52 protein-coding genes and 2 riboswitches (1 of these 54 running past the window's edge) are annotated in these 57671 nt (G+C 66.0%); of the genes, 36 read left to right on the top strand and 16 right to left on the bottom strand.

Annotated features, from left to right (window positions below):
• The 14 genes from eccE to A5791_RS05360 form a co-directional block, all read left to right on the top strand.
• On the top strand, positions 1–213 hold the 3' portion of the coding sequence (gene eccE / locus A5791_RS05430; RefSeq protein WP_067232337.1) for a type VII secretion protein EccE. Its footprint begins 1002 nt before the window's first position; only the last 213 of its 1215 coding nucleotides appear in the window; its start codon lies beyond the left edge, outside the window; it ends in the stop codon at positions 211–213.
• A complete protein-coding gene (gene eccA / locus A5791_RS05425; RefSeq protein WP_067232333.1) occupies positions 210–2042 on the top strand; it encodes a type VII secretion AAA-ATPase EccA in 1833 nt (610 codons plus the stop codon). The genes eccE and eccA overlap by 4 nt, the downstream gene beginning before the upstream one ends.
• A gap of 347 nt (positions 2043–2389) precedes the next feature.
• Positions 2390–2566, top strand: a riboswitch (M-box (ykoK) riboswitch).
• A 286-nt stretch (positions 2567–2852) separates the two neighbouring features.
• On the top strand, positions 2853–3152 hold the full coding sequence (locus A5791_RS05420) for a PE family protein (protein ID WP_067232329.1): 300 nt from the start codon (positions 2853–2855) through the stop codon (positions 3150–3152).
• A 14-nt stretch (positions 3153–3166) separates the two neighbouring features.
• Positions 3167–4396, top strand: a complete 1230-nt coding sequence (locus A5791_RS05415) for a PPE family protein (protein ID WP_067232326.1) — start codon at positions 3167–3169, stop codon at positions 4394–4396.
• Between the two features lie 729 nt (positions 4397–5125).
• Positions 5126–5425 carry a PE family protein gene (locus A5791_RS05410; protein WP_067232323.1) on the top strand — a complete coding sequence of 100 codons (300 nt, stop codon included), beginning with the start codon at positions 5126–5128 and terminating at the stop codon, positions 5423–5425.
• A 24-nt stretch (positions 5426–5449) separates the two neighbouring features.
• Positions 5450–6730, top strand: a complete 1281-nt coding sequence (locus tag A5791_RS05405; protein ID WP_082966760.1) for a PPE family protein — start codon at positions 5450–5452, stop codon at positions 6728–6730.
• 10 nt (positions 6731–6740) lie between these two features.
• The gene (locus A5791_RS05400; protein WP_067232321.1) at positions 6741–8147 is read left to right on the top strand and encodes a PPE family protein; all 1407 of its coding nucleotides are present in this window, start codon (positions 6741–6743) and stop codon (positions 8145–8147) included.
• Between the two features lie 74 nt (positions 8148–8221).
• Positions 8222–8545, top strand: coding sequence for a DUF732 domain-containing protein (locus A5791_RS05395; protein WP_067232318.1), 324 nt, complete (start codon positions 8222–8224; stop codon positions 8543–8545).
• A gap of 709 nt (positions 8546–9254) precedes the next feature.
• Positions 9255–9500, top strand: a complete 246-nt coding sequence (locus A5791_RS05390) for a PE domain-containing protein (RefSeq protein ID WP_067232314.1) — start codon at positions 9255–9257, stop codon at positions 9498–9500.
• 25 nt (positions 9501–9525) lie between these two features.
• The gene (locus A5791_RS05385) at positions 9526–10779 is read left to right on the top strand and encodes a PPE family protein (protein ID WP_082966759.1); all 1254 of its coding nucleotides are present in this window, start codon (positions 9526–9528) and stop codon (positions 10777–10779) included.
• Positions 10780–10852: 73 nt separating this feature from the next.
• Complete coding sequence (locus A5791_RS05380) at positions 10853–11152, top strand: PE family protein (RefSeq protein WP_067232312.1); 300 nt, start codon at positions 10853–10855, stop codon at positions 11150–11152.
• Positions 11153–11162: 10 nt separating this feature from the next.
• Positions 11163–12566: a PPE family protein gene (locus A5791_RS05375; RefSeq protein ID WP_067232309.1), complete on the top strand. Its 1404-nt coding sequence runs from the start codon at positions 11163–11165 to the stop codon at positions 12564–12566.
• Positions 12557–12874 (top strand): DUF732 domain-containing protein, encoded by a 318-nt coding sequence (locus A5791_RS05370; protein WP_067232307.1) that lies wholly within the window; start codon positions 12557–12559, stop codon positions 12872–12874. Before A5791_RS05375 ends, A5791_RS05370 begins: the two co-directional genes overlap by 10 nt.
• Before the next feature lie 358 nt (positions 12875–13232).
• Positions 13233–13940 (top strand): MgtC/SapB family protein, encoded by a 708-nt coding sequence (locus A5791_RS05360; RefSeq protein ID WP_067232300.1) that lies wholly within the window; start codon positions 13233–13235, stop codon positions 13938–13940.
• A gap of 5 nt (positions 13941–13945) precedes the next feature.
• Here A5791_RS05360 and A5791_RS05355 read toward each other — a convergent pair whose 3' ends face one another.
• Positions 13946–15142, bottom strand: coding sequence for an NAD(P)/FAD-dependent oxidoreductase (locus A5791_RS05355; RefSeq protein ID WP_067232296.1), 1197 nt, complete (start codon positions 15140–15142; stop codon positions 13946–13948).
• The gene (locus A5791_RS25815; RefSeq protein ID WP_082966756.1) at positions 15139–16059 is read right to left on the bottom strand and encodes an alpha/beta hydrolase fold domain-containing protein; all 921 of its coding nucleotides are present in this window, start codon (positions 16057–16059) and stop codon (positions 15139–15141) included. The genes A5791_RS05355 and A5791_RS25815 overlap by 4 nt, the downstream gene beginning before the upstream one ends.
• Before the next feature lie 77 nt (positions 16060–16136).
• On the opposite strand from A5791_RS25815, the gene A5791_RS05340 reads away from it, so the two are divergent.
• Positions 16137–17099: a sterol desaturase family protein gene (locus A5791_RS05340; RefSeq protein ID WP_067232293.1), complete on the top strand. Its 963-nt coding sequence runs from the start codon at positions 16137–16139 to the stop codon at positions 17097–17099.
• Between the two features lie 110 nt (positions 17100–17209).
• Positions 17210–17869 carry a hypothetical protein gene (locus A5791_RS05335; RefSeq protein ID WP_067232290.1) on the top strand — a complete coding sequence of 220 codons (660 nt, stop codon included), beginning with the start codon at positions 17210–17212 and terminating at the stop codon, positions 17867–17869.
• Positions 17870–17881: 12 nt separating this feature from the next.
• Here A5791_RS05335 and A5791_RS05330 read toward each other — a convergent pair whose 3' ends face one another.
• Entirely contained in the window at positions 17882–18343 is a 462-nt protein-coding gene (locus A5791_RS05330) for a nitroreductase/quinone reductase family protein (RefSeq protein WP_067232286.1), read from the bottom strand.
• 118 nt (positions 18344–18461) lie between these two features.
• Between A5791_RS05330 and A5791_RS05325 the strand changes: the two genes are divergently transcribed.
• The 3 genes from A5791_RS05325 to A5791_RS05315 all read left to right on the top strand — a co-directional run bounded on the left by A5791_RS05325 (position 18462) and on the right by A5791_RS05315 (position 21314).
• Entirely contained in the window at positions 18462–19145 is a 684-nt protein-coding gene (locus tag A5791_RS05325; protein ID WP_067232283.1) for a TetR/AcrR family transcriptional regulator, read from the top strand.
• 134 nt (positions 19146–19279) lie between these two features.
• Positions 19280–19780 carry a VOC family protein gene (locus tag A5791_RS05320; RefSeq protein WP_067232369.1) on the top strand — a complete coding sequence of 167 codons (501 nt, stop codon included), beginning with the start codon at positions 19280–19282 and terminating at the stop codon, positions 19778–19780.
• Positions 19781–19832: 52 nt separating this feature from the next.
• Positions 19833–21314 (top strand): FAD-binding protein, encoded by a 1482-nt coding sequence (locus tag A5791_RS05315; RefSeq protein ID WP_067232280.1) that lies wholly within the window; start codon positions 19833–19835, stop codon positions 21312–21314.
• An 85-nt stretch (positions 21315–21399) separates the two neighbouring features.
• Here the strand turns inward: A5791_RS05315 and A5791_RS05310 are convergent, their stop codons facing one another.
• A complete protein-coding gene (locus tag A5791_RS05310; RefSeq protein ID WP_067232277.1) occupies positions 21400–23307 on the bottom strand; it encodes an ABC transporter ATP-binding protein/permease in 1908 nt (635 codons plus the stop codon).
• An 82-nt stretch (positions 23308–23389) separates the two neighbouring features.
• Between A5791_RS05310 and A5791_RS05305 the strand changes: the two genes are divergently transcribed.
• The 12 genes from A5791_RS05305 to gcvP all read left to right on the top strand — a co-directional run bounded on the left by A5791_RS05305 (position 23390) and on the right by gcvP (position 36976).
• Positions 23390–25033, top strand: a complete 1644-nt coding sequence (locus A5791_RS05305; protein ID WP_067232273.1) for an acetolactate synthase — start codon at positions 23390–23392, stop codon at positions 25031–25033.
• Between the two features lie 109 nt (positions 25034–25142).
• Positions 25143–27479 (top strand): accessory Sec system translocase SecA2, encoded by a 2337-nt coding sequence (gene secA2 / locus A5791_RS05300; protein ID WP_067232269.1) that lies wholly within the window; start codon positions 25143–25145, stop codon positions 27477–27479.
• A 70-nt stretch (positions 27480–27549) separates the two neighbouring features.
• Positions 27550–28176, top strand: a complete 627-nt coding sequence (locus A5791_RS05295) for a CDP-alcohol phosphatidyltransferase family protein (RefSeq protein WP_067232266.1) — start codon at positions 27550–27552, stop codon at positions 28174–28176.
• A complete protein-coding gene (locus A5791_RS05290; RefSeq protein ID WP_067232262.1) occupies positions 28169–29092 on the top strand; it encodes a DUF881 domain-containing protein in 924 nt (307 codons plus the stop codon). The genes A5791_RS05295 and A5791_RS05290 overlap by 8 nt, the downstream gene beginning before the upstream one ends.
• Before the next feature lie 55 nt (positions 29093–29147).
• On the top strand, positions 29148–29480 hold the full coding sequence (locus A5791_RS05285; RefSeq protein WP_067232259.1) for a small basic family protein: 333 nt from the start codon (positions 29148–29150) through the stop codon (positions 29478–29480).
• Complete coding sequence (locus A5791_RS05280) at positions 29443–30414, top strand: DUF881 domain-containing protein (RefSeq protein ID WP_156661010.1); 972 nt, start codon at positions 29443–29445, stop codon at positions 30412–30414. The genes A5791_RS05285 and A5791_RS05280 overlap by 38 nt, the downstream gene beginning before the upstream one ends.
• A gap of 28 nt (positions 30415–30442) precedes the next feature.
• The gene (gene gcvH / locus A5791_RS05275; RefSeq protein WP_067232255.1) at positions 30443–30841 is read left to right on the top strand and encodes a glycine cleavage system protein GcvH; all 399 of its coding nucleotides are present in this window, start codon (positions 30443–30445) and stop codon (positions 30839–30841) included.
• A 222-nt stretch (positions 30842–31063) separates the two neighbouring features.
• Entirely contained in the window at positions 31064–31537 is a 474-nt protein-coding gene (garA, locus tag A5791_RS05270) for a glycogen accumulation regulator GarA (RefSeq protein WP_369828020.1), read from the top strand.
• The gene (locus tag A5791_RS05265) at positions 31537–32274 is read left to right on the top strand and encodes a MerR family transcriptional regulator (protein ID WP_067232248.1); all 738 of its coding nucleotides are present in this window, start codon (positions 31537–31539) and stop codon (positions 32272–32274) included. Before garA ends, A5791_RS05265 begins: the two co-directional genes overlap by 1 nt.
• Positions 32275–32381: 107 nt before the next feature.
• Complete coding sequence (locus A5791_RS05260) at positions 32382–32876, top strand: bifunctional nuclease family protein (protein WP_067232245.1); 495 nt, start codon at positions 32382–32384, stop codon at positions 32874–32876.
• 254 nt (positions 32877–33130) lie between these two features.
• On the top strand, positions 33131–33754 hold the full coding sequence (locus A5791_RS05255) for a MerR family transcriptional regulator (RefSeq protein ID WP_067232242.1): 624 nt from the start codon (positions 33131–33133) through the stop codon (positions 33752–33754).
• Positions 33755–33870: 116 nt separating this feature from the next.
• Positions 33871–33968, top strand: a riboswitch (glycine riboswitch).
• A gap of 164 nt (positions 33969–34132) precedes the next feature.
• Complete coding sequence (gene gcvP / locus A5791_RS05250; protein ID WP_067232233.1) at positions 34133–36976, top strand: aminomethyl-transferring glycine dehydrogenase; 2844 nt, start codon at positions 34133–34135, stop codon at positions 36974–36976.
• A 14-nt stretch (positions 36977–36990) separates the two neighbouring features.
• Here gcvP and A5791_RS05245 read toward each other — a convergent pair whose 3' ends face one another.
• Complete coding sequence (locus A5791_RS05245; RefSeq protein WP_067232230.1) at positions 36991–37863, bottom strand: haloalkane dehalogenase; 873 nt, start codon at positions 37861–37863, stop codon at positions 36991–36993.
• A gap of 40 nt (positions 37864–37903) precedes the next feature.
• Here A5791_RS05245 and A5791_RS05240 point away from each other — a divergent pair, with 40 nt between their 5' ends.
• On the top strand, positions 37904–38770 hold the full coding sequence (locus A5791_RS05240; RefSeq protein WP_082966754.1) for an alpha/beta fold hydrolase: 867 nt from the start codon (positions 37904–37906) through the stop codon (positions 38768–38770).
• Between the two features lie 207 nt (positions 38771–38977).
• Here the strand turns inward: A5791_RS05240 and A5791_RS05235 are convergent, their stop codons facing one another.
• The 8 genes from A5791_RS05235 to A5791_RS05200 form a co-directional block, all read right to left on the bottom strand.
• Positions 38978–41149 (bottom strand): substrate-binding domain-containing protein, encoded by a 2172-nt coding sequence (locus A5791_RS05235; protein WP_067232228.1) that lies wholly within the window; start codon positions 41147–41149, stop codon positions 38978–38980.
• A gap of 105 nt (positions 41150–41254) precedes the next feature.
• Positions 41255–43450 carry a malate synthase G gene (locus A5791_RS05230; RefSeq protein WP_067232226.1) on the bottom strand — a complete coding sequence of 732 codons (2196 nt, stop codon included), beginning with the start codon at positions 43448–43450 and terminating at the stop codon, positions 41255–41257.
• A 283-nt stretch (positions 43451–43733) separates the two neighbouring features.
• On the bottom strand, positions 43734–44783 hold the full coding sequence (locus A5791_RS05225; protein ID WP_156661009.1) for a hemolysin family protein: 1050 nt from the start codon (positions 44781–44783) through the stop codon (positions 43734–43736).
• The gene (locus A5791_RS05220) at positions 44780–46156 is read right to left on the bottom strand and encodes a hemolysin family protein (RefSeq protein ID WP_067232355.1); all 1377 of its coding nucleotides are present in this window, start codon (positions 46154–46156) and stop codon (positions 44780–44782) included. Before A5791_RS05220 ends, A5791_RS05225 begins: the two co-directional genes overlap by 4 nt.
• A complete protein-coding gene (locus tag A5791_RS05215) occupies positions 46156–47592 on the bottom strand; it encodes a GuaB1 family IMP dehydrogenase-related protein (protein ID WP_067232224.1) in 1437 nt (478 codons plus the stop codon). Before A5791_RS05215 ends, A5791_RS05220 begins: the two co-directional genes overlap by 1 nt.
• A gap of 16 nt (positions 47593–47608) precedes the next feature.
• Positions 47609–49066, bottom strand: a complete 1458-nt coding sequence (gene gndA / locus A5791_RS05210) for an NADP-dependent phosphogluconate dehydrogenase (protein WP_067232351.1) — start codon at positions 49064–49066, stop codon at positions 47609–47611.
• Positions 49067–49191: 125 nt separating this feature from the next.
• The gene (locus tag A5791_RS05205; RefSeq protein ID WP_067232221.1) at positions 49192–50142 is read right to left on the bottom strand and encodes a M56 family metallopeptidase; all 951 of its coding nucleotides are present in this window, start codon (positions 50140–50142) and stop codon (positions 49192–49194) included.
• A 14-nt stretch (positions 50143–50156) separates the two neighbouring features.
• The gene (locus A5791_RS05200; protein ID WP_067232219.1) at positions 50157–50600 is read right to left on the bottom strand and encodes a BlaI/MecI/CopY family transcriptional regulator; all 444 of its coding nucleotides are present in this window, start codon (positions 50598–50600) and stop codon (positions 50157–50159) included.
• A 440-nt stretch (positions 50601–51040) separates the two neighbouring features.
• Between A5791_RS05200 and A5791_RS05195 the strand changes: the two genes are divergently transcribed.
• Positions 51041–51466, top strand: coding sequence for a PaaI family thioesterase (locus tag A5791_RS05195; protein ID WP_067232217.1), 426 nt, complete (start codon positions 51041–51043; stop codon positions 51464–51466).
• A 3-nt stretch (positions 51467–51469) separates the two neighbouring features.
• Here A5791_RS05195 and A5791_RS05190 read toward each other — a convergent pair whose 3' ends face one another.
• From A5791_RS05190 to A5791_RS05180, 3 genes are all read right to left on the bottom strand, one after another.
• On the bottom strand, positions 51470–52858 hold the full coding sequence (locus A5791_RS05190; protein ID WP_067232213.1) for an NAD(P)/FAD-dependent oxidoreductase: 1389 nt from the start codon (positions 52856–52858) through the stop codon (positions 51470–51472).
• 142 nt (positions 52859–53000) lie between these two features.
• A complete protein-coding gene (locus tag A5791_RS05185) occupies positions 53001–53909 on the bottom strand; it encodes an LLM class F420-dependent oxidoreductase (RefSeq protein WP_067232210.1) in 909 nt (302 codons plus the stop codon).
• A 51-nt stretch (positions 53910–53960) separates the two neighbouring features.
• Positions 53961–54638, bottom strand: a complete 678-nt coding sequence (locus tag A5791_RS05180) for an SDR family oxidoreductase (RefSeq protein WP_067232206.1) — start codon at positions 54636–54638, stop codon at positions 53961–53963.
• Positions 54639–54926: 288 nt separating this feature from the next.
• Between A5791_RS05180 and modA the strand changes: the two genes are divergently transcribed.
• The 3 genes from modA to A5791_RS05165 are packed head-to-tail and all read left to right on the top strand — an operon-like array spanning position 54927 to position 57645.
• Entirely contained in the window at positions 54927–55691 is a 765-nt protein-coding gene (modA, locus tag A5791_RS05175) for a molybdate ABC transporter substrate-binding protein (protein ID WP_067232203.1), read from the top strand.
• A 9-nt stretch (positions 55692–55700) separates the two neighbouring features.
• The gene (locus A5791_RS05170; RefSeq protein WP_067232200.1) at positions 55701–56495 is read left to right on the top strand and encodes an ABC transporter permease; all 795 of its coding nucleotides are present in this window, start codon (positions 55701–55703) and stop codon (positions 56493–56495) included.
• A gap of 7 nt (positions 56496–56502) precedes the next feature.
• Positions 56503–57645, top strand: coding sequence for a sulfate/molybdate ABC transporter ATP-binding protein (locus A5791_RS05165; protein WP_067232197.1), 1143 nt, complete (start codon positions 56503–56505; stop codon positions 57643–57645).
• The last annotated feature ends 26 nt before the right edge of the window (positions 57646–57671 follow it).

Raw genomic sequence — 57671 nt, 5'->3', positions numbered from 1 at the left:
TACCACACCGAGGGCAAGCTGCCCAGAAAGCTGTCGGCGGGGCTCAACCGGCTCACCGGCCGTCAGTTGGCCGCGGTGCGCGCCAGCCTGCCGACGCCTTCGCTGCGGGCCCGGCTGGCCCTGCCCAGCCGAGGCTTGTACGACCATGACGAATTGATGTTCGAGCTTGGTCAGCCGCAGGAGAGCTCCACGAGCTTGCCTGCAGGGCGATGAGCCGCCCGCAGTCGACCGCCGAAGACGCCCGCAATGCGATGGTCGCCGGATTGCTGGCATCTGGAATCTCTGTCAACGGATTGCAGCCCAGCCACAACCCGCAGGTGGCGTTGCAGATGTTCACCACCGCCAGCAACCTCGATCCGGGAATGTGCGACGCCTGGCTGGCGCGAGTGTTCGCCGGCGAGCAGGGCATGGAAGTGCTGGCCGGCGCGTGGGCAGCGGTGAGGACATTCGGCTGGGAAACCCGTCGTCTGGGTGTCACGGACCTGCAGTTTCGTCCCGAGGTCTCCGACGGGCTGTTCCTGCGGCTCGCGGTAACCAGCGTCGATTCGCTGGCCTGCGCGTATGCCGTCACTTTGGCCGAAGCCAAGCGGTACCAGGAGGCGGCCGACCTCCTGGACAACATCGAGCCTCGCCATCCCTTCGACGCCGAACTGGTCAGCTATGCCCGCGGCGTGCTGTACTTCCGCACCAAACGCTGGCCGGACGTGCTCGCGCAGTTCCCGGATGCGACGGTATGGCGTCATCCGGAGCTGAAGGCCGCGGGCGCGGCGATGGCGACTACGGCGCTGGCATCGCTGGGGGTCTTCGAGGAGGCCTACCGTCGCGCTCAGGACGCCATCGAGGGGGACCGGGTGCCGGGCGCGGCCAACATCGCCCTGTACACCCAGGGCATGTGCTTGCGGCACATGGGGCGCGAGGACGAGGCCGTCGAGCTGTTGCGCCGCGTGTATTCGCGGGATCCGAAGTTCACCCCGGCCCGTGAGGCATTGGACAACCCCACCTTCCGGCTGGTGATGACCGACCCGGAAACGATTGAGGCCCGCACCGATCCCTGGGACCCGGACAGCGCGCCGACCCGTGCCCAGACCGAGGCCGCCCGGCACGCCGAAGCAGCCGCGAAGTACCTGGCCGAAGGTGACGCCGAGCTCAACGCGATGCTCGGCATGGACCAGGCCAAAAAGGAAATCAAACTCATCAAGTCGACGACCAAGGTGAACTTGGCGCGCGCCAAGATGGGGCTTCCGGTGCCGGTGACCTCCCGCCACACCCTGCTGTTGGGGCCCCCGGGTACCGGGAAGACATCGGTAGCACGCGCGTTCACCAAACAGCTGTGCGGGCTGACCGTGTTGCGCAAGCCGATGGTGGTGGAGACCAGCCGCACCAAGCTCTTGGGCCGCTATATGGCCGACGCGGAGAAGAACACCGAGGAGATGCTCGAAGGGGCGTTGGGCGGGGCGGTCTTCTTCGACGAGATGCATACCCTGCACGAGAAGGGCTACTCCCAGGGCGACCCCTACGGCAACGCGATCATCAACACGCTGCTGCTGTACATGGAGAATCATCGCGACGAGCTGGTGGTGTTCGGCGCCGGTTATGCCAAGGCGATGGAAAAGATGCTCGAGGTGAATCAGGGTCTGCGACGGCGCTTTTCGACGGTCATCGAGTTCTACAGCTATACGCCGGACGAGCTGATCGCGCTGACCAAGTTGATGGGCCGGGAGAACGAAGACGTCATCACCGACGAAGGGGCCGAGGTGTTGTTGCCCTCGTATACGAGGTTTTACAACGAACAAAGCTACTCCGACGACGGCGACCTGATCCGCGGCATAGACTTGCTCGGCAATGCCGGCTTCGTGCGCAATGTCGTTGAGAAGGCGCGCGATCACCGCAGCTCTCGGTTGGACGACGAGGACCTGGATGCGGTGCTGGCAAGCGATTTCACCGAGTTCAGCGAGGATCAGCTGCTGCGTTTCAAGGAGCTGACTGGCGAGGACCTGGCCGAAGGCCTCAGCGCCGCGGTGGCCGAGAAGAAGACCGAGTAGCCGCCGGGACGGCGGGCCTGGCGGGTCACGTGTTCGCCAGTCCCGAATTAGGTTGCACGGCAGAGTGTTTCATAGCCTGAGGTATTTTCGCCGCGTGCGTGTGCACCCTGGGCTTGGGGTGTGCATCCTGGGCGAAGATTCGCGGCGGATGCCGCCTCCCAGGCGCACACCAAACGCTTACGGTTCACACCGGGAGTTCTCACCATGTCCGCAGCATCTACCAACCTCGTTCTTTCCTGGTGCCGGAGTGTCGCATGTGACCAATGGGCGAAGTCAAGTGCAACTTTGTTGCAATAAGGGGCAAGTTGGGTTGACTCACCGGGTTGTGAGTGCCAACATTTCCTAGGTATGCACCTCGCTAGGTGAGGCGTCTACACGGATACAGGCCACTGACCTCGAACGTCGAGAGACGCCCAGGGTCAGGACAGCTCTTCCCGGCTTAAGGGTTGAGCCCAAGTGGCTTCCGGTTGCGATCCAGCCGGATACGCCGTGTGGTGCCAAAGCTCTGACGAGAGGGGTGCCGCGCCCAGCGTCTTTGTTGGGCCCTCATCCTTGTGTGCGACATGTGGCATCCCCGTATGCCCTGGCCGTGAGGAGGTGATAGCGAAATGAGTCCCGGTGATAGTCCGTATCCCAGATCGATGACCATTTCGTTGCGATCCAACCCCGGCACCCTCTCAGCAGTCTGAATCGGCTAACGCCGCAGACCGCACGTGTCCGCCGCGCGCACACGTGCGGGTGCAATGCGGCCAGCACGCAAGACTCAGCCACCACGCCCGGGTTCGATCTCTAAAGATGAGGAGAAGCCCGATGTCGTTCGTAATTGCGCACCCAGAAGCACTGGCCACGGCCGCCGGCCACTTGAATGCGGCCGGATCGATCATGGCCGCGCAGAACACCGCCGCGGCGGCCATGACGACGGGACTGTTCCCCGCCGCGGCCGATGAGGTATCCGCCCTGACAGCAGTGCAATTCAGCGCTCACGGTGCGATGTACCAGGCGGTCAGCGCCCAAGCCACGGCCATTCACGAGATGTTTGTCGAGATGCTGCGCTCCAGCGGCGTTTCCTATGCGGCCACCGAAGCCATCAACACCCTCGCCACCCGCTGAACGGGAGATCAACCATGACACTGGATTTCGCGATGCTTCCGCCCGAGGTCAACTCGGCGCGGATGTACACCGGACCGGGTTCGGCCCCGATGCTGGCCGCGGCGTCGGCGTGGAAAGGACTGGCGGCCGAATTGCGTTCCACCGCATTGGTTTACGACTCGGTGCTGACCGGGCTCACGAGTGAAGGCTGGCATGGTCCGGCGTCGGCATCGATGACCGCCGCTGCCACGCCGTATGTGACGTGGATGGGCACCACCGCCTTGCAGGCCGAGCAGACCGGCGCGCAGGCTGAGGCCGCCGCCGGGGCCTTCGAGGCCGCCTTCGCTGCCACGGTGCCACCGCCGGAGATCGCGGCCAACCGCGCTCAGCTGGCAGCGCTGGTCGCCACCAACATCCTGGGCCAGAACACCGCGGCGATCGCGGCCACCGAGGCCCAGTACGCCGAGATGTGGGCCCAAGACGCCGCTGCGATGTACGGATACGCGGCGTCCTCGGCGATGGCCAGTCAGGTCAGCCCGTTCGCACAGCCGCAACAGACCACCAACCCCAGCGGACTGACCGCGCAATCAGCGGCGCTCGCCCAGGCGGCGGCCACGCCGGCCGGAACGCAGCAAAGCACGCTGTCCCAAGTGATCTCGACGGTTCCCGGCACGCTGCAGGGAATGGCCTCACCTCTCTCGTCAGCCACGCCGACGACGGGTTCTGGGGATCTTCTCGGCATGCTGCTAGGGGGATCCTCGGGAAATACCGCGCTCGACAACTTCTGGACTGCGTGGGGACCCAACGCCAACATCTGGAACACCATTTTCTCGTCGGGCTTCTATATGCCGGGTAACTGGATGGGCACCGCGGCCGACTTCATGGGACTGGCCGGCGGACAAGCTGCCCAGGAGGCCGGACAGGCCGCCGGGGCCGCCGCTGCGGGCGCCGAAGGCGCGCTGGGCGGCGCAGCTGGCCCGCTGGGCAACCTCGGGGCGGTTGGTGGCGCGGTGTCAGCGGACCTGGGCCGTGCCTCGCTGGTCGGCCCATTGTCGGTGCCGCCGAGCTGGACCGGCCCCGCACCCGTCGGCGGCCCGCTGGCGTCAGCGTTGGGGGGCACACCGATGATCGCCCCGTCGCCGGCGGTGGCGGCGGGCATGCCGCCGGTACCGTTCGGCAACTTCGGCGGCCAGGGATTCGGTCGCGCCGTGCCCCAATATGGCTTCCGCCCGACCTTCGTCGCACGTCCGCCGGCAGCGGGATAGCACTCCGGTTGGCGGTTGCCGCAGCACCGCGCAAAATTCCTTGCCGCTCACAGGAGATCAACAGCTGGGCGTCAGGTTTTGACGGCAGGACAAATATACGCTGAAGATCGTATGGCGATTGTTTGTCGATGCGGCGTCGGCCGAATGGACGCCTGCGTCGCGTCCTGTGCCGTGCCGATATTAGTTCAATATTTCAGGTAAACATGTGCGGAGCGCGCGGCCACGGCGACACGCCGAATCGCACCGGGCACGTTGGCTAAAATATTTCGGTCGCGCCATTAATCGCGCTTGAGTTCAGCGGGGTACCGGTGATGTATCTCTCATCGGCAGTGTGAATGTGCCGTTTTACTCTGCCTGGAGAACGTATTGCCAGGACGCCCATTTTATGTCGTTGAACTGCTCTTCTAGTGGCTAGCTGTGTTAACTGCAACGCAAATCTCACATGCGCCGTCCCAACTCTGAATTTCTTTTTTACATCGTGATTACCTGGCGGGAACGCCCTGTGCATGAGTTCCGATCACGATGGTCACCGTATTGAGAGTGGCCTGTACCAGCACCGAATAACTGGCCGATCCGGCGCATTTCGTATGCGGTGCGCGGATTTGCCGCTAAAAGTCAGCGGATCCTCATGGCCATGGCGGCCATCTAAGGGAGTAGCGGCAATTCGCCGGCCGCACACAACGAATGCCGAAAACAGTTTCCTAGCGACACAGTTATAGCGAGGTACCGATGTCTTTTGTGACCACACAGCCGGAAGCGCTGGCAGCAGCCGCCGGCGACTTGGCGGGTATCGGATCGGTGATGACGTCCGGAAGCGCGGCCGCAGCCGCCCCGACGACCGGAGTCATTCCGGCCGCCGCCGACGAGGTTTCGGCGCTGACCGCCGCGCAGTTCGTCGCGCACGCGCAGCTGTATCAAGCGATGGCTACGCAGGCCGCGGCGATTCACGAACAATTCGTCGCGACTTTGACGGCCAGCTCAGCGTCATATGCGACCACCGAGGCCGCCAACGCGGTCGCTGCGACGTGAGGGCCGGAGGTACCGGGGGTGTTTATAGACTTCGGGGCGCTTCCGCCGGAGATCAATTCGGGGCGCATGTATGTGGGTCCGGGGGCCGGACCGATGCTGGCCGCCTCCGCGGCCTGGGATGAATTGGCCGCCGAGTTGCAGTCCACGGCAGCCGCATACGGGGCGACGATCGAAGGCCTGACCTCGGGACCTTGGACCGGGCCCACCTCGATAACCATGGCCGCAGCGGCGATGCCGTACGTGGCGTGGATCAACCAGGCCGGCGTCCAGGCAGAGCTCGCGGGCACCCAGGCCAAACTCGCTGCCGCCGCCTATGAGACCGCCTTCGCGGCGACGGTGCCACCGCCGGTGATCGCGGCCAACCGCGCATTGCTGATGTCCCTGATCGCCACCAACATCTTGGGGCAGAACACCCCGGCGATTATGGCCACCGAAGCCCACTACATGGAGATGTGGGCGCAGGACGCCGCCGCTATGTATGCGTATGCCGGCAATTCGGCGTCCGCGGCGCAGCTGACGCCCTTCACCGAGCCGCCCCAGACCACCAATGCCGCGGGGACCACCCTGCAATCCGAGGCGGTGTCTCAGGCCGGCGCCCAGAGCGGCCTGATCAACGGCGTGCCGAGCGTCCTGCAGAACCTGGCGAATGCGACCTTCGCACCGACAACGCCGACGTCGACAGCGGGGAATATCTTCTCCGGCCTCGAATCAGGCACCACACCCATCTTCAATTTGCCGGCAGTGCCAACCGAGCTCAGCAACTGGAACACGATCATGTCCACGATTGCGTCGGGGCCCTACTCCCTGCAAGGGCTCACTTCGATACCCGGGGGTCCGTTCCTGTCGTTCGGGCAAATGTACGCCTACGCCCAAAACGGGCAGGGTCTCCAGGCATACTTCACACCGCCCAAACCCATTAGCGGGGCGTTGGCGCCCTTGGCTACCGAGCTGGCGCCGCATGTGCCGTCCGCGAGCTTAACCGGCGCTCCAGTGTCAGGGACCATGGGCCGATCGGCTCTGGTCGGCAGCTTGTCGGTGCCCCAGGGGTGGACTCAAGCTGCCCCGGAGATCAGAACGCTGGCTTCGGTGCTGCCGGCCAACCTTGCAGCAGCCCCGGAGGTCGCAATGGCGGGCGAGGGCAGCGTCTTCGGCCAGATGGCTCTGTCCAGCCTGGCCGGACGCGGCCTCGGTGCTGCCGCGTTCGGATCCGGCAGCGGTGCAGCGACGGCTCGCTCGCTGGGCACGGCAATCGAGGCCGACCCCGCGGCGGCGACGATCTTCGTGATTCCGGCGCTCGAGGACTAGGGGTACCGACATGTTTTATGCAGCGTTTCCACCGGAATTCAACTCGGGCCGCATGTACAGCGGTCCCGGATCCGGCTCGATGCGGGCTGCCGCCGCCGCCTGGAGCGGGCTGGCCACCGAACTGCAGTCGACGGTTGCCTCCTATTCGGCGGTGATCGATGCTTTGTCCAGCGGGCCGTGGATGGGGCCCTCGTCGGCGAGCATGGCGGCCGCGGTCACGCCCTACCTGGCCTGGATGCAGAACACCGCCGCGCAGGCCGCCGAGGCCGCGACTTCGGCCACCGCAGCGGCAGCCGCCTACGAGACGGCGTTTGCCGCGCACGTCCCGCCGGTGGAGATCGCGGCCAACCGCAGCCTGCTGGCACAGTTGGTGGCTACCAACATCTTCGGGCAGAACACGGCGGCGATCGCAGCCGCCGAGGCCCAATACGGCGAAATGTGGGCCCAGGACGCCGTGGCGATGGACAGCTACTCGAGTTCCTCATTGGCCGCCAGTCAGGTGACGCCTTTCAATCAGCCGCCGCAGATCACCAACGCGGGCGGCCTCCTCAGCCAGTCGGCGGCGGTGAGTTCAGCGGCCGGAACCTCGGCCGGCAGTGCGCAGTCGGCGGTGTCGTCGCTGGCGTCTGTGCCCGGCCCGGCGTCTGGTCTGTTGCAAATGGGATCCAACCTCAGCACCGAGTACACGGACACGATGCGAGGTTTGATCAATACGGTCTTCGGGCCAAACGGTTCTTCCTGGTACGAAGCCCTCTACAACGCCGTCAAGACGCCGCTCAGCTTTACCACCGGCTTCAACGACATCGGGCTGATCGTCAACTTTCCCGCGTCGCAGTTTCTGAAGTTCGCCCCGCACGCGACCGCTTTCGGCGACCTTCCCAAAGACGCGTTGGCGGGCGGGCTTACACCGCACTGGGGCCGCGGCTGGTTGACCAGCTCCACCAGCCCGGTACAGGCCGATTGGGGTCGTGGTGTGTTGGTCGGGAAGTTGACGGTGCCGCCGAGCTGGGCCACCGCGACCCCAGGCGTCAGGATGGTCGCCGCCGCATTGTCGGCCGCCGGCTCGGACGCGGTGCCGGCCGCCGCGCTCGGCGAAGCAAGCCTGTTCAGCTCAATGTCCATGGCAGGCATGCTGGGCAGCGCCCTCGGCGCCGGTGCCCCCAGCGCTGCTACAGGCATCGGCGTTCGAGGCCGTCTCACTCCGGTCAAAGACCTCAAAGACAGCACCTCGCCGGAAAAGCTGAAACGAATGGTCGCCCAAATCGCGGAGAAACCGGAAAGCGTGCAGCACCACAACGTCGACGAGGAGGGCCTCGACAGTCTGCTCGAGCAACTGTCGAAGAAACCGGGCATCCACGCGGTGCACCTGACCAAGGGCAAACCCAAAGTGGTGCCCTCGGATGCTCAGTTGGGATAGGCCATGCGAAAAGCATTGCATGACAGGCAATTCAGTAGACGGCAATCATCACAACGGGAACAGGATGGTGCTCCATGAGAATGCTACTGGCTTTGTTCGGCGTCTCTGTCGCGATCGGCCTGGCCGCGCCCGCGTATGCCGAACCGCAGGAGTACGGCGTCGCTGATGACGCGGGCTTCATCGCGGCCCTGCGTGACAGCGACATCGGCTTCAGCAGCCCAGCTCAAGCCATCGCGTCGGCCAAGGCGGTGTGTACGTGTTTGGACAACGGTGAATCCGGCCTGGAGTTGATTCACGACCTCAAGCTCCGGAATCCGGCCATCACGATGGAGCACGCCAGCACGTTCGCCGTACTCGCGGCGAAGTTCTATTGTCCCCATCAGCTGTCCAAAGCTTAGTGCTGGCACCGCGGATTCCTTGGCGGATAACCGATCTCGATTTTCAGCGCGACGTGGCGGGGAGCCTGGTATCGACCAGTGGTGACCACCCCGACCCATCTGTCGGCAACTGCCGCACGGCGAGTTGAAGGCGGCTTAACCGCGCAATAGGCGGATTGATATTGAGTTCCATCATTTGGAGTGCTGCCGATCAAACGAGACTACGGCTATACACAATTCAAATAAACCGGCAATCCCGCACCCGCGCCCACCAATTCCTGGCCAGCCGCACATTTGACTCTGCGCTTAATAGCACATATCAACATTCGCCGAAGGCAGCGGTTCGCGGACGGCTTTGCCGCCAACGCGGCAACCCGCCGAAACCACCAAAGCGTCAGCCAGTGTTTGCCATACGAGGCCTCCAGCTGGCGATTCGGCAGATCACCGGGTAACTGGCGGGCTGCCGTCGACACAGCACCGCGCCGGGGCGGGTGGCTGGAACGCGCGGCACGCGAGTTTGCAGCATGACGCTGCTGTAGTAAATGCCCGCGGCCGTCAGCACCAGCCACCGGCCAATCTGATGGATTTCATATGAACTGCATAGCGCGGGCGGCAAGCCCCCAGAACCGTGATTACCATGGCGGCCATCTAAGACCCGCATGGAATAGGTAAGGCAGCTCACCCGCGCCGCCGACATATTCCCGACGAATGGTCATCAGGGAGGTAGTTCATGTTATTTGTGACCGCGCAGCCGGAGTCGCTGGCAGCCGCTGCCAGCAACCTGGCCGGGATCGGGGTGGTGGGCACCGCCCCAAGCGCGGCCGCAAACGCTCCTGCAGCTGGAGTGAATATCGTTGCCACCGAAGAACTCTCAGTGCCTGCGCCGCCGCAGGCCGGGGCCGTTATTCAGCGGTTGCCAGCCGGTTCAGCTTGGTCTGCGGCCACCACCGCAGTTCACCCGTTCGCGGCGCAGTAAGGAACCGGGGGTAACGGGCGTGTTGGTGGATTTCGCGGCGCTTCCGCCCGAGATCAACTCCGGGCGGATGTACGCCGGCGCGGGGGCGGGACCGATGTTGGCAGCTGCGGCGGCCTGGGATGTGCTGGCTGCTCAATTGCATTCCCACGCAGCGTCTTACAGCTCGACGGTGGCGGGGATGACGGTCGGACCTTGGCAAGGCCCGGCGTCGACGGCGATGGCGGCCGCGGCGGCGCCGTATGTGGCGTGGATGACGACGACGGCAATGCAAGCGGAGCAAGCGGCCTTGCAGGCCAAAATCGCCGCCGTCGCGTACGAGACCGCATTCGCGGCGACGGTGCCCCCACCGGAGATCGCAGCTAATCGCAGCCTCCTTATGACGCTGATTGCCACCAACATTTTGGGCCAGAACACCGCGGCGATCGCGGCCTGCGAAGCGCTGTACGCCGAGATGTGGGCGCAGGATGCCGCGGCGATGTACGCCTATGCAGCCTCGTCGGCGGCCGCCGCACAGCTGACACCGTTCGCCGAGCCACCGCCGACCACTGCACCGGGGGCCGTCGGCGGCCAAGCCGGGGCCGTTGCGCAAGCGGCCGCCTCACCTGCGTCGAACATTTCGGCAGAGCTGTCTCAGCTGGTCACGTTGGTTCCCGGTGCGCTGCAAGGGTTGGGAACGGCAGCCCCGTTGGCGGCGACGCCGGCGGCCTCGGTCATCGACTTCCTCTACCCGATCTCGGCAGAATTCCGCTCCATTTTCCAAGCCATCACCGGCGCTTACAGCCCAATTGTTCCGTTCGTTCTGGGTGGCGGCTGGTGGCTTTTTGCACTTCAGCTCCTGGGCCTGTCGCAGAACGCGCCCGGCGTTGCTGCACTGCTCAACGACAAGGGTGCGGTCGGTGCGCTTTCGCCGCTACGGGGCGGCTACGTTTCTTTGGTTACGCCGAACTCCGGGGCGGGAGCGGTGACGGGATCCATGGGCCGCGCGACCCTGGTCGGCTCGCTGTCGGTTCCACAAGGCTGGGTGGCGGCCGCCCCGGTGCTGAAGACGTTCGCATCAGTCCTGCCGAGTACGAGTTTGGTTGCTGTGCCGCCAGTTTCGGCAGCTCCGCAGGGCGCTCTGTTCGGGGAGATGGCCGCAGCGAGTCTGGCCGGACGCACCTTCGCGGGCGCTGGTGTGCACACCGTCAGTAACGGCACCCGGGCCACGGGCGGCTCAGGAACATCGGACCCCACTGACACGGCTACGACGGCCACCATCATCGTGGTCCCCGCGGATTAGGTGGGGGATTTCGTTGTCGGATCTGACCGGATCGCAGGACTGCAGAGACCGCTAAGGAGAAAGAGTAAGAAGCATGAGTTTTGTTACGGCACAACCGGAGATGCTGGCAGCTGCGGCCGGAAACCTGCAGGCTCTCGGCTCTTCGATGAGCGCGGAGAACGCTGCCGCGGCAGCCCCGACGACAGGCGTGGTTCCAGCCGCCGCCGACGAAGTGTCGGCGCTCACCGCCGCGCAGTTCGCCGCACACGCGCAGATGTACCAGGCGGTCAGTGCTCAGGCGGCGGCGATTCACGAGATGTTTGTGAGCACTCTGGCGACCAGTGCCGCATCATATGCAGCCACTGAGGCTGCCAACGCGGCCGCTGCAGGCTAAGAGTGCACCAATGACTTTCGCCTTCCAGCCGCCGGAGATCACTTCCGGTCAGATGTATACCGGTCCGGGCGCGGGGCCGATGCTGGCGGCTGCCGCCGCCTGGGATGCATTGGCGAGTGAATTGCAGTCCACCGCAGCGTCTTACGGCTCGATCGTGGAAAGCCTGGCCAACGACGCGTGGAGCGGCCCGTCGGCGGTCGCCATGGCGACCGCGGCAGCGCCGTATGTGGCATGGATCTCGGCGACCTCGGCGCAGGCCAGGGGGGCGGCCGGCCAAGCCAGGGCGGCCGCGGGCGCCTATGAGACCGCTTTCGCGGCGGTGGTGCCGCCGCCGGAGATCGCGGCGAACCGAGCCCAGCTATCAATGTTGTTGGCAACTAACATCTTTGGGCAGAACACCGCCGCCATTGCCGCAACTGAGGCCGAGTACGGGGAAATGTGGGCCCAGGACGCCGCGGCGATGTTCGGCTACGCCGCCTCGTCGGCGGCTGCCTCCCAACTCACGCCTTTCACCGAGCCGCCGCCGACTACCAATGCGGCTGGGCTCGCCAGTCAGGCGGCCGCGGTAGGTGAGGCCGGCGGTGCGGCAAGCGGCACCAGTGCAGTGACGAACGCACTGCCAGCGGCGGCAGCGCTGTCTGCCAACCCCATCGCGGACTTACTGCGGCCTTTCGGCGATGCTGCCCGCGCCTACATGGCGTTCTGGGACGGGCTGCTGAATAACCTGACGGGGTCACCCTTGGCCGGGCCGCTGTGGCAGAACACTTTCGGAATTTTCGCCGACATCGGTCGGTTCAGCACGGTGGCCAATGACACCATGAGCGTCCCCAACCTGGCGATGACCGAGTTCAAATACTTTTACAGCCCGTCTGCCGGGGGTCTCGATATTCCGAAATCGTCATTGGGGGCCGGGCTTGGGATGCGGTCGGCCGGCCTGACCAGTGCGGTGTCAGCCGGTGTGGGCGACGCCAACGTGGTCGGCAAGCTGTCGGTGCCGCCGAGCTGGGCGTCGGCGACCCCGGCGATCAGGATGGCCAGCAGTGTATTGCCGGCCACCAGCTTGGCGGCGGCTCCCGCTGCAGGAATTCCGGGAAGCCTGGTCGGCCAGATGGCATTGGGCGCCATGACCGGTGGCGCCCTGGGCAGTGTGACCCCGCAAGTCCTCAGCGGAAGCGGTGCTCGCGCCCGTGCCAACGGCGGCAAGGGGACCGTCGAGCCCGTCAAACTCGACGACGTCATCGCGAGGTTGCAGAAGGAACCTGACGCGGTGCAGCACTGGAATGTCGACAAGGCCGGACTGGACGCCTTGCTGGATCGATTGTCCAAAAAGCCGGGCATCCACACGGTGCACGTCTCCAGCGGAGACAAGCCCAAAGTCACACTGCCCGAAGCGCATTCGAGTGGATGGACATGAAACTGCTACTTGCCGGCGTTTTCGTCACCATCAGCCTCGCGGCACCCGCATACGGCGAGCCGGAAGGTGACGATGCGGCGTTCCTGGCAGCGCTGGAGAATGCCGGATTCACCTACAGCAGCCCGGGCCAGGTGATCACCTCCGCCAAAGCCGTATGCGGGATGATGAGCAAAGGCGAAACAGGCCTGCAGGTTGTGCACGACATCAAGAACGAAAATCCGGGAATGACGATGGACGGGGCAGCCCGGTTCGCCGCCCTCGCATCGAATGCGTACTGCCCCGAACACCTGACACCCAAGTCGCGCTAGTGGCGATCGCAAGCGCGGCGTAGCCGGGCGCGGCGGGTCGCCACCATCGATCCAGTGGCGATCGCAAGCGCGGCGTAGCCGGGCGCGGCGGGTCGCCACCATCGATCCAGTGGCGATCGCAAGCGCGGCGTAGCCGGGCGCGGCGGGTCGCCACCATCGATCCAGTGGCGATCGCAAGCGCGGCGTAGCCGGGCGCGGCGGGTCGCCACCATCGATCCAGTGGCGATCGCAAGCGCGGCGTAGCCGGGCGCGGCGGGTCGCCGGCGCGGCACCGCCGGTTCGCCTCGACTCCACTTAGTGTTAACTCGCATCTGCTTAGCTGCCGTCGCCGTCTTGGATCGGAAGGAAGTGCAGCGTCATGCACACGCTGACCATCGCCGATTTCGCGCTCCGGCTGGCCGTCGGGGTGGGCTGCGGCGCCCTCATCGGCCTAGAGCGGCAATGGCGAGCGCGGATGGCTGGACTGCGCACCAACGCACTGGTGGCCACGGGCGCCACCTTGTTCGTGCTGTACTCCGTCGTCACCGACGACACCAGCGCCACCCGGGTCGCGTCCTACGTGGTTTCCGGGATCGGGTTCCTCGGCGGCGGGGTGATCCTGCGCGAGGGATTCAACGTGCGCGGACTCAATACCGCCGCCACGCTGTGGTGCTCGGCAGCAGTCGGGGTGCTGGCCGCCTCGGGGCATCTGCTGTTCGCGTTGATCGCCACCGGCGCCGTGGTGGCCATCCATTTGTTCGGGCGCCCGCTGGGCCGCCTGATCGACCACGACAACAGCGTCGAAGAAGACGAAGGCCTGCAGCCCTACCAGGTCCAGGTGATCTGTCGCCCCAAATCCGCGAAGTACGCGCGCGCCCATATCGTGCAGCACACCGCCAGCAACGACATCATTCTGCGCGGCATCCACACCGGGCGGGCCGACGACGACAACCTCACCTTGACCGCACACCTGCTGATGGACGGCCATACGCCCGCCCGACTCGAACGTCTGGTTGCCGAACTGTCCCTTCAGCCCGGCGTCTATGCGGTGCACTGGTACGCCGGCGAGCAGGCGCAGGCCGAGTAAACGCCTTACGGTCGGGCCTGCAGATCGGGTGCTGCCGCGGCCAGCAGGTCGGCGCGGTTTCCGGTCAGCGGTGGATAGATCCGCTTTGTGTTGATGGTCTGTTTGGTCGTCTTGGCCTGAGCTCCTTGGGCAACCACTGCCCGATCCCAGCCCTCGGTGTACACCGCGCCGGCCGGTCCAAGATCGAGAACCGTTACGTACCAAGGGATCCGAAGTGTCAGCAGCGGCTCGCCGAATAAGTCGCTGATCACGTTGTAGCCCGCGTAGCGGCCCATCGGGCGCCCGTGCTGGCACGACATCACCGAGACGTGCTGGTCGTCCATGCGGGCGACGGCCACGTCACCTGCGGCGAACACCGAGGGAATACCGATCACCCGCAAATGATCGTCGACCTGCACGCGTCCCAGCCGGTCGCGGGCCACCGGCAGCTGTTCGGTCAGCGGACTGGCCCGCATGCCGGCACACCACACCACGGTGGCCGTCGGGATCTGCTCACCAGTTGACAGCGACACACTGTCTTGGCCGACGGCGGTGACGCGCACACCGGCCCTGGTCTCGATACCGTTGTCCGACAACGCCCGTTCGATCACCGGCCGTGCCGACGCGCCCATATCCGAGCCGACGACATTGTGGTCGACCAGCACCACCCTGGGCGAGACGCCATTGCGAGCGAACGTCGTCCGCAGCCGGCCCGGCAATTCGCAGGCCACTTCGATTCCGGTCAGACCGGCTCCGACCACGACCACCGTCGCAGACCCGGCAGTGGGCGGCCCGTCGGCCAGCCTGCGCAGGTGACGATCCAACGCGACGGCGCCGTCGTAGGTGTCGACGTCAAAACCGAAGTCACGCAGACCCGGAATGCCGGGCTTGAGCACGTGGCTGCCCGCGGCGAGAACCAGCCGGTCGTAGCGGTAGGTAGTGCCGTCCGACGTCGCAACCGTGCGCGCTTCCGTGTCGATCGCGGTCACCTCGGTGGCGACGTGCCCAATTCCGGCGGGGTCGAGCACATCGGTGAGCGGAATGCGACAGGCGCTCAGATCGGCTTCGTAGTTGCGGACCCGAATGTCGTGGAATGGCTTGGCGCTCAGCACAGTAATGTCGACCGTGCCCGTCGGGACGGCCAGCTCGTCAACACGCCGGGCAGCCCCTAGCGCCGCCCACAGGCCGGCGAACCCGGAGCCAATCACTATCACGTCGGTCAATGGCTCAACACCTGACGGACCTGCTCCAGCGCGACCGCCGCCTCGCGACCCGGCAGCATCATCCACGCGTGCAGGCCTCCGTCGAGTTCGTGCCAGCCGATATCGAGACCTTCGTTTGCCGCTCGCTTGCGAAAGGCCCGGGCGTCGGGGTTGAGCACGTCATGGGTTCCGGTGAATATCGTCAAGCGCGGCAGCTCGACCAGCGGTCCCACGCTGGGGCTGACCAGGGGAGTGTCCAACGGGTCGCCACCGGCGTAGCGGATGCCCGCGGCGCGCATGTCATCCAGGTTGAGAAACGGGTCGATCTTGGCGACGGCCGGCACGTCGGGGTCCGGCAGTCCGACATGCATCCAGGGGGACAGCAACACGGCATCGCTGGGCGGGGGGAGACCCGCGTCGCGCACGGCATGGCACAACGCGAAAGCCATACCGCCGCCCGCCGAATCACCCATGAAGGCAATCGAACTCGGCTCAGCGCCGTCCAGCATGCGGCGATACACCTGCAGCAGGAACGGAAATACCTCGCGGTAGGTGTGCTCAGGAGCAATGGGATAGATCGGCACAGTCATCTTGCGCCGCAACATGTTCGACAACTTGGCGATAGCGGGCCAATGGAAATGCGGCATCAGGTCGAGCACGTAAGCCCCGCCGTGCAGATAGAGCACGTGACCCGCAGGGGCTGCACCATCGGCCAGGCGCGGGGTGACCTGATACAGCAAACGGTTGTTGATGGCTTCCCGAGTGACATCGACCTTCTTCAGGACGCGCTTGGACGGTTGGCCGGCATAGGGCAACCGCGGGTGGGCCGCCCAATAGTCCAGCTTTGCGGCCGGAAAGAGCCGATTGCGCACTCCCGTGGCGCGAAGCAGTCGCTGGGTGAAGCCTCTGTTGAGCATCCCGTGGTTCGTCGATCTCATCACGAACAGTCTGTACCCACACGCCGGGATCCGTAGGCGCTCAGCTGCTAAGAGCGGCGCGCCGTAATCTAGGTGCTGTGGACGCGCTGGCCGGATTCTGGTTCGGGCTACCCGAGCAAATGCGGGACCCGGTGCTCTTCGCCATCCCCTTCTTTCTGTTGCTGCTGATTCTGGAGTGGACGGCGGCCCGCAAGCTCGCACGCATCGCTGCGGAACGGCCCGAGGAGATAGCGGACCCAGCGCTCGCACGCCCGGCGACCGGCGCCTACCTGGCCCGCGATTCCATGGCAAGCATCTCCATGGGCTTGGTTTCGGTGGCCACTTCCGCCGCCTGGAAGGCGCTGGCTCTGCTCGGCTACGCGGCGATCTATGCGTACGTCGCGCCCTGGCACCTCTCGCCAACCCAGTGGTACACGTGGGTCATCGCGGTCGTCGGCGTCGACTTGCTCTACTACGGCTACCACCGCATCGCGCACCGGGTTCGGCTGATCTGGGCCACGCATCAGGCCCACCACTCCAGCGAATACTTCAACCTGGCCACCGCGTTGCGGCAGAAGTGGAACAACAGTGGCGAGGTCGTGATGTGGATCCCGTTGCCGCTGCTCGGGCTTCCCCCGTGGATGGTGTACTTCAGCTGGTCGCTGAACTTGATCTACCAGTTCTGGGTGCACACCGAGCGAATCGGCAAGTTGCCACGGCCCTTCGAATTCCTGTTCAACACGCCGTCGCATCACCGGGTGCACCACGGGATGGACAAGCTGTACCTGGACAAGAATTACGGCGGCATCCTGATCATCTGGGACCGATTGTTCGGAACCTTCCAGCCTGAGGTGTTCCGCCCGCATTACGGTCTGACCAAGCAGGTCGACACCTTCAACATCTGGAAGTTGCAGACGCGCGAGTACATGGCTATCGCCCGCGACTGGCGGTCGGCCACCCGGCTTCGCGATCGCCTGGGCTATGTCTTCGGCCCGCCCGGCTGGGAGCCACGCGCGGCGCGACAGGCCGACGACGCGGGGGCGTTGGCCAAATCCGGGTAACGCTCGCAGTGGCCGGCGCGAAAAGCTAGGGAGAGGGGGGTCCCAACCTCAAGGTCACAACCTCGATCTGCGGCCGGCGTCATTCGCCGGCCCCGACGGAGCGGAGTGCGATGGTGCGTCGCTGGGCAATGCGCGGGTCGGCCGCGAGCGCGGTGTCGGTAGTGCTGGCCGGGCTGCTACCCGGGACGGCCAGCGCGGACCCGCCGGCAGTGTTCCCCGGCATGGAGATCCATCAGGACAGCAAACTGTGCACGCTGGGTTACGTCGACCCGGGCCGCAGAATCGCCTACACCGCCGGCCATTGCCGGGGCGGGGGCGTGGTCACTGATTGGGCCAACAATGTCATCGGGCATATGGCAGCCTTCCGAGACAACACACCTACCGGCACGACGGTCGCCACCGACCAGATGATCACCGACTACGAGGCGATTGTGCTAGCCGACAACGTCGCGGTGAGCAACGTCCTGCCCGGCGGTCGCCCGCTGGAAGGCAGGGGAGCCCCGGTCGCGCCCGGCCAGGCGATCTGCCATTTCGGGGTCACCACCGGTGAAACCTGCGGAACCGTCGAAAGCGTAAACAACGGCTGGTTCACCATGTCCCACGGCGTCGTCAGCCAGAAGGGCGATTCGGGTGGGCCGGTGTACGTGTCCAACGGGGGCAGCGCCCAGATCGTCGGAATCTTCAACAGCGTGTGGGGAGATTTGCCGGCCGCCGTGTCCTGGCGCAACATCTCCGAGCAGGCCAACGCGGACCTCGCCGGCGCGGGATAGCCGCCATCGAGGTCAGCGGGTGGCCGGGTGCAGGGCGAATACCGGTATGGATGGTGCTGCAGCGCGCAACTCGTCGTCGCCGGATTCTGGGGTCAACCCCAGCACGTAATCCTTGACCTGCCAGTACCACCTGGCCAGATAGCGCCTGAGCAGTTCGGGTTTCGCGTCGTCGGGCACCTCGCTGATGCCGGCGCGTGCGCTTGTCGAGAATAGTGGCCAGCGTGGTCCCACTTCGACGACACCTGCGGCCCGGACGTTGCGCGCCCATTGCGTGTTGCCCCGTGGTGAGACGACATAGTCCACACCGTCGACGGACAGCAAGTTGACCACCACGCCGCGTTGTTTGCCGGTCTTGCGGCCGCGGACGCGCAGCGCCTGGGTTCCGGCGATGCTTATCCCCAGTTCGGCGAGCCAGCGGACTACTGTGTTGGCGGCTCGGACGGTGCGGTTGGGTTGGTCGTATCGAGTGGGCATGGGGCAGTCCTCTCCAGAGTGATCGGCAATCGAGAGCACTGCTCTCTTCTGTGGTCACCGTGCCACAGGCCAGCGGGAAAAGCAAGAGCGGTGATCTCGATTATGCGAGACTGGCCAGGTGGGCAAACGTCAGGAATCGCGGGAGCAGATCGAGGGCAGAATCGTCGAACTCGGCCGTCGGCACCTGATCGACCATGGCGCTGCCGGGTTGTCGCTGCGCGCCATAGCCCGCGACTTGGGAATGGTGTCCTCGGCCGTGTACCGGTATGTATCCAGCCGAGACGAGTTGCTGACTTTGTTGCTCGTTGACGCCTATTCGGATTTGGCCGACGCCGTCGACCAAGCCCGCGAGGGCGTACCCGACCTGTGGAGCGAGGACGTTATCGCTATCGCGCGGGCGGCTCGCCGATGGGCCCTCGCGCATCCTGCGCGCTGGGCCCTGCTCTACGGCAGCCCCGTGCCCGGCTATCACGCGCCAGCCGAACGCACGGTCGGCGTCGGTACCCGCGTCGTCGGGGCGTTCTTCGACGCAATTGCCGCGGGGATAGCGACCGGGGACGTCCGGCTGACCAATGACGTTGTCTCGCAACCGATGTCGTCAGACTTCGAGCGTCTGCGACAAGAATTCGGCTTTCCGGGCGACGATCATGTCATTGCCAAATGCTTTCTGCTCTGGGCGGCAGTGGTGGGCGCGATCAGCCTGGAGGTCTTCGGCCAGTACGGCGCCGACACCCTCACCGACCCCGAGTCGGTATTCGACACGCAAGTACAGCTGCTGGTGGACGTGCTGGCCCAGCATTGACGTGCCTTGTAGCCGGAATTAGAACGTGTTCACCCGGCCTTCAGCGGTGCGTTCGGTGCTGACCTCGGCAAAGGTAGTTCAGGCCGCGTTGGCGTGCTATGGGCTTTCTCAGCGCTGGGTTATCCTGCGAGACGATGAGCCTTCCTGTTCAATCGCCGACGCAGATTGCGTGGGTCACCACCGACCTTGACGCCACTGAAATGGCCCTCACCGGCCTGTTAGGCGTAAGGAAGTGGGTGCGCATCCCGGACGTCCATTTCGGTCCGGACAGCTGCACCTACCACGGCGAGCCCGCGGACTTCGTCGCCAGCATCTCGCTGAGCTATCTCGGCGACATGCAGTTGGAGCTGATCTCACCGGTCCGCGGCGAGAACATCTATAGTGACTTTTTGCGCGATCACGGGCCGGGTCTGCACCACATCTGCGTGGAAGCCGAAAGCCCCGAGCAATTCGACGCGACACTGGTGGCAGCGGCGGCCAATGGCGCGCCGGTTGTCCAGCAGGGTGTGATGCCCGGTGGAATCCGCTTCGGCTACGTGTCAGCGCCCCAGGCCGGAGTGCCGTTCATCGAGATCGCCCATATCTCAACGGAGATGAGAGCGTTCTACGACTACATAAAACAGGAGCAGCGATGAGCAGTGCCGGCGACGATGCCGAGCGCAGCAGCGATGGAGAGGAGTGGCGCCGATGAGCACCGAGATTCCGGCGACGGTCAAAGCGGACACGGTGACGTCCTGGTCGGACGACGTCGATGTGCTGGTGATCGGCTTCGGCATCGGCGGCGGCTGCGCGGCGGTCAGCGCGGCCGCCGCCGGCGCGAGGGTGCTGGTCCTCGAGCGCGCCGCGGCGGCCGGCGGCACCACTTCCCTTGCCGGAGGGCACTTCTACCTGGGCGGTGGGACAGCGGTCCAGCAGGCGACGGGACACCCGGACTCACCTGAGGAGATGTACAAGTACCTGGTCGCCGTGTCGCGTAAGCCCGACCATGCCAAGATTCGGGCGTACTGCGAGGGCAGCGTCGAGCATTTCAACTGGCTGGAAGACCTGGGTTTCCAGTTCGAGCGCAGTTACTTTCCGGGCAAAGTGGTGGTGCCGCCGGGCACCGAGGGCCTGAGCTATACCGGTAACGAAAAGGTGTGGCCCTTCTGCGAGCAGGCCATACCCGCGCCGCGTGGGCACTCGGTGCCGGTGCCCGGTGAGTTGGGTGGCGCGGCCATGGTTATCGACCTGCTGGTGAAACGCGCCGATGCGTTGGGAGTACAGATCCGCTACGAGACCGGGGCGACCAATCTGATCCTCGACGAGGGGGGTGCCGTGGTCGGCGCGGCATGGAAGCACTTCACCGAAACCGGCGCGGTGAAGGCCAAAGCGGTGGTCATCGCGGCCGGCGGTTTCGCGATGAACCCGGACATGGTCGCCGAGCACACCCCGGCGCTGGGTCAGCCGCGGCGCACCAAACACCACGGCCTCGTGGCGCCTTACATCCTTGGTAACCCGAACGACGACGGCATTGGCATCCGGATGGGTGTCTCGGCGGGTGGTGCCACCGAACACATGGACGAGTTGTTCATCACCGCGGCCGCCTACCCACCGGAAATCCTGCTGACCGGGGTGATCGTCAACAACGAGGGCAAACGCTTCGTCGCCGAGGACTCCTACCATTCGCGTACCTCGGCGTTCGTGCTGGAACAGCCGGACCAAACCGCATACCTGATCGTCGACGAAGCGCACACCGAGATGCCCGGCATGCCACTGATCCGGTTCCTCGACGGCTACGAGACGATCGCTGAAATGGAAGCCGCGCTGGGCATTCCGGCCGGCAACCTGGCGGCAACGCTGGAACGCTACAACGAGTTCGCCGCCAAGGGCGAGGATCCGGATTTCCACAAGCAGCCGGAATTCCTTGCGCCACAAGACAATGGCCCGTGGGCCGTGTTCGATCTCTCGCTTGGTCGGGCAATGTATTCCGGATTCACCGTCGGCGGCCTCGCAGTCACCCTCGACGGCCAGGTGCGGCGCGCCGACGGCAGCGTGATCCCCGGGCTGTACGCGGTGGGCGCATGCGCGTCCAACCTCGCACAGGACGGCAAGGGGTATGCGAGCGGCACCCAACTGGGTGAGGGTTCCTTCTTCGGCCGCCGCGCGGGAGCTCACGCCGCCACCCGCTGATCGAGACTGCGGCCAGGGCGGCAAAACCTTGGGGAACCCGGCCGTAGGCGCAGGGTCGGCGCCATGACCGCAGGCTCGAATACGGCTACACCTGCGCCGGCTCCCGCTCGACTGGACCCAGCCGCCATGGGCCGTCGCCGAGCAACTCCAGCTGACGTTCGTGCAGCAATTCGACGGCACGCCGATGGCTGACGCTGACCACAACGCAGTCCGGCAATTCGGTGCGAAGCATCTGGTAGAGCGCGAATTCCAGTCCTTCATCAAGCGCCGACGTGCTTTCGTCGAGGAAGACCGCTTTCGGTTTGGTGAGCAGTATTCGGGCGAAGGCAATGCGTTGCTGTTCGCCTGGGGAGAGCACCTTGGCCCAATCGCGCTCTTCGTCCAGCCGGCCGCAGAGCGGCGCAAGTGCGACCTTTGTCAGCGTTTCCCGCAATGTGTGGTCGGGAATGTCGTCGGGTGAATTCGGATAACACACGACGGTGCGCAGCGTCCCCAGCGGCACATAGGGCAATTGCGACAAGAACATCGTCGCGTTCTCGCCGGCGGGGCAAGACAGTGTCCCCGAGGCATACGGCCACAATTCGGCCAGGCTGCGCAACAGGGTGGTCTTCCCGGACCCTGACTGACCGATGATCACCAGCGACGAGCCAGCGTCCAGCTCGACGTCGAGCGGGTCGATCAGCCGGTCTCCGGCCGGCGTGCGCACCTCGACACCCGCGAGCTCGACGGCCACGTCTCGGCTCGGCTTGACCAGGATCGCCGGTAGGGCGCGTCCGGATTCGTTCGCCTCCACCAGCCCGTTCAGTCGTATGATCGCCGCGCGATAGGCCGCGAATTTGTCGTATTGATTACGGAAGAACGACAGCGAATCGTGGATATGGCCGAACACGGACGCGGTCTGCACGACATCGCCGAATTTGATCTGATGCGCGAACAGTCGTGGCGCCTGGACTATCCACGGCAGCGGGACGATCACTTGCGACATCGACCAGTTCCACCCTTCGAACGCGATGGTCCGCCGAACGTACCTGCGGTAGTTGTCGATGATCGGCGTGAATCGCCGCCACAACTGCGCTCGCTCGACCCGCTCACCTCGGTAGAAACCGACCGCTTCGGCCGCGTCGCGTAGCCGCACCAGCGCGTAACGGAACGCGGCGTTGAGCCGTTCGTTGCTGAAGCTGAGCCAAATCAAGGGACGCCCGAGCCAGAACGCGATCACGGTCGCCACCAACACAAAGACCAGCACAATCCAGAACATCGCGCGCGGCACCCCAAGCAGAGGCCCGGAAAGCCTCCACAAAATTGCGGCGAACGAGATCACCGACGCGACTGCGTGGACAGCGCCGAACAGCAAGATGTCCTGGGCGCTGTTACGCGGGATGTTCGGGGTGCCGCCGGCGCCGGCGGTGAAGACGTCGATGTCCTGCTGGATGCGTTGATCGGGATTGTCGATGGGCTCGTCGATGAACAGATCCCGGTAGTAGGCCTTTCCTTCCAGCCAATCGTCGGTGAGGCGCCGGGTCAGCCACATGCGCCAGGCGATGATGAATCGCTGAGTCAGATAGATGTCGAGAAGGATCTTGGCGATGTATATGGCGGCCAGCGCGCTGAAATGCAACAGCGAGCTGTAAAAGCCATCCCTGCCAGATCGAAATACCTTTGCGTCGCCCATTGCGTCGCCTTCAAACGCTGTCTGCAACGAGGAGTACATGTCGTTGTAGAAGAAGCTGAGCAACACGTCGAGATACACCGACAGCAGGACCAACAGCAACAACACACCGAGCATCGCCCAGACTCGCAGGGCACGCCGTCCGGTGAAGTAGTCACCGCTGATACGCCAGAACTGCCGGCCCCACACCGTCGAATACCTCAGGACGGCCAATACGGCCACGACACAGACGGCGCTGATCAGCCAGGCGATGGCGAGCCAGGTGAGGGATTCCGGAATTGCCGCGGACCAGTCAATGGACGGCTTGAAGAGCCTGTGGTCCATCTATGACGTCTCCTTGCTGCCAGGCATCTGCCGGGCTTACTTCCCCGCGAAGGTACCCGAGCGCGACGGATAGGCTGCGGACATGAGCACCGACGCTCCGCCCAGTCAAACCGTCCACGCCGGCCGGCTCATCGCCCGCCGACTGCGCGCCAACGGTATCGACACGATGTTCACCCTGTCGGGCGGTCATCTGTTCTCCATCTACGACGGTTGCCGCGACGAAGGCATTCGCCTGATCGACACCCGCCACGAGCAGACGGCGACGTTCGCCGCCGAGGGCTGGTCGAAGGTCACCAGGGTGCCCGGGGTGGCGGCGCTCACCGCGGGACCGGGCGTCACCAACGGGATGAGTGCGATGGCCGCCGCACAGCAGAACCAGTCGCCGCTGGTGGTGCTGGGCGGCCGCGCACCCGCTCTGCGCTGGGGGATGGGCTCGTTGCAGGAGATCGACCACGTGCCGTTTGTGGCGCCGCTGACCCGGTTCGCCGCCACCGCCGAGTCGGCCGAGGCGGCGGGCCGGCTCGTCGACGAAGCGCTGCACGCGGCGGTCACCGCCCCCTCCGGCGTGGGATTCGTCGACTTCCCGATGGATCACGTCTTCTCGATGGCCGACGACGATGGCAGCCCCGGCGCACTCTCCGATTTGGCCGCGGCGGCGCCACCCGATCCGCAAGCCGTGGACCGCGCTGCGAGCCTGCTTTCGGCGGCCCAGCGCCCGGTGATCATGGCCGGGACGAACGTCTGGTGGGGGCGCGCGGAGGCAGCCCTGCTGCGCCTCGCCGAGGAACGCCAGATTCCGGTGCTGATGAACGGGATGGCCCGGGGTGTCGTTCCCGCCGATCACCCGCTGGCCTTCTCGCGGGCGCGCGGAAAGGCACTGGGCGGGGCGGACGTCGCGCTGGTCGTCGGCGTGCCGATGGACTTCCGGCTGGGGTTCGGGGGCGTGTTCGGGGCAGAAACCCAGATCGTCGTGGCAGACCGTGTCGAGCCTGGGCGCGAACATCCGCGGCCAATCGCGGCAGGCCTGTACGGGGATCTGACGACGATCCTGTCGGCGCTTTCCGGGGAGCACGGCGCTGACCATCAGGACTGGATCGCCGAGCTGCGTGCCACGGAGACCGCGGCGCGCGATCGCGAGAAGACCGAGCTCGCCGACGACCGGATCCCGCTGCACCCGATGCGGGTGTATGCCGAGTTGGCCCCGATGCTGGACCGCGACGCCGTTGTCGTCATCGACGCCGGCGACTTCGGGTCCTACGCCGGCCGGGTGATCGACAGCTATCAGCCCGGATGCTGGCTGGACAGCGGACCTTTCGGCTGCCTGGGGTCCGGCCCGGGCTACGCGCTGGCGGCCAAATTGGCCCGTCCGGACCGGCAGGTCGTGCTCCTGCAGGGCGACGGCGCGTTCGGGTTCAGCGGCATGGAATGGGACACCCTGGTCCGGCACAACGTGCCGGTCGTATCGGTGATCGGCAACAACGGCATCTGGGCCCTGGAGAAGCACCCGATGGAGGCGTTGTACGGCTATTCGGTGGTGGCCGAGCTGCGGCCCGGCACCCGGTACGACGAGGTGGTGCGCGCACTGGGCGGCCATGGGGAGCTGGTGTCAGCGCCCGCCGAGCTTCGGCCGGCACTGGAACGGGCGTTTGCCAGTGGCCTGCCCGCCGTCGTCAACGTGCTCACCGACCCCGCGGTCGCCTATCCACGCCGGTCCAACTTGGCCTAGCAGCCCCAACATGAGGCCGAGCGTGCACAAATGTACGCCCGTCCCCGGCGTGTCCCGGACAAACGCGCACGCTCGCGGTGGGAGTCGGCCGCTCGCGTACCGTTGACCTGTGCCGAAGACCACCCAAAGCCAACCTGGCAGAGTCAGCAGCCGATTCTGGCGGCTGCTCGGCGCCAGCACGGAGAAGAACAGAAACCGCTCCCTCGCCGAGGTGAACGCCTCCGCCGAATACGACGAGGAAGCCGCCGACCTCAAAGACGAGCAACTACGCAAAGCGGCGGGGCTGCTGAATCTCGACGATCTCGCGGAATCCCACGACATCCCGCAGTTTCTCGCCATCGCCCGGGAAGCGGCCGAGCGGGCGACCGGCCTGCGACCATTTGACGTGCAGTTGCTCGGTGCCCTGCGGATGCTCGCCGGCGACGTGATCGAGATGGCCACCGGTGAGGGCAAGACCCTGGCCGGCGCGATCGCGGCCGCGGGCTACGCCCTCGCCGGACGACACGTGCACGTCGTGACCATCAACGACTATCTGGCCCGCCGCGACGCGGAGTGGATGGGCCCGCTGCTGGAGGCCATGGGACTGACCGTCGGGTGGATCACCGGGGAGTCGACGAGCGAGGAGCGGCGGACCGCCTACGGTTGCGAGATCACCTACGCCTCGGTGAACGAAATCGGCTTCGATGTGCTTCGCGATCAGCTGGTGACCGACGTCGAAGACCTGGTATCGCCCAATCCGGACGTGGCGCTTATCGACGAAGCCGACTCGGTGCTGGTTGACGAGGCGCTGGTGCCGCTCGTGCTGGCCGGCACCACCCACCGGGAGACCCCACGCGTGGAGATCATCAAGCTGGTGGGCAACCTGTCCGCGGAGACGGATTACGACACCGACTCCGACAATCGCAACGTTCATCTGACCGAGAGCGGCGCCCGCAAGGTCGAGAAGGCTCTGGGCGGGATCGACCTGTATTCCGAGGAACACGTCGGGACCACCCTGACCGAGGTCAACGTCGCTCTCCACGCGCACGTGCTGCTGCAACGCGACGTGCACTACATCGTCCGCGACGACGCCGTGCACCTGATCAACGCGTCCCGCGGCCGCATCGCGCAGCTGCAGCGCTGGCCGGACGGCCTGCAGGCTGCCGTCGAGGCCAAGGAGGGCATCGAGACCACCGAGACCGGCGAGGTGCTCGACACCATCACGGTGCAGGCGTTGATCAACCGCTACGCCACCGTCTGCGGCATGACGGGCACCGCACTGGCTGCCGGCGAACAGCTGCGCCAGTTCTACAAGCTCGGCGTCTCGCCGATACCGCCGAACACCCCCAACATCCGCGAGGACGAGTCCGACCGGGTCTACATCACCGCAGCGGCAAAGAACGACGCGATCATCGACCACATCGCCGAGGTGCACGAGACGGGGCAGCCCGTGCTGGTCGGCACTCGCGACGTCGCCGAATCCGAAGAGCTGCACGAACGGTTGCTGCGCCGCGGCGTTCCCGCGGTGGTGCTCAACGCCAAGAACGACGCCGAGGAGGCGCAGGTCATCGCCGAGGCCGGGAAATTCGGCGCGGTCACGGTGTCCACCCAGATGGCCGGGCGCGGCACCGACATCCGGCTCGGCGGCTCCGACGAGTCCGACCACGACCGGGTCGCCGAACTCGGCGGTCTGCACGTGGTCGGGACCGGCCGGCATCACACCCAGCGGCTGGACAATCAGTTGCGCGGCCGGGCGGGACGTCAGGGCGATCCGGGGTCCTCGGTGTTCTTCTCGAGTTGGGAAGACGACGTGGTCGCGGCCAACCTCGACTACAACAAGCTGCCCATGGAGACTGATGAGGACGGCCGCATCGTCAGCCCGAAGGCGGCCGGGATGCTCGACCATGCCCAGCGGGTCGCGGAGGGCCGGATGCTGGACGTCCACGCCAACACCTGGCGCTACAACCAGCTGATCGCCCAGCAGCGCGCCATCATCGTGGAACGGCGAAACACGTTGCTGCGCACGGTGACTGCGCGCGAGGAACTGGCCGAGCTGGCTCCGAAGCGGTACGAGGAGCTGGCCGAGGCGATGCCCGAGGACGAGGCCGAGGAACGTCTGGAAAAGATCTGCCGACTGATCATGCTGTATCACTTGGACCGCGGCTGGGCCGATCATCTGGCATATCTCGCCGACATCCGGGAAAGCATCCATTTGCGTGCACTGGGCCGCCAGAATCCGCTGGACGAGTTTCACCGGTTGGCGGTCGACGCGTTCGCCTCGCTGGCCGCCGACGCGATCGAGGCGGCGCAGCAGACCTTCGAGACCGCGAATGTGCTCGAAGAGGAGCCGGGGCTGGATCTGTCCAAGCTGGCGCGACCGACCTCGACGTGGACGTACATGGTCAACGACAATCCGCTGGCGGATGACACGCTGTCCACGCTGAGCCTGCCCGGGGTGTTCCGCTAGCGGCTCACCCCGGTCCGTCGATGCGGACCGCGTCGCCACCGCAGAGGGGGCCGGGCTAGGGTCACGGCATATGGAGCCCGCACACGAAGCCGATCGGGTGCTGACGGTACCCAACGTGCTGAGCGCCATCCGTCTGCTGCTCATCCCGGTGTTCATCTACGTGCTGCTGGTGGCGCACGCCAACGCCTGGGCGGTGGCGATCCTGATGTTCAGCGGGATCTCCGACTGGGCCGACGGCAAGATCGCGCGGATGCTCAACCAGTCCTCACGCTTGGGCGTTCTGCTGGACCCCGCGGTCGATCGCCTCTACATGGTTGCCGTCCCGATCACCATGGCGGCCGGCGAAATTGTGCCGTGGTGGTTCGTCATCACGCTGCTCGCCCGCGATGGGCTGTTGGCTGCCACACTGCCGTCGCTGCGGAGTCGGGGGCTCTCCGCATTGCCGGTCACCTATGTCGGCAAAGCAGCGACCTTCGCGTTGATGTCGGGCTTTCCGCTAATACTGCTGGGCCAGTGGCACGCATTGTGGAGCCGAGTGGTGGGCGTCTGCGGTTGGGGCTTTCTGATCTGGGGCTTGTACATGTACCTCTGGGCGTTCGTCCTGTACATCCTGCAGATGACGCTGGTGGTTCGCCACATGCCCAAGCTCAGCCGGGCCGATCGCCCGGCAACCCCGCAAGCGGGTAAGCATGTCTGAACCCGACCGGCGCCTCGGCGGCTATGACCCCAACGCAGGTCGTAGCGCCCATGCGGCCGCACGGCCCACCCTGATCCCGGTGCCGTCGCTGCTGCGGGCCCTACTTTCGGAACACCTCGACCCCGGTTACGCCGCCGCAGCCGCCAAACGGAACCGCCCAGATCGCCCATCGAGCCGGCGAGCACGTGTTTTCGGCTGGATCTGGCAGGCGCTGGCGGCAATGCTGGTAGTCACGGTTTTTGCCGCCGCGGTAGCGCAGGCCCGCTCGGTTGCACCCGGCGTGCGTACCGCGCAGCAGCTGCTGGCGACCAGTGTGCGGTCAACGCAAACGGCGGCCGCCAAATTGGCCCAGCGCCGCAACCTGCTCGCGGCTCAAGTTGATGACGTGCAGCGTCTAGCACTCGCTGACAACGCAATGGGACAGCGGCTGCTGACCCGCCTCGACGCGCTCAGCCTGGCCGCGGCCAGCACAGCGGTCACCGGTCCTGGCCTGACGGTGACGGTCACCGATCCCGGCGTGGGACCGAACCTTTCCGACGTGTCCAAGCAGCGCGTGAACGGCAGCCGGCAAATCATCCTGGACCGGGATCTGCAACTGGTCGTCAACTCGTTATGGGCGAGCGGCGCAGAGGCCATTTCGGTCGGCGGCGCCAGGATCGGCCCGAACGTGACGATCCGGCAGGCTGGCGGAGCCATCCTGGTCGACAACAATCCCACCAGCAGCCCGTATACGATCCTGGCCGTCGGGCCGCCGCACGGGATGCGAGACGCTTTCGAAAACAGCCCCGGTCTGCACCGCCTCAGGCTGCTGGAGACGTCTTACAGCGTCGGCGTCAGCGTGAACATCTCCGATCGACTTTCGCTGCCCGCCGGAGCAATCCGGGAAGTCAAGTTCGCCAAACAGATTGGGCCCTAGTGAGAGAAGTCCTGGTGATCCAGATGCCCTTGCCGACGACTGGAATCCGCTCAGCATGATCGGTATCGCTGCGGTTGCGATCGGCATCGTGCTGGGCCTGTTCTTTCACCCCAGCGTGCCGGAGGTCGTCCAACCCTATCTGCCCATCGCCGTGGTGGCCGCGCTCGACGCGGTGTTCGGCGGGCTGCGCGCCTACCTCGAGCGGATCTTCGACCCGAAGGTCTTCGTGGTGTCGTTCGTGTTCAACGTCCTGGTGGCAGCCCTGATCGTCTACGTCGGGGATCAACTCGGCGTTGGCACCCAGTTGTCCACGGCGATCATCGTCGTGCTGGGTATCCGGATCTTCGGCAATGCCGCCGCATTGCGGCGCCGGCTGTTCGGCGCATGACAGAGATGAGGTCAGGGTGAGCGAGCGACCCCCGGGGTCCCGAGACCTTCCGGAAGACCAGTCCCAGGACCACGCAGAAAGCGGTGCCAAAGCTGAAAAGTCGACGCCGCACGTTGCGCCCGACGCTGATTCCGAGGCCTCGGACGCGGGCCAGCACGGCCGTCACGAATTGCCCGGAAACAGTCCCCGGCCAGAAATCGGGCCGCTGCGCCGCACGGGACTGTCCGGACTGCTGCGGGGTGGCCGTTCGCGGTTGGCGTTCGGCGCGCTGGCCATCCTCTTGTGTGTCGTACTGGGTGTTGCCATTGCCACCCAGGTGCACCAAACCAAGTCCGGCGATTCCCTTGACACCGCCCGGCCCGCCGATTTGCTGGTGCTGTTGGACTCGCTGCGGCAACGTGAGGCCGCCCTGGAGACCGAGGTGACCGAACTTCAGAACACCCTGAACAAATTGCGGGCGTCCGGCAACACCGATCAGGCTGCCATCGAAAGCGCGCAGGCCAGGCTGGCCGCGTTGGCCATCCTCGTCGGGTCCGTGGGCGCCACCGGGCCCGGCGTCACCGTCAAGATCGAAGACCCCGGTCCCGGAATGGCGCCAGACACGATGCTCGACGTCATCAACGAGTTGCGCGCCGCCGGCGCAGAGGCCATCGAGATCAACGATGCGCGCCAGTCCGTTCGGGTCGGTGTCGATACCTGGGTGGTAGGCAGTCCCGGCTCGCTGACCATCGACGGAAAAGCCTTTTCGCCGCCGTATTCGGTTCTGGCGATTGGCGATCCGCCGACCTTGGCCGCGGCGATGAACATTCCCGGTGGCGCCGAGGACAGCGCCAAACGTGTCGGCGCGCGGATGAGTGTGCAACAGTCCGACCGCGTCGACGTGACCACCTTGCGGCAACCAAAAGCACGCCAATACGCTCAGCCCGTCAAGTGAGCACCACCGAACAGAACAGGACTTGCCCGTGAGCGATATCCCGTCCGATCTGCACTACACCGCCGAGCATGAATGGGTTCGCCGCAGCGGGGACGACATCGTGCGAGTCGGCATCACCGACTTCGCGCAATCGGCATTGGGCGATGTCGTTTTCGTGCAGTTGCCGGATGTGGGCGCCGAAGTGACCGCGGGCGAATCCTTCGGTGAAGTGGAGTCCACGAAATCGGTTTCGGATCTGTATGCGCCGCTGTCCGGCACGGTGGCAGCGGTCAACTCCGAGCTGGAAAGCAGTCCGCAACTGGCGAACTCAGATCCATACGGTGCCGGGTGGCTGCTGGATCTGCGGGTGCCGGATAACGCCGCGTTGGAGTCGGGCCTCGCGACGCTGCTTGACGCCGAGGCCTACCGCGGCACACTGACCGAATGACGATTGCTAATGTGCCAGCCAGCGTCGCACGACGATCTTGCGGTGGGAACCACATCGCGGACCACTGCGCGGTACGGTCGACACATATGTATTGAAGGCATTGAGAGCATTTGACAGCATTCGACGGCATGTGAAGGCATTTGAAGGCATTTGAACTGAAAAGCCGGCCAAGCGGCCCGGTCGAACGCCACAGCAGCCAGTAAGGAGCAGCGGGTGACGGAAATGGACTCAGGAAGTCCGCAGGACCAGACTTCCGATGATGTCACCGTAGAGACGACTTCCGTCTTTCGGGCCGACTTCCTCAACGAACTCGATGCGCCCGCACAGGCGGGCACGGAGAGCACGGTGTCCGGGGTCGAAGGCCTCCCGGCGGGTTCGGCGTTGCTGGTCGTCAAGCGCGGACCCAACGCTGGATCGCGTTTCCTGCTCGACCAGCCCATCACATCCGCGGGCCGGCACCCGGACAGCGACATATTCCTCGACGACGTCACCGTGAGCCGTCGTCACGCCGAATTCAGGTTGGAGAACACCGAATTCCAGGTCGTCGACGTCGGCAGCCTCAACGGCACCTATGTCAACCGCGAGCCGGTGGATTCGGCGGTGCTGGCCAACGGCGACGAAGTGCAGATCGGCAAGTTCCGCTTGGTGTTCCTGACCGGACCCAAGCAGGGTGACGAGGGGGGAACCGGAGGCTAGTGGGCGCACTCGATAGCCCGGCGGTAGCCGGGATGTCGATCGGGGCAGTCCTCGACCTGCTGCGGCCGGATTTCCCCGATGTCACCATCTCCAAGATCCGCTTCCTGGAGGCTGAGGGGCTGGTGACGCCACAGCGCGCCGCCTCGGGGTATCGCCGGTTCACCGCGTACGACTGTGCGCGTCTCCGCTTCATCCTCACCGCCCAGCGGGATCATTACCTGCCCCTGAAGGTGATCCGGGCACAGCTCGACGCCCAGCCGGACGGTGAGCTGCCGTCGGTCGGATCGCCTTACGGCGTACCGCGATTGGTGCAAGTGGCCGACAACGGTGATTCGGGATCCGACACCGCAGAGGTGGCGCCCCCCCGCATCCGGCTCAGCCGGGAGGACCTGCTGGAACGTTCGGGGGTGGACGACGACCTGTTGACGGCGCTGCTCAAGGCCGGGGTGATCACGACGGGGCCGGGCGGGTTCTTCGACGAACACGCGGTCGTGATTCTGCAATGTGCGCGCGCGCTGTCCGAATACGGCGTCGAGCCGCGGCATCTGCGTGCCTTCCGGTCAGCCGCGGACCGGCAGTCCGATCTGATCGCTCAGATCGCCGGGCCGCTAGTCAAGGCCGGCAAGGCCGGCGCCCGCGACCGTGCCGACGATTTGGCGCGCGAGGTCGCTGCGCTTGCCATCACCCTGCACACGTCGTTGATCAAGTCGGCGGTTCGCGACCTTCTTCACCGCTGAGGACTAGACTTCGTTCGACAGCTTGGTGTGCGGCGACGCTGGTCTTGTCGGGGTCGTCGCACCGGCTTCCGTCGGGACACAGCGGCATGTGCGGAGGGCAGACACAGATGGGTGAAGTTCGTGTTGTCGGCATTCGCGTCGAGCAGCCGCAGAACCAGCCGGTGCTGTTACTGCGCGAAGCCAATGGTGACCGGTACCTGCCGATCTGGATAGGCCAGTCGGAGGCCGCGGCCATCGCCCTGGAGCAGCAAGGGGTCGAGCCACCCCGGCCGCTGACACATGACCTGATCAGGGATCTCATTGCCGCACTTGGCCATTCGCTCAAAGAGGTGCGAATCACGGATTTGCAGGAGGGCACCTTCTACGCCGACCTGATTTTCGATCGCAACATCACAGTGTCGGCGCGACCCTCCGACTCGGTGGCGATCGCGCTGCGGGTGGGCGTTCCGATCTACGTCGAAGAAGCGGTTCTGGCCCAGGCCGGCCTGCTGATTCCCGACGAGAGCGACGAGGAGTCCAGCAGCGCGGTTCGCGAGGACGAGGTGGAGAAGTTCAAGGAATTTCTCGACAGCGTGTCGCCTGACGATTTCAAGGCCACGTAGCGGCGGTCCGGCATCGTCCCGGGCAACGTTACGGATGCGTCTCATCTGGCACCGCTTTGTCGACACGCCTCGCGGATGGCGGCTCCCGGCCCGGGTGGCAGCCATACTTTTGAACACGACTTGAAGATTCATCTCGGGCCACGGCAGCTAGTGAAAGCGTATGCTCACTAGCACTCGGGCCTGAGCGACCGTGGTTGCCGGGGGCAGCCAGTGACGCAGCGAGTACACGAGCGCGATCGGCGAGAGGAACCACCGTGAGCGAGCAGCCACGTCAAGAGCAGCTGGACCTTTCCGACCAAGCGAACGTCGCGACTACTGACGCTGCCGCACCAAGCGAGCCTGTGCAGCCCGGGCTGTTCCCCGACGACTCCGTGCCGGATGAGCTGGTGGGCTATCGCGGCCCAAGCGCCTGCCAGATCGCCGGCATCACCTACCGTCAGCTGGACTACTGGGCGCGCACATCGCTGGTGGTTCCCTCGATTCGCAGCGCGGCCGGTTCCGGCAGCCAGCGGCTTTACTCGTTCAAGGACATCCTGGTTCTCAAGATCGTCAAGCGCCTGCTGGACACCGGCATCTCGCTGCACAACATCCGGGTCGCGGTCGACCACTTGCGCCAGCGCGGTGTCCAGGATCTGGCCAACATCACCCTGTTCTCCGACGGCACCAGCGTGTACGAGTGCACGTCCGCCGAGGAGGTCGTCGATCTGCTGCAGGGCGGGCAAGGGGTGTTCGGCATCGCGGTGTCCGGTGCGATGCGTGAGCTGACCGGCGTCATCGCCGACTTCCCCGGCGAGCGCGCCGACGGCGGCGAGTCGATTGCGGCACCGGAAGACGAGCTGGCCTCTCGTCGCAAGCATCGCGACCGCAAAATCGGCTAGTTCCGCCTCACCTTCCTCCGCGAGCGTGCGCAATTGCACGCCTCAGGCGGCGTGTCCCTGTACAAACGTGCACGCTCACGCCTTGCGATAAGGAGGCGGTAAACTGGGCGATGCGTCGCGCTTGCGCGGGAGAGTTCCATGACCGCCAGTCATGGACGCCGAAGGAGCAACACCTCTCCGTCAACCTCTCAGGCCCCCGGACCGCGTAAGACAAGATGCCTCTGGAAAGCGGTGGCGACCGCCGGTCGTCACCCGCCGATGGGGAAAGGTGCCTGTTAGCGGCGCCGAATCTCTCAGGCGCCTGGTGCACGGGTGAAGACAGAGGGAGAGGGCCGCTAGACCCTTCCTCTGCAGCACCGCGCGTCAGGAGTTCGCCACATGTCAGGGAATTCAACCCCCCACCCGGCAACGTTCGCCGACCGGCACATCGGCCCGGACCGCCAGGCCGTCGACGCCATGCTGGCCGTGATCGGTGTCGACTCACTCGACGAGCTCGCCGCCAAGGCCGTCCCGGCCGGGATTCTCGACAAGCTCACCGGCACCGGCGCCGCACCGGGACTGGACGGGCTGCCGGAGCCCGCCAGCGAGGCCGAAGCACTGGCCGAACTGCGTGCGCTGGCCGACGCCAACACCGTGGCCGTCTCGATGATTGGGCAGGGCTACTACGACACGCTCACCCCGCCCGTGCTGTTGCGCAACATCATGGAAAACCCGGCCTGGTACACCGCCTACACGCCCTACCAACCCGAGATAAGCCAGGGCCGTCTGGAAGCGCTGCTGAACTTCCAGACGCTGGTCAGCGATCTCACCGGCCTGGAGGTCGCCAACGCCTCGATGCTCGACGAGGGCACCGCGGCGGCCGAAGCCATGACATTGATGCATCGCGCGGCCCGCGGCGGCTCGACTGGCCGCCTCGTCGTTGATAGCGACCTGTTCGCCCAGACGGCAGCGGTGCTCGCCACCCGGGCCAAGCCGTTGGGCATCGACATCGTGACCGCCGACCTGCGGCACGGCCTGCCGGACGGCGACTTTTTCGGCGTGGTCACCCAGCTGCCCGGCGCCAGCGGCCGGATAACCGACTGGGCCGATCTGGTGGCTGAGGCCCATGACCGCGGGGCCCTGATTGCCGTCGGTGCCGACTTGTTGGCGCTGACGCTGATCACCCCGCCCGGCGAGATCGGCGCTGACGTCGCCTTCGGCACTACGCAACGGTTCGGCGTGCCGATGGGATTCGGCGGCCCGCATGCGGGCTACCTGGCCGTGCACAACAAGCATGCCCGTCAGCTGCCCGGCCGCCTGGTCGGTGTTTCGCTGGACGCCGACGGGTCCCCGGCCTACCGGCTGGCCCTGCAGACGCGCGAGCAGCACATCCGTCGCGACAAGGCAACCAGCAACATCTGCACGGCGCAGGTGCTGCTGGCGGTGATGGCCGCGATGTATGCCAGCTACCACGGGGCCGAGGGGTTGACCGCTATCGCGCGCCGTATACATGCCCACGCCGAGACCATCGCCGCTGCCCTCGGCGACGCACTGGTACACGACACCTACTTCGACACGGTGCTGGCCCGGGTACCGGGACGGGCTGACGAGGTGCTGGCCGCGGCCAAGGCCAACGGCCTCAACCTGTGGCGAGTCGACGCCGACCATGTGTCGGTGGCCTGCGACGAAGCCACCACCGAAGAGCATGTCGCGGCGGTTCTGGAAGCCTTTGGTGTGTCGGCCGCCGAACCGGTGCGCGCAGACATCGCAACCCGCACGTCGGAGTTCCTGACGCATCCCGCGTTCACGCAATACCGCACGGAGACGGCGATGATGCGCTACCTGCGTGCGCTGGCGGACAAGGACGTCGCTTTGGACCGCAGCATGATTCCGCTGGGATCGTGCACGATGAAACTCAACGCCGCGGCCGAGATGGAGCCGATCACCTGGCCGGAATTCGCGCGTCAGCACCCGTTCGCCCCGGCCGTCGACACCCGGGGGCTGCGTCAGCTGATCGGCGACCTGGAGACGTGGTTGGTCGCTATCACCGGCTATGACGCCGTCTCGCTGCAGCCCAACGCCGGCTCGCAAGGGGAGTACGCGGGTCTGCTGGCAATTCACGACTACCACGCCAGCCAGGGAGAACCGCACCGCGACATCTGCCTTATCCCGTCCAGTGCGCACGGCACCAACGCGGCCTCGGCGGCGCTGGCCGGGATGCGCGTCGTCGTCGTGGGCTGCCATGACAACGGGGACGTCGACCTGGACGATCTGCGCGCCAAGGTCAGCGAGCACGCCGACCGGCTATCGACGCTGATGATCACCTATCCGTCCACTCATGGCGTGTACGAGCAGGACATCGCCGACATGTGCGCGGCCGTGCACGACGCGGGCGGTCAGGTGTACGTCGACGGCGCCAACCTCAACGCACTGGTGGGACTGGCCCGGCCGGGGAAGTTCGGCGGTGACGTCAGCCACCTGAACCTGCACAAGACGTTCTGCATCCCGCACGGGGGCGGGGGCCCGGGAGTGGGTCCGGTTGCGGTGCGTTCGCATTTGGCACGGTTCCTGCCGGGTCATCCCTATGCCCCCGAACTTCCCCATGGTCACCCGGTGTCGTCGGCTCCCTACGGATCGGCCTCGATACTGCCGATCACCTGGGCCTACATCCGGATGATGGGCGCCGACGGCCTGCGCGCGGCGTCGCTGACGGCGATCGCCTCGGCCAACTACATCGCTCGCCGCCTCGACGAATACTTCCCGGTCCTCTACACCGGCGAGAACGGCATGGTGGCCCACGAGTGCATCCTGGATCTGCGCGCACTCACCAAGTCGACCGGCGTGACCGTCGACGACGTGGCGAAACGTTTGGCGGACTACGGCTTTCACGCTCCGACGATGAGTTTCCCGGTGGCCGGCACGCTGATGGTGGAACCCACCGAGAGCGAAAGCCTGACCGAGGTCGACGCTTTCTGCGAGGCGATGATCGCCATTCGCGGCGAGATCGACCGCGTCGCGTCGGGGGAGTGGCCGGTTGACGACAACCCGCTGCGCGGCGCGCCACACACCGCGCAATGTCTGCTGGTGGCCGACTGGGATCACCCGTATACGCGTGAACAGGCTGCCTACCCGCTGGGCGCGGGTTTCCGGCCCAAGGTGTGGCCGCCGGTGCGCCGCATCGACGGTGCCTACGGCGATCGCAACCTGGTCTGCGCGTGCCCGCCGGTGGAGGCATTCGCGTAGCCCGGCGGTGCCCGTCAGCCGAACCGGTCGATGATCGCGGCGGCGATCCGATCCGGTGCGTCCTCCTGGATGAAGTGGTTCGCCTCGGGCAGCTCGACGAGCACATGATCGGGAAACGTCTGACGCATCCGTGGGATCGTCGGACCGGGTCTGAACGCGAAGTCCTTCATACCCCAGACGAACAGCGCCGGCTTGGCGCCCAGTTTTTCGGGCACCTCACGCGCCAGCCGTGCCAGCAGCGGACGGGCAGCCAGAAGCTCTTTCGGCAGCTCGGCCACCCCCAATCGCGCCTCCGAGTCGGGCTGCACCGCGCGGTAGTGCTCCATCACCACCGGGCTCAACCGACGAGCCGTCCCCGCCGGAATCAGCCGCTCGACAAAGAAATTCCGGCGCAGAATCGCGTATTGCATTGGGGGACTTGACATCACCCTGCTGAAGATCTTCGTCGTCAACTCATCCGTCGGCCAGAACCAGGTGTTGCCCAGCACGACACCGCGCACTCGATCGGCACGCTCGACGGCCACAGCGGTGCTGATCGGCCCACCCCAGTCCTGACCCATGCTGAGATACCCGTCGAGGCCCAGGTGATCGACCAGCTCTCCGATCACGCGGGCGTGTCCGTCAACCTTGTAGCCGAACCCCGATGGGCGATCCGACAGGCCGAAGCCGAGATAGTCCGGTGCGATGCACCGAAATCGGTCCCGCAGCGCGACGATGATGTCGCGATACAAGAAGCTCCACGTCGGGTTCCCGTGGCAGAACAGGATCGGCGGGGCATCGGAACCCGTAGGACCCTCGTCGACGTAGTGGATGCGTCCCTGCGAGCTGTCGAACCAGCGCGACTCGAACGGGTACAGCTGAGGATCCGGGGTGAAATCGATCGTCATAACCCTCCTTTGATCGCGCCCTCGATGGTATGTCCGAAGGGTGACACCAGTGAACGTCCAGGAATGGCGCGATGCCGGCCGCTGGCTGGAGACGCCCGTGGGCCGGGTATTCGTCCGGTTAAAAGCGGGTGCTACACCGACTGTGCTACTGCTGCACGGCTTTCCGTCGAGTTCGTTCGATTTCCGGGCCGTGCTGCCGTATCTGGGCGACCACGCCTGGGTGACGATGGACTTCCTCGGCTACGGCCTGTCGGACAAGCCGCGTCCGCATCGCTACAGCCTGCTCGAGCAGGCCAACCTGGTACAGACCGTGATCGCGCAGACGGCGACCGGCCCGGTGGTGGTGCTCGCCCACGACATGGGCACATCGGTGACCACCGAGCTGATGGCCCGCGACCTGGAGGGTCGCCTGCCTTTCGACATGCAGCGGGCCGTGCTGAGCAATGGCAGCGTCATCCTGGAACGCGCCAGCCTGCGGCCGATCCAGAAGGTGCTGCGCGGCCCGCTGGGTCCGGTCGCGGCCCGGCTGACGAATCGGCGCGGTTTCCAGCGGGGCTTCGGCCGGCTGTTCTCGACCGATCACCCGCTGTCGGCTGAGGAGGCCGCCGCTCAGTGGGAGTTGTTGTCGTACAACGACGGCAATCGCATCGCGCATCTGCTGATCAGCTATCTCGACGAGCGGGAGCGTTACGCGCAACGCTGGCATGGCGCCGTGCGCGATTGGCCCAAACCGCTGGGCTTCGTATGGGGACTCAACGATCCGGTGGCCACCACGAATGTGCTCGACGGGTTGCGCGAGCTGCGGCCCGGCGCCGCGGTGGTCGAACTGCCCGGCTTGGGCCACTACCCGCAGATCGAGGACCCCAAGGCGTATGCCGACGCCGCGCTGTCCCTGCTGGTCGGCTAGCGCGCTGACGCCGTGCCCTCGCTGAGCGTGTTGGGCGTGAATCGTTGGCGTTGGGCGTGAATCGTTGGCGTCGCGTGTGAAATGAGGGCGCGAAAAGCGCCCGGATTCCGCCCTGCCTTCACACCGAAAGCCGTAGCTTCACACCGAAAGCCGTAGCGTCACACTCAACGCCAACGCTTCACACCGAACGCCCTGGCATCGCCCAATTCAGCCCAGGAAGGTGCTGACCGCCGCGGCGAGGTCGGGGGACGCCGAGGTTCCCAGGTTGCGGTAACTGCCGCCGCTGAGCTGCGCGATGGCCTCCCAGGTCGCCCGGTCCGGGTCGGCGCCGAAGTCGATGACGTTGACCGCGATCGGCCGGGCCTGGTCCGCTGCCTTGCGAATGAAATCCTGCAGACCAGGGCCATCGAGAGTTTGGTCGGTATGCGGCCCGGTGGTGATCACCAGTATTGAATTCGTTTGCCCGGCACGGTAATTGGCGAGCATCTCCTGATAGATCATGCGCAGCGTGGTGAACGAAACGGCGCCGCCGTTGGACGAATACTGCTTGTCCAGCGCGGCCGTCAGCGCGGCCGAGCGAGGCTGTCCGTTGACGGGGTCGTCCAGTGGTCCGATTGCCACCTCGGATCGACCCTCGTGACCGTCGAACGTCCACAGTCCCACCATCGACGTCGGCGGCATCGCTTTGACTCTTTCGCTGAGGGCCGCGACCACGTTGGCGAGCCGGGTTTTGCCGCCCTCGTCGGTGGGCATCGACTGGTCGAGCATGATTGTCGCGGCTACCCCAGCCGCCGTTGAGGCCAGTCCGTTGGCCAGCGTGACGCGCTGCGCCTCGTCGCCCAACGAGAGCGCCGGGGGCAGGGCGGGGAAGCCGGTGACCGGGCTGCTCGGTGGTTTTACACCATTTACCCGGAACCCCGCTTTGGCCAGCTTGGCCAGTTGTTCGGGCTTTTGCATGAATCGGGCAAACGCGCTGGCCGCCTCGGTCTGTTCGTGGGACAGCCATGACCCGGTGAGCAGCACGGCAGGATAGTCGGCAACCGCGACCGGCCCGGGCGGCAGCCAGGAGCCCAACTTGCCCTTGGCGTCCGGCAGCGACTGGCCGCGCTGGAACAGCTGTTGCTCGGTGGTGGCCACCGCATGCACCGGGCCGGTCGCCGGGTCCCCCGCGCCGAGCAGCGCGTTCATCGCCGCGCCGAGGGAATTGTCGGCCAGTTTCGGTTGCGCGGCCATCAGTGTGCGCGCGGCGCCGATGCCCTGGGTTACCGGCGCCCCGGCGGGTGCTGACGTGGCCGCAACCGCCTCGCCGGCCAGCACCGACGCATCGCCGTTGCCGTTGGTCGGCAAAGCCAGCCGCAACGATCCCCACGCGGGCAGATTCAAGCCGGCCAGCGAGTTCGGATTGGTTTGCAAGCCCGGCAAGTTCGCCCAGTTCTGGCTGGAAAGGGCCTGCTGGAGTTCGGGACGAATCGCGAGTAGCACCGGCGATGTCACCAAAGAGTGGCTCTCGCTGACGATCTTCTGTTTGGAGGCCGCGCTGAGGCGTGCCGCGGAGACCGAGCTGCCCGGGACCCACAATGCGGGCTGATCACCCAACTCGGCCGGCCACTTGCCGCTGAAACCGCCCAGCACCGCCTCGGAGCCGGCAGGTTTGACGTCGACCGATACGCAGCGGTCGCCGACCGGACCGGCCGACGGGTTGTAGCTCTCGGCCAGCTCCCGCACCTGATCGGCGATGGTCGGGTCGGCGACGACGGCAACCGTCTCCTTTCCCCCCACACAGCGAGCCGCGGCGTTCTGTGAACGATGCGACAGCGAGTCACCGATGAACTTCCACAGGATCCATACGCCCACCACGGCGACGACCGCGACGAGGGCCACTATGACGCCGATGCTGACTCCCCGGCCGCCGCGGCCGCTGCGATGCCCGCCGCGCCATTCGCCGCCTCCACGGTGGCCGGCGGCGTAGAGCGGCGGTGGGGGCGTCGACGGGTCTGGGGCCGCCGCGCTCGCGGGCCGGGACGGAAAGTCGGGGTACCCCGCGGCCGCGCCGGACGCCATGTCACTCTCGGCCCCGTACCGGTCGTCGAGGTCGGCGTACGCCTCACCCGGAGCCGGCATGGATTCGTCTTCGACCGGACGGGATTCCCAGCTGGCGGACGGTTCGTCTTCGTCCAGATAGCGACTCTCGTCGGCATCGTGGTAGTCATCGGACCATTCGTCGTGGCCGTCGGACCAGACGTCCGACTCCTCATCCGCCTCCAGGCCACCGTGTCGACCTTGATCGGCCTCGTCCCCGGGGTACGCACTGTCCGCGAAGGATTCCTCAGAGGGCTCGGCGGCGGAATCCTCGGGGTCCGGCAAGCTGTGCCTACCCATTCCGGTGTCTGCGTCCTTTCGTTTCGAATCCGTTGAAGCTCTCCGCTGGTCAGCGTGAATTCCGATGGGCCCGCCGGGTCCCCGGGCCGCCAGCGGCCCGCATTGTCAGCGGGTCCGCGCTTTGAACTCCCGACGACGGCGATGCAGGATCGGCTCGGTGTAACCGTTGGGCTGCTGCCCGCCCTTCAGAATCAGGTCCTGGGCGGCCAGGAAGGCGATGCTGTCGTCGAAGTTGGGAGCCATCGGGCGATACGCCGCGTCACCCGCGTTCTGCTTGTCCACCAACGGCGCCATGCGCTCCAGGCTGGCACGCACGTCCTCGCTGGTGATCACGCCATGCCGCAGCCAGTTGGCGAGCAACTGGCTGGAGATCCGCAGGGTGGCCCGGTCCTCCATCAGGGCGGTGTTGTGGATGTCAGGCACCTTCGAGCAACCGACGCCCTGCTCCACCCAGCGCACCACGTAGCCGAGGATGGACTGACAATTGTTGTCGACCTCCTCGCGGATCTCTTCAGGAGCCCACGCCAGTTCCTTGGCCAACGGAATGGTCAGCAACTCGTCGATGGTGGTGCGGGTCTTACCCTCGAGTTCCTTCTGCACCGCGAAGACGTCCACCTGGTGGTAGTGCATCGCGTGCAGGGTGGCCGCCGTGGGCGACGGCACCCAGGCGGTGGTGGCGCCGGCCTTCGGCTGGGCGATCTTCTGCTCGACCATGTCGGCCATCAACTCGGTCATCGCCCACATGCCCTTGCCGATCTGTGCCTTGCCCGAGAAGCCGGCGGCGAGGCCGATGTCGACGTTGGCGTCTTCGTAGGCCTTGATCCAGGTGCTGTTCTTCATCGCACCCTTGCGGATCATCGGTCCCGCCTCCATGGAGGTGTGGATCTCGTCGCCGGTGCGGTCCAGGAACCCGGTGTTGATGAACACCACACGATCGGCGGCTGCCTTGATGCATGCCTTGAGGTTGACGGTGGTGCGGCGCTCCTCGTCCATGATGCCGACCTTGAGGGTGCCTTGCGGCAATCCCAGCACGTCCTCGACCCGGCTGAACAGCTCGCAAGTGAACGCCACCTCGGCAGGACCGTGCATCTTGGGCTTCACGATGTAGATGGAGCCCGTGCGGCTGTTGATCAATGGCCCGTTGAGGTCGCCGCTCTTGAGCCCATGGATCGCTGCGACGCCGGTGAACAGCGCGTCCATGATGCCTTCGTAAACCTCTTTTTCTTCGTCACCGTCGCCGACGGAGACGATTGCGTCGTTGGTCATCAAGTGACCGACGTTGCGGACGAACAACAGGCTGCGCCCGGGAAGGGTCAGCTCGCCGCCGTCCGGCGTGGTGTATGTGCGGTCGGTGTTGAGGACACGGGTGAATGTCTTGCCGTCCTTCATGACGTTCTCGGCGAGATCGCCCTTGTTCAGGCCGAGCCAGTTGCGGTAACCGAGCACCTTGTCGTCGGCGTCGACCGCGGTCACCGAGTCCTCGAAGTCCATGATCGTGGTGATCGCCGACTCGAGAATCACATCCTTGATGCCGGCTGCGTCGGTCTTGCCGACCGGCGAATCCGGGTCGATCTGGATTTCGATGTGTAAACCGTGGTTGACCAGCAGCACCGACCAGTTGGGCGAGCCGAGCTCGCCGCTGTATCCGGCGAACTGCTCTGGGCTCGCCAGACCTGTGGACTCCGCGCCTGAGGCGATCTGCAGCTGGCCGTCGTCGATACTCAACCCCGTCGCGTCTGCCCACGAGCCCGACGCCAACGGCACGGCACCGTCGAGAAACTTGCGCGCGTAGGCGATCACTTTGTCGCCGCGAACCTTGTTGTAGCTGGTGCCCTTTTCCGCGCCGTCGCTTTCCGGGATGACGTCGGTGCCGTACAGCGCGTCGTAGAGGGAGCCCCAGCGAGCGTTGGCGGCGTTGAGCGCGAAGCGGGCATTGAGCACGGGGACCACCAGCTGCGGCCCGGCTGTTGTGGTGATCTCGTCGTCGACGCCGGAGGTGGTGATGGTGAAGTCGTCGGGTTCGGGCTGCAGGTACCCGATTTCGGTGAGGAATTCGCGGTAGGCCTCCTGATCGATGGGCTCGATCACCCGATGGCGGTGCCACTTGTCGATCTGTGCCTGTAGCTCGTCACGGCGGTTGAGCAAATCCTGGTTCTGCGGGGTGAGGTCGGTCACAACCTTGTCGACGCCCGCCCAGAAGCTGTCCGGGTCGATTCCGGTCCCCGGCAGGGCCTCGTTGTTCACGAAGTCGTAGAGCACCCTGGCGACGCGCAAGTTGCCCGCCGACACGCGTTCAGTCATGGTTCTCCTTCACAACGGCCCCTGTTGAAGCCCTCTTCGACCCCGGCTGGCGCTTCGGCTGGACCAACCGGGCCAATCGGCCGCATTTTGGCTATGCGCCAGCCTACCGAGCGACAGCCTGACGAGCGTATACGGCCGACCTGCAGCAGCAGGTCAAGCCGGGGCTGGCGGCTTCACGGACGGCACGGCGGCGGGCCATACGTATCGTCTTCTGGAAACGAGCGGCCCGGGGCCGTCAGTTCCCGGAGCACGCACGGCGCACAGATCATACGCGTCGCCACCATCAGCTGGTGCCTTCGCGCATGGTACCGACCAGGTCCTCGACCAGGTCCTCCATCGCCACCATGGCGACCACCTGCCCGCCCTCGTCGGTCACCAGCGCCAGATGGCTGTTGCTGCGGCGCATCCGCGACAATGCGTCGGCCAGCGGCAGGGACTGCCGGACCCGCGGCAGCGGGCGTACCAGCGTCAGATCGACGACGGCTTGCGGATCGTCGCCTAGCGTCAGCACGTCCTTGATATGCAGGTATCCGACGAACTCGCCGCCGATGCCGGTGACCGGAAACCGGGAGTAGCCGGTTTCGCCGAGGGCCTGCTCAACCGCACCCACCGTCGGCCCGCTGTCCGCCCTCGCCACCGGCACCGCCCGGACCTCAGGGAGCGGCCGCGCGACGTCGGCGACAACCCTGGTCGATATCCGCAATGCCCGGCTCAGCCGGGTGTGTTCCTCCTGATCCAGCAGGCCTTCGGAGACAGAATCAGCGATCATCTCGGACAGCTCGGCCGTGGACACAGTGATGTCGAGCTCGTCTTTGGGCGCGACGCCCAGCATCCGCAGCACCGCGTTGGTGCACTTGTTGTACAGGACGATGAATGGCCGGGCTGCGCGCACGTAGTGCAGATACGGCGGAACCAACAGCATCGCCGTTCGTTCCGGACCGGCCAGCGCGATGTTCTTCGGCACCATCTCGCCGAGCAGCACATGCAACGTCACCACCAGGGCCAGCGCCACCACGAACGACACCGTATGCACCAGCGTCGGCGGCATGCTGGTGAAACCCAGTGACCTCCGCAGCAGATCGGCGACCGCCGACTCGCCTATCCGGCCGAGCAGGATGGAGGCCACGGTGACGCCCAACTGAGCACCCGCCAGCATCGACGAAAGCTGCTCACCGGCCCGGATCACGGTGACCGCACGGGCCCGCCCCTGCTCAGCCAGCGCTTCCAGGCGGTCGCGGCGGGCCGAGATGAGCGAGAACTCCGCGCCGACAAAGAAGGCGTTGGCGCCGATCAGCAGGATCGCCGCCAGCACTTTGAGCGCGTCGTGAATCATTGTCGCGGTCCTGAGCCCGTCGGGTGACTGTCCGGTTGATGCGTCAGTTCGGTCAGCTGAAGCAGGTCGATGCGGCGGCCGTCCATCCGGACCACCGTCGCCTGCCAGCGCACCGAGTCGTCCGACAAACCGTCCGCGTCCCATGCCGGCACCTCGACGGTCTCGCCGGCCCGGGGGATGTGGCCGAGCTCGCGCAGCACCAGCCCGCCGATGGTCTCGTAGGGCCCATCTGGAGCCCGATATCCGGTCGCGGTGGCCACCTCGTCGATCCGCAGCAGGCCCGATACCCGCCATCCATTGCCGGAAGCCAGCACATCCGGTGTCGCGTCGTCGTGTTCGTCACGGACGTCGCCCACGATCTCTTCGATCAGGTCCTCGACGGTCACCATGCCCGCGGTACCGCCGTACTCGTCGACAACCATTGCGGTCTGCAGGCTGTCGGCGCGGATGCGCGCCATCACCGCGTCGCCGTCCAGCGTGGAGGGCACCACCGTGACCGGCTTGGCCAGAGTCGTCACCGGCGTGCGTCCGCGATCGGGGGGCGCGACGTCGAACACCTGCTTGACGTGCACGATGCCGACGGTCTGGTCGAGATCACCGTCGATGACCGGGAAACGCGAGAACCCCGACTTCGCGGCGGCTGCTACCAGGTCGGTGATGGTGTCATCGGTCTGCAGCGACACGATTTTCGACCGCGGCGTCATCAGTTCTTCGGCCGTCAGCGCGCCGAACTGCAGCGACCGCCGCACCAGCGACGCGGTGGCAGGGTCCAGGACGCCACTGCGCGCCGAGGTCTGCACCAGCGACAGTAATTCCTGTGGTGAGCGGGCCGAGCGCAGCTCCTCGGCCGGCTCGATTCCCAGTTCCCGGACGATCCAGTTCGCCACCCCGTTCGTCAACCGAATGGCCGGGGTGAAGAGCACCGAGAACACCAGCTGCGGTACCACCACTGCGCGGGCGGTCCGCAGCGGGCGCGCGATCGCGAGGTACTTGGGCACCAGCTCGCCGAACACCATCGACACCGACGTGACGATCACCAGCGCCAAGAAGGTGGTGAGCCCGTCGGCCAGGCCGTCGGATATCCCGATCGCGGCCAACGGCGGGTAGGGCAACTTGTCGACCAGCGGTTGGGTGAGGTAGCCGGTGACCAGCGTGGTGATCGAAATGCCCAACTGGGCACCGGACAGCTGGAACGACAGCTTGTGTTGGGCGCGCTGGATGAAGCGGTCACGACGGCCACCGGTGCGGGCGTTGGCCTCGACAATGCTGCGATCCAGCGCCGTGAGCGAGAACTCGGCCGCGACGAACACCGCCGTGCCGACGATCAGCACCACGATGGCCAGCCCGGTGGCCACGATGAGAGGAATATCGATCACCAGCCGGTCGGCAGCGGATGGCCCTCAGCGAAGCCGGCCGCCGACTGTACTCCGACGACGGCGCGCTCGTGCAGTTCCGCCAGCGTGGCGGCACCCACATAGGTGCAGGTGCTGCGCACCCCGGAGGTGATGTGGTCAATCAGGTCCTCGACGCCGCCCCGATCGGGGTCCAGTCCCATCCGCGAAGTCGAGATGCCTTCCTCGAACAACGCCTTGCGGGCACGGTCGAAGTTGCTGTCCGCGGCGGTGCGGGCCACCACGGCACGTTTGGATGCCATGCCGTAGCTCTCCTTGTACGGCTGGTCGTCGCGGTCCCGCATCAGGTCCCCGGGGGATTCGTAGGTGCCGGCGAACCATGACCCGATCATCACGTTCGATGCCCCGGCGGCCAGCGCCAGCGCCACATCCCGCGGATGCCGGATTCCGCCGTCAGCCCACACGTGGGCTCCGAGTTCCCTTGCCGCAGAAGCACATTCGAGCACAGCGGAGAATTGCGGACGTCCAACGGCGGTCATCATCCGGGTGGTGCACATCGCGCCGGGACCGACGCCGACCTTAACGATGCTCGCACCCGCGCCGAGCAGATCCCGAACGCCCTCGGCCGATACCACATTGCCCGCCGCCAACGGCACGCCCAGCTCCAGCGACGAGACCGCCTTGATCGCTTCCAGCGTCTTGACCTGGTGTCCATGGGCGGTGTCGATGACCAGCACGTCGACGCCGGCCTCGGCGAGGGCCTGCGCCTTGGCCGCGACGTCGCCGTTGATGCCGACGGCAGCGCCGATTCGCAGCCGGCCGCGGGCGTCGGTAGCGGGGGTGTAGATGCCGGTGCGGATGGCTCCCATGCGGGTCAGCACCCCGGCCAGCGTGCCGTCGGAGCCGGTCAGCACCGCGACGTCGATCGGGGCATGCTCGAGCAGGTCGAAGACCTTGCGCGGCTCGGTGCCCACCGGAGCCGTCACGAAATCGCTCACGGCGACGTCACGCACCCGGGCGAAGCGGTCCACACCTACGCACGACGATTCCCGCACCAAACCGATCGGACGGCCCTCGAAGAGGACCACGGCCACGCCATGCGCGCGTTTGTGGATCAGCGCCATCGCGTCCGAGACCGAATCGTCGGGCGTCAGAGTCACCGGGGTGTCGAGTACCAGGTCGCGGCTCTTCACGAAATCCACCGTCTGCTGCACCGCGTCGATCGGAAGGTCTTGCGGCAGAATCACAATGCCGCCGCGGCGCGCCACCGTCTCGGCCATCCGCCGCCCGGCGACCGCGGTCATGTTGGCGACCACCAGCGGAATGGTCGTGCCCGAGCCGTCGACGGTGGACAGATCGACGTCGAACCGAGACGCGATGTCCGACCGGTTCGGCACGATGAAGACGTCGTTGTAGGTCAGGTCGTACCCGGGCCGGTGCCCGTCCAGGAACCTCATCGTCTAATGCAACTCGCTAGGCAGGTACTTCGGTTCGGTCTCCGCTCCACAGGGTGTGGAACTTCTTGCTCGGGTCCTCGTCGATGCGGCCGTAGGTGTGGGCACCGAAAAAGTCCCGCAGGCCCTGGGTGAGCGCGGCGGGCAATCGTTCGGTACGCAGAGCGTCGTAGTACGACAGCGCCGACGAGAACCCCGGAATGGGGATACCCAGCTGCGTCGCTGTCACCACCACCCGGCGCCACCCGTCGATGGCCGATTCGATCGCGCTACGGAAGTACGGCGCCACGATCAACGTCGCCAGGTCGGCGTCGGCGTCGTACGCCTCCTTGATGCGGTTGAGGAATTTGGCCCGGATGATGCAGCCACCTCGCCAGATCGTGGCCAGATCACCTGGCGTGATGTCCCAGTCGTACTCGGCGCTGCCGGCCTGGATCTGGTTGAAACCCTGTGCGTACGCGATGATCTTCGACGCGTAGAGGGCTTGCCGGACGTCTTCCACGAATTGCGCTGTGTCGTTGGGCTTTTCGCCCAGCGCGCCGGCGGCCAGCCCAGTGGTGGCCTTGCGCTGGGCCACCGAACCGGACAACGCGCGGGCGAACACCGCCTCGGCAATGCCGGTGACGGGCACACCGAGGTCCAGCGCAGACTTCACCGTCCAGCGACCGGTGCCCTTCTGCTCGGCTTCGTCGAGGATGACGTCGACAAGTGGTTTGCCGGTCTTGGCGTCACTCTGCCGCAGCACCTCTGCGGTGATTTCGACGAGAAAGCTGTCCAGATCGCCCTTGTTCCAGTCGTCGAACACGTCGGCGATTTCCGGCGCGGCCAAGCCAAGGCCGTCGCGCAGCAATTGGTAGGCCTCGCCGATGAGCTGCATGTCGGAGTATTCGATGCCGTTGTGGACCATCTTGACGAAATGACCGGCACCGTCGGGGCCGATGTGGGTGCAGCACGGCACGCCGTCGACGTGAGCGGAGATCTCCTCGAGTAGCGGTCCCAGCGATTCGTACGACTCGGCGGGCCCACCGGGCATGATCGACGGACCGTTGAGTGCCCCTTCCTCGCCGCCCGAGATCCCGGCGCCGACGAAGTGCAGTCCGCGCTCGCGCATGGCCTTCTCGCGGCGGATGGTGTCGGTGTAGAGGGCGTTGCCGCCGTCGATGATGATGTCGCCGTCCTCCATGGCGTCGGCGAGCTGGTCGATGACGGCGTCGGTGGGATCGCCGGCCTTCACCATGATCAGGACCCGCCGCGGCTTCTCCAGCGCGTCCAAAAACTCCTCGATGGTCTCCGAGCGCACGAAGTTGCCGTCGTCACCGTGCTCTTTGAGCAACGCGTCGGTCTTGGCAGCGGACCGGTTGTGCAAGGCCACCGTGTAGCCGTGCCGAGCAAAGTTCCGGGCAATGTTCGATCCCATCACGGCCAGGCCGGTGACGCCGATCTGCGCGGTTCCCGTCTTCGATTCCGACGAACTCACGTCTTGCATTTGAGTGGCCTCTCCGGTCGCAGAAATTCGGCTCGAGCTTTCTGGCGAACACTAGTCCGACAACTGTGACACAGCGAAGTGCTGACGTTGCAGAGTGTTTCGCTTAGGCCGAGGTCTTAGGCGGCGAACAGGCGCTGCACTTCCGTCAGCCACGGCACCGCCAACGCGACCGTCGGCACGACCAGGACGGCCGCCGCGGCCAGGTATGCGGCGGCTGACAGCGCCAGGCTGTTGCCGCGTCCGGAGAGCCGGCGCACCCGCAGGACGGTGCTGGGTCCACCGGCGGCCAGCGCGCCAGACGGCGCACGGCCCGACGCGCACGCGACCAGCGCCCTGGCCAGGGGTGCGCGCCCCGCGGCGCGCACCGCGGCATCGTCGGCCAGCAACTCGACCAGCAGTCGCACCGAGTCGAGCGCAGTCGAGCTGCGCACCAGCCGCGGGAATGCGGCGTGCACCGCGGTGAACGCCTCCAGGACCAGGTCGTGGCGCGCGCGCAGGTGGGCGCGCTCGTGGGTGAGGATGGCCGACACTTCCGCGTTGTTGAGCGTGTTCAGTGCGCCTTCGGTGACTACGACCCGGCTGCGCACGCCCGGCAGACAGTAGGCGAGCGGTTGTGAGATGTCCAGGACGCGCAGGTCACGAGTGCGTGTGCAGGGCTGGGGCAGGGCCGCATCGTGTCCGACTCCGACGAGGTCCACCACCATGCGGTGGTGGGCCCGCCGCCGTCGAGTGGCGATGGCCACGCGGACCACGGCGACCATCAATCGCGCACCGACCAGCACGGTCAGCGCGAAAACGGCGATGTATGCGGCCCACAGCGGCCAGCCCAGCCGGCCCTCCGCGTCCAGGATGCCGGCCGTCGGCCTCCCGTCGGGACCGGGCATCAGCAGTCGGGTGGCGATCGCGATGCCGGCGCTGAATGCCGAAAGCACCGCTGCCAGGGCGATGGCCTGCCACAACACCATCGCGGCGCGCGGAGCGCGCAGCGGCCACTTGGAGCGGGCTACCAGGGCCGGTATCGGACCGACCAGCAGCACCGCAAGGATGGTGAAGGCCAGCGCTGACACGCTGCCAGTCTCCCTCAGTCCTCCGCCGTAACGCCAGTAGCTGGCTCAGATGATCCAGACGGCCCAGACGGCGTAGTGCGTTGATTTGCTTCGAGCTCCGCGAGCGCTCGACGAAGCGCGTCGGCCTCATCGGCTCCGACCCGTTCGACGAAGTGCACCAGCGCGGCTTGCCTGTCTCCGGAGTCCTCGGCCTGGGCCAGCGCATCGACCATCAGCCCGGCGACCAGCTCGTCGCGGCCGTGCACGGGTGCGTATCTGTGCGCCCGGTCGTCGCGTATCTGAGAGACCAGATTCTTCTTGGCCAACCGTTGCAGCACCGTCATCACGGTGGTGTACGCGAGGTCACGCCGCACGGACAACGCCTCGTGGACTTGGCGAACGGTTTGGGGTTCCGGGGTGGACCACAAATGGTCCATCACCGTTCGTTCCAGATCACCCAGCCGAGTCAGCTTGGCCATAGTTCGTTCATCTCCATCAGACGTCCAATAAGACTACTCCCGCTTACTACCGGTTGTCGTATGCGAAGTGGCCTGTGCCGCGGACAGGCCGGTTGCGCGAGGCCCGAAGCTGAGCACGACGCACTGGTAGACCGGGTTTACGGATGCTGGTGTGACCCTGGTAACACCGGGACCGGTCGAGTTTCGCGGGCCCGAGAGGCGTGCAATCGGGTCTGTCCAAACACTTGCGAAATTAGGGCAGCCTTGCCTATTCTAAATCCCGTCGAGCGAACAATGACCGCGGCAGAGTCCTGAGGGCTGCAGCGACCCCCGGTCTACTCGATCGGCGGGCCCCGTGCCTGGGTTGCACGGGGCCTGCCTGTTTTCCGGGCCTGTTCCGGGCCTGTTTCTGAGCCGGGAATCGGCCCCGACGAACATGGATCAGCCGATGGTGTAGACACATGAACGTGTCGTCGGACGTGACCCTTCCGGAGAATTTCACCGCGCCTTTCGATTCCGAGCTGGGGCTGCGGTTCACCGAACTCACCCCCGACGGCGCCCGCGCGGAGCTCGAGGTCACACCCAAACTGCTGCAGCCAATGGGGCTGGTGCACGGCGGCGTTTACTGCTCGATGATCGAGAGCATGGCCAGCGTGGCCGCCTACACCTGGCTGAATTCGCCCGGAAGCGGCAACGGCGGAAACGTGGTGGGCGTCAACAACAACACGGACTTCTTGCGCTCCATCGGCTCGGGCACGGTGTACGGCGCGGCCGAACCGATCCATCGCGGTCGTAGGCAACAACTCTGGCTGGTCACCATCACCGACGCCGGCGACCGTACGGTCGCCCGCGGGCAGGTGCGGCTGCAGAACCTTGAGGCACGCTGACGGTCAGCTGGCCACTCTGGCGGTCGCCGCGTCTTGTGCCTCGGCGGCCAGCTCGGCCAGCTGTTCGAGGCGCGTTCGGGCGAAAGCCTGCTGGTCGGTGATGGTCAGCTGACCGCGACGAGTGCTCAGGAAGGTCACCGTCCAGGACAGCAGCGTCGTGATCTTGGTCTTGAATCCGATCAGGTACACCAGGTGCAGGACCAGCCAGATCAGCCAGGCAATGAAGCCGCTGAACTCGAGCGGGCCAATTTTGGCCACAGCAGAGAAGCGCGACACGGTGGCCATCGAACCCTTGTCGAAGTACTGGAAGGGCTCCCGCTGGGTAGGGTCGGCGCCGGCGAGCTCGGCCTTGATGGTCGTCGCAACGTACTTGGCACCCTGGATGGCACCCTGCGCAACCCCGGGCACGCCTTCCACCGCGGCCATGTCCCCGATGACGAAGACGTTGGGGTAACCGGGGATGGACAGGTCGGGCAGCACCTGAACCCGTCCGGCGCGGTCGAGTTCTACGGGCGACTGCTCGGCGAGGTCCCGTCCCAGCCGGCTCGCCTGGACTCCTGCGGACCAGACCTTGCAGGCCGACTCGATGCGTCGCTCGGTGCCGTCGGAATCCCTGACGGTGATGCCGTTGCGGTCCACGTCGGTCACCATCGCGCCCAGCTGGATCTCCACGCCCATCTTCTCCAGCCGCGCGGCCGCCCGCTGACCCAGCTTCTCACCCATCGGCGGCAACACCGCCGGAGCGGCGTCCAGCAGGATCACCCGGGCCTTGGTGGAGTCGATGTGCCGGAACGCGCCCTTCAAAGTGTGTTCGGCCAATTCGGCTATCTGCCCGGCCATTTCCACACCGGTCGGGCCGGCGCCGACGACGGTGAAGGTCAACAGCTTCTTGCGTCGTTCCGGATCGTTTGACCGTTCGGCCTGTTCGAAGGCGCTCAGAATGCGCCCGCGCAGCTCCAGGGCGTCGTCGATCGATTTCATGCCGGGCGCGAATTCGGCGAAATGGTCGTTGCCGAAGTAGGACTGGCCGGCACCGGCGGCGACGATCAGCGTGTCATAGGGAGTTTCGTAGGTGTGCCCGAGCAACTCCGAGATGACGCGCTGATTGGCCAGATCGATGTGGGTTACGTTGCCCAGCAGCACCTGCGCGTTGCGTTGCTTGCGCAGGACGACACGGGTGGGCGGGGCGATTTCCCCCTCGGAGATGATCCCGGTGGCCACCTGGTACAACAACGGCTGGAACAGGTGGTGGGTGGTGCGGGCGATCAGCTTGATGTCGACGTCGGCGCGCTTGAGTTTCTTTGCCGCGTTGAGTCCGCCGAAGCCCGAGCCGATGATCACCACCTGATGCCGACGCTTGGGAGCAGCTGGGGCTTCTTGCTGGGGACTCATGTTCCGCTGCTCCTGACGAGGCTGCATTGGCGTTCGATTTGCAGTTAGCTACTCCGCAGGCAAGCGTAGTCAAGCCCGCGACTAGATACCCAGGCGCGAGCCTGTGTAATCAGCCACATCCTCGTCGGCCGAGTGTGCTGGACTACACACCGAACAGCGGGCGCAGCGCCTCGGCAACGGTGGTTATGACACCAGGCACGTGACCGTTCGGCATGTTCACGATCACTCCACCGACGCCGACGCCCAGGATTTTCGCCTGTACCTGGTCGGCGATCTGCGCCGGGCTGCCGGCCACCATGCGCGGATTATCCCGCTCGGGATCGAATTTCCCGTCGAGCAGCACCGTCAACATCAGGCTGGTCTCGATGGTCGCCGGGTCTCGGCCGACCTCGTCGCAGCGCGCCTTCAGCGCGTCTACCTTGCGTGGGAGCTCGTCGAGCCCCGCGATGATATTGAGGTGGTCTGCGCATCGGGCGGCAATGGCAAACGTCTTCTTCTCGCCGCCGCCGCCGATCATGATCGGGATGCGGTCGCGGTATCGCGGCTCGGCCGTCGCCGATTCGGTGTGGTACCACTTGCCCGAGAATGTGGGCCGCTCGCCCTTGATCATCGGGTTCAGGATCTGCAGCGCCTCTTCGAGTCGCTGGAAACGGTCGGTGAACGTGCCGAATTCGAAGCCGAGCTGGCGGTGTTCGAGCTCGTACCAGCCGGCGCCGATGCCCAGGATCGCCCGCCCGGCGCTCACCACGTCCAAAGTGGTGATGATCTTGGCCAGCAGCGCCGGGTTGCGGTAGGTGTTACCGGTGACCAGCGTGCCTAACTGCAGATGTTCGGTGGCGGTCGCCAACGCTGCCAAGGCGGTGTAACCCTCGAGCATCGGCGCGTCCGGAGGGCCCAGCACGGGCAGCTGGTAGAAGTGGTCCATCACGAAAAGCGAGTCGTAGCCGGCTTTTTCGGCTTCTTGAGCCTGCGCGATGACCGTCGGGAAGAGCTTTTCTACGCCAGTGCCATAGGAAAAGTTGGGAATTTGAAATCCAAGCTTGATCGCCACGGTGTTAACCGTAGCGATCGGCCCGGTGCTTAAGACAGGGGCGGACCCGGCTCAGGCGAATTGAGCGAGCGCGCCGTGACTGACATGCAGCGTCTGGCCGGTGATGTGGCGAGCCGCCGACGTCGTGAGGAACCGCGCCAGCCGGGCGATCTCAGCCGCGACGGACGGCGGTGTGTGCGAGAGGCCGTCGTACCCGGGCTGCGCGCTGCGACCGCATGCCACTGCGTTGACCGTGATCCCGCGGGTACCGAAAACTTCCGCCTGCCCCGCAACCCAACTGGACAGCGTCGCCTTGATCGCGGCGTCCACGCTGCCCGGGGGCGGGTTTTCCGTCACCACGCTGATGATGGACCCACCCGAACGCAGGTGGTCACCCACGGCCTGCACCGTCAGCACCGCCGAAAGCACCGTCGCGTCCAGGGCATTGCGCCATGCGTTGGCGGTGTCGGCCAACGAATAGGTGCGAGGATCGCCCGCTTCCCAGCGCGGCGTCGGCACGTTGACGATCGTGTCCAGGTGATGAGGGAACAGCCCGCGCACCTCGGCGAGGCTGCTGGGGTCCATGGTGTCGCAGACGATGGCGTCCACGTCGAGTTCCTTGGCGACGACCTCGAGATCGCCACGGCGGGCGCCCACCAGGGTTACCTTGTGGCCGTCCTCGCGGAAGCCTTCGGCTACTACTCGCCCCAGATCGGTGTCGCCTCCGGTGACCAGCACCTCCACTGCCATGACCTCCTCGTGTTCAACGTTGAACCCAGACCCTGGGCCGTTCACCAGCGCATTTGCTCCAGCGAACCTAGTTCCGACGGCGGCTCAGCCGCCTCGACCGCATAAGTCTCGGAACTGCATTGCCTGGAATCTCAGCGTGTTATGGCGTCGACTCCGGCCAATGTTACTGGACAGTAGCTCTTTGGCGAAACTCCACACCCCCGCGACGCGCGGGCGAATTGCATAACTATTCGGTTCTGACCTTCAGGGCGCTCCTGGCACTAGATACCAGCGAGATAGGTTTGGCCGATGCGTCCGATCGGGGTCCTGGCCAGAGTGTTGCCGGTCCTACTGATGTCCGTCCTGCTCGCGTGCGGTCCGAAGTCGCCGTCCGCGGTGGTGGTGTTCGCGGCGGCTTCGCTGAAGCCGGCGTTCACCCAGATCGGTCAGCAGTTCAAAACCGACAATCCCGGCAGCAGCGTCGAATTCGACTTTGCCGGCTCTTCGGAGCTGGCAACCCGACTGACGCAGGGCGCGACTGCCGACGTCTTCGCGTCGGCCGACACCGCGCAGATGGAGACGGTCGCCAAAGCCGGGTTGCTGGCCGGCGACCCGGGCAACTTCGCCTCCAATACCCTGGCCATCGTCACCGCACCGGATAACCCGCAGCGGGTCACCTCGTTCGCTGACCTGGCCAGGCCCGGTCTGCGCGTGGTGATCTGCCAGCAGCCGGTGCCCTGCGGGTCGGCGACCCATCGCATCGAAGACTCCACCGGGGTACACCTCAACCCAGTCAGCGAGGAACTCAGCGTGACCGACGTCCTCAACAAGGTCACCACCGGGCAAGCCGACGCCGGGCTGGTCTATGTCACCGACGCACAGAGCGCCGCGAACAAGGTGGGGACCGTCAACTTTCCCGAAGCCACCGGGGCGGTCAACGTCTATCCGATCGCGCTGCTCAAAAAGGCGCCTCAACCCACCTTGGCCCAGAAGTTCGTCACGCTGGTGACCTCCCCGGCGGGCCAGAAAGTGCTGGCCCAGTTCGGCTTTCAGAAGCCGCAAGCCAACCCCTGAGTATCCGCCATGCACCGGCCGACGGACCTGCCCCGGTGGGTATACATTCCCGCCGCCGCGGGGACCGCGTTCGTGGTGCTGCCGCTCCTGGCAATCGCCGTCAAAGTCGACTGGCTGCACTTTTGGGCGCTGATCACCAGCACGTCATCCGCGGCAGCGCTGTACCTGAGCCTCAAGACCGCCGCGGCAAGCACCCTGCTCTGCGTGCTGCTGGGGGTGCCGATGGCGCTGGTGCTTGCTCGCAGCGACGCGCGGATGGTGCGGCTGCTGCGTCCGCTGATCCTGCTGCCGCTGGTGCTGCCACCGGTGGTCGGCGGCATTGCGCTGCTCTACGCCTTCGGCCGGCTCGGGCTGATCGGGCAGTACCTGGAGGCCGCCGGTTTCAGCATCGCCTTCAGCACGACTGCGGTGGTGTTGGCGCAGACGTTCGTCTCGTTGCCGTTTCTGGTGATTTCCCTCGAGGGCGCCGCGCGCACCGCCGGGTCCGACTACGAGGTGGTGGCGTCGACCCTGGGTGCGCGGCCCAGCACGATCTGGTGGCGGGTCACCCTGCCGCTGCTGCTTCCGGGCATGGCGTCCGGGGCGGTGCTGGCATTCGCCCGGTCGCTGGGGGAGTTCGGGGCGACGCTCACGTTCGCCGGATCCCGCCAGGGTGTGACTCGGACCCTGCCGTTGGAGATCTACCTGCAGCGGGTGACGGATGCGGATGCGGCGGTGGCATTGTCGATCCTGCTCGTCGCGGTGGCGGCGCTGGTGGTGTTGGGTCTGGGGACTCGCCGGCTGACCGGGACCGACGCGAGGTAGCCGGGCTATGAGCGAGTTGCAGCTTCGCGCGGTCGTCGCAGAGCGGCGGCTGGATGTGTCGTTCTCGGTGTCCGCCGGCGAGGTGCTCGCGGTACTCGGCCCCAACGGCGCTGGCAAATCCACCGCACTGCATGTGATTTCGGGTCTGATTCGGCCCGACGCGGGTCTGGTGCGCCTGGGGAATCGGGTGCTGACCGACACCGAGGCCGGCGTGCAGGTGTCCACACACGACCGCCGGGTTGGGCTGCTGCTGCAAAAGCCGTTGCTGTTCCCGCACCTGAGCGTGGCCGCCAACGTGGCGTTCGGGCCGCGCAGCCGCGAGGGCATGTTCGGGATGTTCGGGTCGGGCCGCGCGCGGGCGAATGCGTCGAAGGCCCTGGACTGGCTACGTGAGGTGGATGCCGAGCAGTTCGCCGACCGCAAACCGCGGCAGCTGTCCGGCGGTCAGGCTCAGCGCGTCGCGATCGCGCGGGCGCTGGCGGCCGAACCCGACGTGCTGCTGCTCGACGAGCCGCTGACCGGCCTCGACGTCGCTGCGGCAGCGGCGATCCGAGCGGTGTTGCGTACCGTCGTCAGCCGCAGCGGCTGCGCCGTAGTGCTGGTCACCCATGATTTGCTGGATGTGTTCACACTGGCCGACCGAGTGCTGGTGCTCGAGTCCGGCAAAATCGCCGAAATCGGCCCGGTCGCCGAGGTGCTCGCGAGGCCACGCAGCCATTTCGGGGCCCGCGTGGCCGGTGTCAACCTGGTAAACGGAACCATCGGCGCGGACGGCTCGCTGCACGCCCGATCCGGCGTCAACCTCTATGGGAACCCGAATCCGTTGCCCGGCAGCGAGTTCGGGGAGCTCGCTGCCGGGCAGAACGCCATAGCGGTGTTCCCGCCTACCGCGGTAGCGGTGTATCAGAACAAGCCCCACGGCAGTCCTCGCAATACCGTGGAGGTAACCATCGCGGAACTGGACACCCGCGGATCCGCAGTCTTGGTGCGCGGCGAGGAGCAGCCCAGCGGCGCACCCGGCCTGGCCGCCGAAATCACCGTCGATGCAGCTGCGGAACTGCGATTGACGCTGGGGGAGCGGGTGTGGTTCAGCATAAAAGCTCACGAAGTGACGCTGTGTCCGGCACCGGGTGGGCCCACGCATCAATAGCCGGGGCTTGCCCGTCAGATATTGCG

Origin of the sequence: Mycobacterium sp. 852002-51163_SCH5372311 (genome assembly GCF_001667115.1) — a bacterium.
GTDB lineage: Bacteria > Actinomycetota > Actinomycetes > Mycobacteriales > Mycobacteriaceae > Mycobacterium.
This window is presented reverse-complemented; position numbering and strand designations above follow the sequence as displayed.

What these genes read in the sequence shown, in the direction of transcription:
- eccA (WP_067232333.1), top strand. Translation starts at nt 210, where the DNA reads ATGAGCCGCCCGCAGTCGACCGCCGAAGACGCCCGCAATGCGATGGTC.
- A5791_RS05420 (WP_067232329.1), top strand. Translation starts at nt 2,853, where the DNA reads ATGTCGTTCGTAATTGCGCACCCAGAAGCACTGGCCACGGCCGCCGGC.
- A5791_RS05415 (WP_067232326.1), top strand. Translation starts at nt 3,167, where the DNA reads ATGACACTGGATTTCGCGATGCTTCCGCCCGAGGTCAACTCGGCGCGG.
- A5791_RS05410 (WP_067232323.1), top strand. Translation starts at nt 5,126, where the DNA reads ATGTCTTTTGTGACCACACAGCCGGAAGCGCTGGCAGCAGCCGCCGGC.
- A5791_RS05400 (WP_067232321.1), top strand. Translation starts at nt 6,741, where the DNA reads ATGTTTTATGCAGCGTTTCCACCGGAATTCAACTCGGGCCGCATGTAC.
- A5791_RS05395 (WP_067232318.1), top strand. Translation starts at nt 8,222, where the DNA reads ATGAGAATGCTACTGGCTTTGTTCGGCGTCTCTGTCGCGATCGGCCTG.
- A5791_RS05390 (WP_067232314.1), top strand. Translation starts at nt 9,255, where the DNA reads ATGTTATTTGTGACCGCGCAGCCGGAGTCGCTGGCAGCCGCTGCCAGC.
- A5791_RS05380 (WP_067232312.1), top strand. Translation starts at nt 10,853, where the DNA reads ATGAGTTTTGTTACGGCACAACCGGAGATGCTGGCAGCTGCGGCCGGA.
- A5791_RS05375 (WP_067232309.1), top strand. Translation starts at nt 11,163, where the DNA reads ATGACTTTCGCCTTCCAGCCGCCGGAGATCACTTCCGGTCAGATGTAT.
- A5791_RS05370 (WP_067232307.1), top strand. Translation starts at nt 12,557, where the DNA reads ATGGACATGAAACTGCTACTTGCCGGCGTTTTCGTCACCATCAGCCTC.
- A5791_RS05360 (WP_067232300.1), top strand. Translation starts at nt 13,233, where the DNA reads ATGCACACGCTGACCATCGCCGATTTCGCGCTCCGGCTGGCCGTCGGG.
- A5791_RS25815 (WP_082966756.1), bottom strand. Translation starts at nt 16,059, where the DNA reads ATGAGATCGACGAACCACGGGATGCTCAACAGAGGCTTCACCCAGCGA.
- A5791_RS05335 (WP_067232290.1), top strand. Translation starts at nt 17,210, where the DNA reads ATGGTGCGTCGCTGGGCAATGCGCGGGTCGGCCGCGAGCGCGGTGTCG.
- A5791_RS05330 (WP_067232286.1), bottom strand. Translation starts at nt 18,343, where the DNA reads ATGCCCACTCGATACGACCAACCCAACCGCACCGTCCGAGCCGCCAAC.
- A5791_RS05320 (WP_067232369.1), top strand. Translation starts at nt 19,280, where the DNA reads ATGAGCCTTCCTGTTCAATCGCCGACGCAGATTGCGTGGGTCACCACC.
- A5791_RS05315 (WP_067232280.1), top strand. Translation starts at nt 19,833, where the DNA reads ATGAGCACCGAGATTCCGGCGACGGTCAAAGCGGACACGGTGACGTCC.
- A5791_RS05310 (WP_067232277.1), bottom strand. Translation starts at nt 23,307, where the DNA reads ATGGACCACAGGCTCTTCAAGCCGTCCATTGACTGGTCCGCGGCAATT.
- A5791_RS05305 (WP_067232273.1), top strand. Translation starts at nt 23,390, where the DNA reads ATGAGCACCGACGCTCCGCCCAGTCAAACCGTCCACGCCGGCCGGCTC.
- A5791_RS05295 (WP_067232266.1), top strand. Translation starts at nt 27,550, where the DNA reads ATGGAGCCCGCACACGAAGCCGATCGGGTGCTGACGGTACCCAACGTG.
- A5791_RS05290 (WP_067232262.1), top strand. Translation starts at nt 28,169, where the DNA reads ATGTCTGAACCCGACCGGCGCCTCGGCGGCTATGACCCCAACGCAGGT.
- A5791_RS05285 (WP_067232259.1), top strand. Translation starts at nt 29,148, where the DNA reads ATGATCGGTATCGCTGCGGTTGCGATCGGCATCGTGCTGGGCCTGTTC.
- A5791_RS05280 (WP_156661010.1), top strand. Translation starts at nt 29,443, where the DNA reads ATGCCGCCGCATTGCGGCGCCGGCTGTTCGGCGCATGACAGAGATGAG.
- garA (WP_369828020.1), top strand. Translation starts at nt 31,064, where the DNA reads ATGGACTCAGGAAGTCCGCAGGACCAGACTTCCGATGATGTCACCGTA.
- A5791_RS05260 (WP_067232245.1), top strand. Translation starts at nt 32,382, where the DNA reads ATGGGTGAAGTTCGTGTTGTCGGCATTCGCGTCGAGCAGCCGCAGAAC.
- gcvP (WP_067232233.1), top strand. Translation starts at nt 34,133, where the DNA reads ATGTCAGGGAATTCAACCCCCCACCCGGCAACGTTCGCCGACCGGCAC.
- A5791_RS05245 (WP_067232230.1), bottom strand. Translation starts at nt 37,863, where the DNA reads ATGACGATCGATTTCACCCCGGATCCTCAGCTGTACCCGTTCGAGTCG.
- A5791_RS05235 (WP_067232228.1), bottom strand. Translation starts at nt 41,149, where the DNA reads ATGGGTAGGCACAGCTTGCCGGACCCCGAGGATTCCGCCGCCGAGCCC.
- A5791_RS05230 (WP_067232226.1), bottom strand. Translation starts at nt 43,450, where the DNA reads ATGACTGAACGCGTGTCGGCGGGCAACTTGCGCGTCGCCAGGGTGCTC.
- A5791_RS05225 (WP_156661009.1), bottom strand. Translation starts at nt 44,783, where the DNA reads ATGATTCACGACGCGCTCAAAGTGCTGGCGGCGATCCTGCTGATCGGC.
- A5791_RS05215 (WP_067232224.1), bottom strand. Translation starts at nt 47,592, where the DNA reads ATGAGGTTCCTGGACGGGCACCGGCCCGGGTACGACCTGACCTACAAC.
- A5791_RS05200 (WP_067232219.1), bottom strand. Translation starts at nt 50,600, where the DNA reads ATGGCCAAGCTGACTCGGCTGGGTGATCTGGAACGAACGGTGATGGAC.
- A5791_RS05195 (WP_067232217.1), top strand. Translation starts at nt 51,041, where the DNA reads ATGAACGTGTCGTCGGACGTGACCCTTCCGGAGAATTTCACCGCGCCT.
- A5791_RS05190 (WP_067232213.1), bottom strand. Translation starts at nt 52,858, where the DNA reads ATGAGTCCCCAGCAAGAAGCCCCAGCTGCTCCCAAGCGTCGGCATCAG.
- A5791_RS05180 (WP_067232206.1), bottom strand. Translation starts at nt 54,638, where the DNA reads ATGGCAGTGGAGGTGCTGGTCACCGGAGGCGACACCGATCTGGGGCGA.
- modA (WP_067232203.1), top strand. Translation starts at nt 54,927, where the DNA reads ATGCGTCCGATCGGGGTCCTGGCCAGAGTGTTGCCGGTCCTACTGATG.
- A5791_RS05170 (WP_067232200.1), top strand. Translation starts at nt 55,701, where the DNA reads ATGCACCGGCCGACGGACCTGCCCCGGTGGGTATACATTCCCGCCGCC.
- A5791_RS05165 (WP_067232197.1), top strand. Translation starts at nt 56,503, where the DNA reads ATGAGCGAGTTGCAGCTTCGCGCGGTCGTCGCAGAGCGGCGGCTGGAT.